General features: G+C 60.5%; 50 protein-coding genes (2 of these 50 cut by a window edge). 25 read left to right on the top strand and 25 right to left on the bottom strand.

Features of this window, described 5'->3' with window-relative positions; translation table 11 throughout:
• The 6 genes from tkt to fba all read left to right on the top strand — a co-directional run.
• Positions 1-1,408, top strand: the 3' portion of a protein-coding gene (tkt, locus tag TU73_RS22210) for a transketolase (protein WP_057014013.1). 590 nt of this gene lie to the left of the window's left edge; only the last 1,408 of its 1,998 coding nucleotides appear in the window; its start codon lies beyond the left edge, outside the window; its stop codon occupies positions 1,406-1,408.
• 138 nt (positions 1,409-1,546) lie between these two features.
• Complete coding sequence (epd, locus tag TU73_RS22205) at positions 1,547-2,602, top strand: erythrose-4-phosphate dehydrogenase (RefSeq protein WP_057014012.1); 1,056 nt, start codon at positions 1,547-1,549, stop codon at positions 2,600-2,602.
• A 17-nt stretch (positions 2,603-2,619) separates the two neighbouring features.
• Positions 2,620-3,783, top strand: a complete 1,164-nt coding sequence (locus TU73_RS22200) for a phosphoglycerate kinase (RefSeq protein ID WP_057014011.1) — start codon at positions 2,620-2,622, stop codon at positions 3,781-3,783.
• Between the two features lie 31 nt (positions 3,784-3,814).
• Positions 3,815-4,042: a hypothetical protein gene (locus TU73_RS22195; protein WP_057014010.1), complete on the top strand. Its 228-nt coding sequence runs from the start codon at positions 3,815-3,817 to the stop codon at positions 4,040-4,042.
• Positions 4,043-4,105: 63 nt separating this feature from the next.
• Positions 4,106-4,438, top strand: a complete 333-nt coding sequence (locus TU73_RS22190; RefSeq protein ID WP_057014009.1) for an MliC family protein — start codon at positions 4,106-4,108, stop codon at positions 4,436-4,438.
• Between the two features lie 124 nt (positions 4,439-4,562).
• Positions 4,563-5,627: a class II fructose-bisphosphate aldolase gene (gene fba / locus TU73_RS22185; RefSeq protein ID WP_003177554.1), complete on the top strand. Its 1,065-nt coding sequence runs from the start codon at positions 4,563-4,565 to the stop codon at positions 5,625-5,627.
• A 313-nt stretch (positions 5,628-5,940) separates the two neighbouring features.
• Here the strand turns inward: fba and TU73_RS22180 are convergent, their stop codons facing one another.
• Positions 5,941-6,606 (bottom strand): polysaccharide lyase family 7 protein, encoded by a 666-nt coding sequence (locus TU73_RS22180; protein WP_057014008.1) that lies wholly within the window; start codon positions 6,604-6,606, stop codon positions 5,941-5,943.
• Between the two features lie 310 nt (positions 6,607-6,916).
• Between TU73_RS22180 and TU73_RS22175 the strand changes: the two genes are divergently transcribed.
• The 3 genes from TU73_RS22175 to TU73_RS22165 are packed head-to-tail and all read left to right on the top strand — an operon-like array spanning position 6,917 to position 9,879.
• Positions 6,917-9,022 carry a putative bifunctional diguanylate cyclase/phosphodiesterase gene (locus TU73_RS22175; protein ID WP_057014007.1) on the top strand — a complete coding sequence of 702 codons (2,106 nt, stop codon included), beginning with the start codon at positions 6,917-6,919 and terminating at the stop codon, positions 9,020-9,022.
• A 42-nt stretch (positions 9,023-9,064) separates the two neighbouring features.
• Positions 9,065-9,565 carry a M48 metallopeptidase family protein gene (locus tag TU73_RS22170; RefSeq protein WP_057014006.1) on the top strand — a complete coding sequence of 167 codons (501 nt, stop codon included), beginning with the start codon at positions 9,065-9,067 and terminating at the stop codon, positions 9,563-9,565.
• Positions 9,566-9,582: 17 nt separating this feature from the next.
• A complete protein-coding gene (locus tag TU73_RS22165) occupies positions 9,583-9,879 on the top strand; it encodes a winged helix-turn-helix domain-containing protein (RefSeq protein ID WP_057014005.1) in 297 nt (98 codons plus the stop codon).
• Positions 9,880-9,930: 51 nt separating this feature from the next.
• Here TU73_RS22165 and TU73_RS22160 read toward each other — a convergent pair whose 3' ends face one another.
• A complete protein-coding gene (locus TU73_RS22160; protein WP_057014004.1) occupies positions 9,931-10,383 on the bottom strand; it encodes a GNAT family N-acetyltransferase in 453 nt (150 codons plus the stop codon).
• Between the two features lie 198 nt (positions 10,384-10,581).
• On the opposite strand from TU73_RS22160, the gene TU73_RS22155 reads away from it, so the two are divergent.
• Positions 10,582-11,319: a substrate-binding periplasmic protein gene (locus TU73_RS22155; protein WP_057014003.1), complete on the top strand. Its 738-nt coding sequence runs from the start codon at positions 10,582-10,584 to the stop codon at positions 11,317-11,319.
• Between the two features lie 87 nt (positions 11,320-11,406).
• On the opposite strand, the gene yccS is transcribed toward TU73_RS22155, so the two are convergent.
• The 10 genes from yccS to betI all read right to left on the bottom strand — a co-directional run bounded on the left by yccS (position 11,407) and on the right by betI (position 26,046).
• Complete coding sequence (gene yccS, locus TU73_RS22150) at positions 11,407-13,590, bottom strand: YccS family putative transporter (protein WP_057014002.1); 2,184 nt, start codon at positions 13,588-13,590, stop codon at positions 11,407-11,409.
• Between the two features lie 222 nt (positions 13,591-13,812).
• A complete protein-coding gene (locus TU73_RS22145; RefSeq protein WP_057014019.1) occupies positions 13,813-14,991 on the bottom strand; it encodes a BaiN/RdsA family NAD(P)/FAD-dependent oxidoreductase in 1,179 nt (392 codons plus the stop codon).
• Between the two features lie 150 nt (positions 14,992-15,141).
• Entirely contained in the window at positions 15,142-16,479 is a 1,338-nt protein-coding gene (gene dbpA, locus TU73_RS22140) for an ATP-dependent RNA helicase DbpA (protein ID WP_231501119.1), read from the bottom strand.
• Between the two features lie 130 nt (positions 16,480-16,609).
• The gene (mdtD, locus tag TU73_RS22135) at positions 16,610-18,037 is read right to left on the bottom strand and encodes a multidrug transporter subunit MdtD (RefSeq protein ID WP_057014001.1); all 1,428 of its coding nucleotides are present in this window, start codon (positions 18,035-18,037) and stop codon (positions 16,610-16,612) included.
• Between the two features lie 35 nt (positions 18,038-18,072).
• A complete protein-coding gene (locus TU73_RS22130) occupies positions 18,073-18,963 on the bottom strand; it encodes an alpha/beta fold hydrolase (protein WP_057014000.1) in 891 nt (296 codons plus the stop codon).
• Positions 18,964-19,034: 71 nt separating this feature from the next.
• On the bottom strand, positions 19,035-20,351 hold the full coding sequence (locus tag TU73_RS22125) for a TldD/PmbA family protein (RefSeq protein WP_057013999.1): 1,317 nt from the start codon (positions 20,349-20,351) through the stop codon (positions 19,035-19,037).
• The gene (locus TU73_RS22120) at positions 20,351-21,793 is read right to left on the bottom strand and encodes a TldD/PmbA family protein (protein WP_057013998.1); all 1,443 of its coding nucleotides are present in this window, start codon (positions 21,791-21,793) and stop codon (positions 20,351-20,353) included. Before TU73_RS22120 ends, TU73_RS22125 begins: the two co-directional genes overlap by 1 nt.
• A 215-nt stretch (positions 21,794-22,008) precedes the next feature.
• Positions 22,009-23,712 (bottom strand): choline dehydrogenase, encoded by a 1,704-nt coding sequence (gene betA, locus TU73_RS22115; RefSeq protein WP_057013997.1) that lies wholly within the window; start codon positions 23,710-23,712, stop codon positions 22,009-22,011.
• A 157-nt stretch (positions 23,713-23,869) separates the two neighbouring features.
• The gene (gene betB, locus TU73_RS22110) at positions 23,870-25,342 is read right to left on the bottom strand and encodes a betaine-aldehyde dehydrogenase (protein ID WP_057013996.1); all 1,473 of its coding nucleotides are present in this window, start codon (positions 25,340-25,342) and stop codon (positions 23,870-23,872) included.
• A 110-nt stretch (positions 25,343-25,452) separates the two neighbouring features.
• Positions 25,453-26,046, bottom strand: coding sequence for a transcriptional regulator BetI (betI, locus tag TU73_RS22105; protein ID WP_043046178.1), 594 nt, complete (start codon positions 26,044-26,046; stop codon positions 25,453-25,455).
• Positions 26,047-26,436: 390 nt separating this feature from the next.
• Between betI and TU73_RS22100 the strand changes: the two genes are divergently transcribed.
• Positions 26,437-28,371, top strand: coding sequence for a BCCT family transporter (locus TU73_RS22100; protein WP_231984836.1), 1,935 nt, complete (start codon positions 26,437-26,439; stop codon positions 28,369-28,371).
• A 166-nt stretch (positions 28,372-28,537) separates the two neighbouring features.
• On the opposite strand, the gene choV is transcribed toward TU73_RS22100, so the two are convergent.
• From choV to TU73_RS22085, 3 genes are all read right to left on the bottom strand, one after another.
• Entirely contained in the window at positions 28,538-29,716 is a 1,179-nt protein-coding gene (gene choV, locus TU73_RS22095; RefSeq protein WP_043046175.1) for a choline ABC transporter ATP-binding protein, read from the bottom strand.
• Complete coding sequence (gene choW, locus TU73_RS22090; protein WP_046069868.1) at positions 29,713-30,558, bottom strand: choline ABC transporter permease subunit; 846 nt, start codon at positions 30,556-30,558, stop codon at positions 29,713-29,715. Before choW ends, choV begins: the two co-directional genes overlap by 4 nt.
• Before the next feature lie 66 nt (positions 30,559-30,624).
• Positions 30,625-31,572, bottom strand: coding sequence for a choline ABC transporter substrate-binding protein (locus tag TU73_RS22085; RefSeq protein WP_046069867.1), 948 nt, complete (start codon positions 31,570-31,572; stop codon positions 30,625-30,627).
• Positions 31,573-31,987: 415 nt separating this feature from the next.
• Here TU73_RS22085 and TU73_RS22080 point away from each other — a divergent pair, with 415 nt between their 5' ends.
• A complete protein-coding gene (locus TU73_RS22080) occupies positions 31,988-33,364 on the top strand; it encodes an L-serine ammonia-lyase (RefSeq protein ID WP_056846928.1) in 1,377 nt (458 codons plus the stop codon).
• A gap of 494 nt (positions 33,365-33,858) precedes the next feature.
• On the top strand, positions 33,859-34,962 hold the full coding sequence (gbdR, locus tag TU73_RS22075; RefSeq protein WP_057013994.1) for a choline metabolism transcriptional regulator GbdR: 1,104 nt from the start codon (positions 33,859-33,861) through the stop codon (positions 34,960-34,962).
• 88 nt (positions 34,963-35,050) lie between these two features.
• Here the strand turns inward: gbdR and TU73_RS22070 are convergent, their stop codons facing one another.
• The 5 genes from TU73_RS22070 to TU73_RS22050 form a co-directional block, all read right to left on the bottom strand.
• Positions 35,051-35,314 (bottom strand): hypothetical protein, encoded by a 264-nt coding sequence (locus TU73_RS22070; RefSeq protein ID WP_057013993.1) that lies wholly within the window; start codon positions 35,312-35,314, stop codon positions 35,051-35,053.
• A gap of 253 nt (positions 35,315-35,567) precedes the next feature.
• Complete coding sequence (locus TU73_RS22065) at positions 35,568-36,044, bottom strand: thioesterase family protein (RefSeq protein ID WP_057013992.1); 477 nt, start codon at positions 36,042-36,044, stop codon at positions 35,568-35,570.
• A 105-nt stretch (positions 36,045-36,149) separates the two neighbouring features.
• The gene (locus TU73_RS22060) at positions 36,150-37,115 is read right to left on the bottom strand and encodes an L-carnitine dehydrogenase (protein ID WP_057013991.1); all 966 of its coding nucleotides are present in this window, start codon (positions 37,113-37,115) and stop codon (positions 36,150-36,152) included.
• Positions 37,116-37,258: 143 nt separating this feature from the next.
• Positions 37,259-38,146: a 3-dehydrocarnitine:acetyl-CoA trimethylamine transferase CdhC gene (gene cdhC / locus TU73_RS22055; RefSeq protein ID WP_057013990.1), complete on the bottom strand. Its 888-nt coding sequence runs from the start codon at positions 38,144-38,146 to the stop codon at positions 37,259-37,261.
• Positions 38,147-38,218: 72 nt separating this feature from the next.
• The gene (locus TU73_RS22050; RefSeq protein ID WP_057013989.1) at positions 38,219-39,163 is read right to left on the bottom strand and encodes a choline ABC transporter substrate-binding protein; all 945 of its coding nucleotides are present in this window, start codon (positions 39,161-39,163) and stop codon (positions 38,219-38,221) included.
• A gap of 194 nt (positions 39,164-39,357) precedes the next feature.
• Here TU73_RS22050 and TU73_RS22045 point away from each other — a divergent pair, with 194 nt between their 5' ends.
• The 3 genes from TU73_RS22045 to TU73_RS22035 all read left to right on the top strand — a co-directional run bounded on the left by TU73_RS22045 (position 39,358) and on the right by TU73_RS22035 (position 42,168).
• Positions 39,358-40,302 (top strand): GlxA family transcriptional regulator, encoded by a 945-nt coding sequence (locus TU73_RS22045; RefSeq protein WP_057013988.1) that lies wholly within the window; start codon positions 39,358-39,360, stop codon positions 40,300-40,302.
• Positions 40,303-40,370: 68 nt separating this feature from the next.
• The gene (locus tag TU73_RS22040) at positions 40,371-41,549 is read left to right on the top strand and encodes an ATP-binding protein (protein ID WP_057013987.1); all 1,179 of its coding nucleotides are present in this window, start codon (positions 40,371-40,373) and stop codon (positions 41,547-41,549) included.
• A 190-nt stretch (positions 41,550-41,739) separates the two neighbouring features.
• Positions 41,740-42,168 (top strand): hypothetical protein, encoded by a 429-nt coding sequence (locus TU73_RS22035; RefSeq protein WP_057013986.1) that lies wholly within the window; start codon positions 41,740-41,742, stop codon positions 42,166-42,168.
• A 7-nt stretch (positions 42,169-42,175) separates the two neighbouring features.
• Here the strand turns inward: TU73_RS22035 and TU73_RS22030 are convergent, their stop codons facing one another.
• Entirely contained in the window at positions 42,176-42,592 is a 417-nt protein-coding gene (locus TU73_RS22030; protein WP_057013985.1) for a DUF3010 family protein, read from the bottom strand.
• A 190-nt stretch (positions 42,593-42,782) separates the two neighbouring features.
• Here TU73_RS22030 and TU73_RS22025 point away from each other — a divergent pair, with 190 nt between their 5' ends.
• Entirely contained in the window at positions 42,783-43,757 is a 975-nt protein-coding gene (locus tag TU73_RS22025) for a tyrosinase family protein (RefSeq protein ID WP_057013984.1), read from the top strand.
• Positions 43,758-43,798: 41 nt separating this feature from the next.
• Here TU73_RS22025 and TU73_RS22020 read toward each other — a convergent pair whose 3' ends face one another.
• Entirely contained in the window at positions 43,799-44,200 is a 402-nt protein-coding gene (locus TU73_RS22020; protein ID WP_057013983.1) for a lysozyme inhibitor LprI family protein, read from the bottom strand.
• Between the two features lie 218 nt (positions 44,201-44,418).
• Between TU73_RS22020 and TU73_RS22015 the strand changes: the two genes are divergently transcribed.
• The 6 genes from TU73_RS22015 (at position 44,419) to etfB (ending at position 52,199) form a co-directional block, all read left to right on the top strand.
• The gene (locus tag TU73_RS22015; protein ID WP_017531059.1) at positions 44,419-45,396 is read left to right on the top strand and encodes a dipeptidase; all 978 of its coding nucleotides are present in this window, start codon (positions 44,419-44,421) and stop codon (positions 45,394-45,396) included.
• Positions 45,397-45,473: 77 nt separating this feature from the next.
• On the top strand, positions 45,474-46,004 hold the full coding sequence (locus TU73_RS22010; RefSeq protein WP_003194877.1) for a DUF5943 domain-containing protein: 531 nt from the start codon (positions 45,474-45,476) through the stop codon (positions 46,002-46,004).
• 16 nt (positions 46,005-46,020) lie between these two features.
• Entirely contained in the window at positions 46,021-48,081 is a 2,061-nt protein-coding gene (dgcA, locus tag TU73_RS22005) for a dimethylglycine demethylation protein DgcA (protein WP_057013982.1), read from the top strand.
• 173 nt (positions 48,082-48,254) lie between these two features.
• Positions 48,255-50,198 (top strand): dimethylglycine demethylation protein DgcB, encoded by a 1,944-nt coding sequence (gene dgcB, locus TU73_RS22000; protein ID WP_057013981.1) that lies wholly within the window; start codon positions 48,255-48,257, stop codon positions 50,196-50,198.
• Positions 50,198-51,418 (top strand): electron transfer flavoprotein subunit alpha, encoded by a 1,221-nt coding sequence (gene etfA, locus TU73_RS21995; RefSeq protein ID WP_057013980.1) that lies wholly within the window; start codon positions 50,198-50,200, stop codon positions 51,416-51,418. Before dgcB ends, etfA begins: the two co-directional genes overlap by 1 nt.
• A 10-nt stretch (positions 51,419-51,428) precedes the next feature.
• Positions 51,429-52,199 carry an electron transfer flavoprotein subunit beta gene (etfB, locus tag TU73_RS21990; protein WP_057013979.1) on the top strand — a complete coding sequence of 257 codons (771 nt, stop codon included), beginning with the start codon at positions 51,429-51,431 and terminating at the stop codon, positions 52,197-52,199.
• Between the two features lie 750 nt (positions 52,200-52,949).
• Here the strand turns inward: etfB and gbcA are convergent.
• On the bottom strand, positions 52,950-54,245 hold the full coding sequence (gbcA, locus tag TU73_RS21985) for a glycine-betaine demethylase subunit GbcA (RefSeq protein ID WP_057013978.1): 1,296 nt from the start codon (positions 54,243-54,245) through the stop codon (positions 52,950-52,952).
• Between the two features lie 281 nt (positions 54,246-54,526).
• Between gbcA and gbcB the strand changes: the two genes are divergently transcribed.
• The gene (gene gbcB, locus TU73_RS21980) at positions 54,527-55,627 is read left to right on the top strand and encodes a glycine-betaine demethylase subunit GbcB (RefSeq protein ID WP_043046144.1); all 1,101 of its coding nucleotides are present in this window, start codon (positions 54,527-54,529) and stop codon (positions 55,625-55,627) included.
• A gap of 82 nt (positions 55,628-55,709) precedes the next feature.
• Here gbcB and TU73_RS21975 read toward each other — a convergent pair whose 3' ends face one another.
• Together TU73_RS21975 and TU73_RS21970 are read right to left on the bottom strand one after the other, a co-directional pair.
• Positions 55,710-55,910, bottom strand: a complete 201-nt coding sequence (locus tag TU73_RS21975; RefSeq protein WP_057013977.1) for a hypothetical protein — start codon at positions 55,908-55,910, stop codon at positions 55,710-55,712.
• A 184-nt stretch (positions 55,911-56,094) separates the two neighbouring features.
• A complete protein-coding gene (locus tag TU73_RS21970; protein ID WP_046069845.1) occupies positions 56,095-57,135 on the bottom strand; it encodes a threonine aldolase family protein in 1,041 nt (346 codons plus the stop codon).
• A gap of 90 nt (positions 57,136-57,225) precedes the next feature.
• On the opposite strand from TU73_RS21970, the gene TU73_RS21965 reads away from it, so the two are divergent.
• Positions 57,226-57,671 carry the 5' portion of a TraX family protein gene (locus TU73_RS21965; RefSeq protein ID WP_057013976.1) on the top strand. Its footprint extends 283 nt past the window's final position, so the window shows 446 of its 729 coding nt (coding positions 1-446); it begins with the start codon at positions 57,226-57,228; its stop codon lies off the right edge, out of view.

The following is a 57,671-nucleotide window of genomic DNA, read 5'->3' as shown; positions in this document are numbered from 1 at the left end:
CACCGACGATACCCCCAAGCGTTTCGAAGCCTACAACTGGCAAGTGATCCGCAACGTCGACGGCCACGATCCTGAAGAAATCAAAATCGCCATCGACACCGCGCGCAAGAGCGCACAGCCGACCCTGATCTGCTGCAAGACCACCATCGGCTTCGGCTCGCCGAACAAGCAAGGTAAAGAAGACTGCCACGGCGCCCCACTGGGTGACGCGGAAATCGCCCTGACCCGCGAAGCGCTGAAGTGGAGCCACGGCCCGTTTGAAATCCCGGCCGATATCTACGCCGAATGGGATGCCAAGGAAAAAGGCCTGGCCACCGAAGCCGAATGGGATCAGCGTTTCGCTGCCTATTCCGCCGAATTCCCGGAACTGGCCAACGAGCTGGTACGCCGTCTGGCCGGTGACCTGCCTGCCGACTTCTCGGCAAAAGCCTCGGCCTACATCGCCGAAGTCGCGGCCAAGGGCGAGACCATCGCCAGCCGTAAAGCCAGCCAGAACACCCTGAACGCCTTTGGCCCGCTGCTGCCTGAGATTCTCGGCGGCTCGGCCGACCTGGCCGGTTCCAACCTGACCCTGTGGAAAGGTTGCAAAGGTGTCTCGGCTGAAGACGCCAGCGGCAACTACATGTACTACGGCGTGCGCGAGTTCGGCATGAGCGCCATCATGAACGGCGTGTCCCTGCACGGCGGCCTGGTGCCTTACGGCGCGACCTTCCTGATGTTCATGGAATACGCACGTAACGCCGTACGTATGGCGGCGCTGATGAAAAAGCGCGTGATCCACGTCTACACCCACGACTCCATCGGCCTGGGCGAAGACGGCCCGACGCACCAGCCGGTCGAGCAACTGACCAGCCTGCGTACCACGCCGAACCTGGATTGCTGGCGCCCAGCCGACGCGGTTGAATCGGCCGTGGCCTGGAAACACGCCATCGAGCGCAAGGACGGCCCTTCGGCGCTGATCTTCTCGCGCCAGAACCTGCAACACCAGGTGCGTACCGACGCGCAGATCGCCGACATCAGCCGTGGTGGCTATGTGCTCAAGGACTGCATCGGCGAGCCGGAGCTGATCCTGATCTCCACCGGTTCCGAAGTGGGCCTGACCGTTCAGGCGTACGACAAGCTGACCGCCCAGGGCCGCAACGTGCGCGTTGTATCCATGCCATGCACCAGCGTGTTCGAAGCCCAGGACGCCGGCTATAAGCAGTCTGTGTTGCCTTTGCAAGTCAGCGCGCGTATCGCCATCGAAGCGGCCCACGCCGACTACTGGTACAAGTACGTGGGCCTGGAAGGCCGCGTGATCGGCATGACCACCTACGGTGAGTCGGCGCCGGCACCAGCGTTGTTCGAAGAGTTTGGTTTTACCCTGGAAAATATCCTGGGTCAGGCTGAAGAGCTGCTGGAAGACTAAGTCAGTCTGCGTTGTCTGCACTGGCGCTATCGCGGGCAAGCCCGCTCCCACATTTGGATCGCGGTCTAATGTGGGAGTGGGCTTGCCCGCGATGGTGTCAGAACATTCAACACCGAACTAACCTTGATCGAGAACCCCATGCCCCAACCGCGTCCTTACAAAGTTGCACTCAACGGCTACGGCCGCATTGGTCGTTGCGTCTTACGTGCGCTGTTCGAGCGAGGGGCGGCGGCCGGGTTTGAAATTGTCGCGATCAACGACCTGGCCGACATGGCCAGCATCGAATACCTGACACGCTTTGACTCCACCCACGGCCGCTTTCCTGGCGAAGTGCGGGTCGACGGCGATTGTCTGCATATTAATGGCGACTGCGTGAAAGTGTTGCGCAGTGCCACCCCCGAGGGCATCGACTGGGCGGCGTTGGGCGTCGACCTAGTGTTGGAATGCTCCGGTGCCTATCACACCCGTGCCGATGGCCAGCGTTTTCTTGACGCCGGCGCGCCGCGTGTGCTGTTTTCCCAGCCGATGGCCAGCGAGGCGGATGTGGACGCCACCATCGTCTACGGCATCAACCAGGATTGCCTGACTGGCGATGAGCTGCTGGTGTCCAACGCCTCGTGCACCACCAACTGCAGCGTGCCGCTGTTGCGCCTGCTGGATCAGGCGATCGGCCTGGATTACGTGTCGATCACCACGATTCACTCGGCGATGAACGATCAGCCGGTCATCGACGCCTATCACCACGAAGACCTGCGCCGTACACGCTCGGCGTTCCAGTCAGTGATTCCGGTGTCCACAGGCTTAGCTCGCGGCATCGAACGACTGCTGCCGGAACTTGCCGGGCGAATCCAGGCCAAAGCCGTACGGGTGCCGACGGTGAATGTGTCTTGCCTGGATATCACCATGCAAACCGTCAGCGACACCGATGCGACGGAGGTCAACCGGATCCTGCGCGAGGCCGCCACCAGCGGCCCGCTCAAAGGCCTGCTGGCCTACACCGAGTTGCCCCACGCCAGTTGCGATTTCAACCATGACCCGCATTCGGCGATTGTCGATGCCAGCCAGACCCGCGTTTCCGGCCCGAGGCTGGTGAACATCCTGGCCTGGTTCGACAACGAGTGGGGCTTTGCCAACCGAATGCTGGATGTTGCGGAACATTATCTGCACATCGCCTCTAAACAACCTCAACAGTAATTCAGGAACTGCGACCCATGACCGTGTTGAAGATGACCGACCTCGATCTGCAAGGTAAACGCGTACTGATCCGCGAAGACCTCAACGTCCCAGTCAAGGACGGTGTCGTCACCAGCGATGCGCGAATCCTGGCCTCGCTGCCGACCATCAAGCTGGCCCTGGAAAAAGGCGCGGCCGTGATGGTCTGCTCCCACTTGGGGCGCCCGACCGAAGGTGAGTTTTCTGCCGAAAACAGCCTCAAGCCGGTTGCCGAGTACCTGAGCAAGGCCCTGGGCCGTGACGTGCCGTTGGTGGCTGACTACCTGGGTGGTGTTGATGTTAAGCCTGGCGACATCGTGCTGTTCGAGAACGTGCGCTTCAACAAGGGCGAGAAGAAGAACAGCGACGAACTGGCCCAGCAATATGCGGCGCTGTGCGACGTATTCGTGATGGATGCCTTCGGCACTGCGCACCGCGCCGAAGGTTCGACCCACGGTGTGGCCAAGTTCGCCAAGGTTGCCGCTGCCGGCCCACTGCTGGCTGCTGAGCTCGATGCCTTGGGCAAGGCACTGGGCGCTCCGGCCCAGCCGATGGCCGCCATTGTCGCCGGCTCCAAGGTCTCCACCAAGTTGGATGTACTCAATAGCCTCAGCCAGATCTGCAACCAGTTGATCGTCGGCGGCGGCATCGCCAATACCTTCCTGGCCGCAGCCGGCCATCCAGTGGGCAAGTCCCTGTACGAGCCGGACCTGTTGGATACCGCCCGCGCCATCGCCGCCAAAGTCAGCGTGCCGTTGCCGGTGGACGTGGTCGTTGCCAAAGAGTTCGCTGAAAGCGCCGAAGCCACCGTCAAGCTCATCGCTGACGTGGCCGATGACGACATGATTCTGGACATCGGCCCGCAAACTGCGGCCAACTTCGCCGAACTGCTCAAGGCATCCCAGACTATCCTGTGGAATGGCCCGGTGGGTGTGTTCGAGTTCGACCAGTTCGGCAACGGCACTAAAGTGTTGGCTAAGGCAATCGCTGAAAGCTCGGCGTTCTCCATTGCTGGCGGTGGCGATACCTTGGCGGCCATCGATAAATATGGCGTTGCTGATCAGATCTCCTACATTTCTACCGGTGGCGGCGCTTTCCTCGAATTCGTCGAGGGCAAAGTGCTGCCAGCCGTGGAAGTGCTGGAAACCCGAGCCAAGGGCTAAGGCTCGCGTGATCAGGAAAAGGAGTGTTCCCATGATCAAGTCGTTGGCTCTGGTAATCGCAGCGGGCCTGCTGGCCGGCTGCGGCAGCACGCCAAGTGCGGTACCCGAGGCGGATAACGCCAAGGCACCGCTGAAAAAAAGCTGTTACCAGGCTGACTGGCAAGCCGAGACCATGCCGGTGATCAACAAGCGCATCGGCAACGAACGGCTGGAGAAATACGACTCCGCGCCCAACGGTCAGGAACAGGGTTGCCCATGACGGGTCTGATCCACTAACCGACAGCAAAGGCGGCCTTGCGGGGTCGCCGTTCGAGGATTGGCAATGAAAGGCGTTTTCGCCCTGGCAGCCCTGGCCCTGTTGGCCGGCTGCAGCAGCATGAACATGTTTAACAAGGCAGAGCCTGCCGATAAGTGGACCACCTGGACCTGCGACAGCAAGGCCGAGGTTAACTGGCGCTTTGCCAACCAGGCTCGTTCCGAAGTGGATGTACGCCTCGGCGGTTCGGACCAGGTTTACCGTCTCAAGCAAGAGGTAGCCGCCTCCGGCGTGCTGTACAGCGACGGCCAATTGGCGTTTCACACCAAAGGTGAGGAAGGCCTGGTGTACTGGGTTGCCACCGATGATTTGATTGGGCGCGGCTGCAAAGCCAACTGATACCCAGCAGCAATAACGATTCAGCAGCTCAAGCTTAACCCCTTGATCTGCAATAACTTGAATAGCAGCCGCCGCTACGGCAGGCTTGCACGATTAACGACCCTCGACCGGGAGAGACAACACAATGGCACTTATCAGCATGCGTCAAATGCTGGACCACGCAGCCGAGTTCGGCTACGGCGTCCCAGCCTTTAACGTCAACAACCTTGAGCAGATGCGCGCCATCATGGAAGCCGCTGACAAGACCGACTCTCCAGTGATCGTCCAGGCTTCGGCCGGTGCGCGCAAATATGCCGGCGCCCCGTTCCTGCGTCACCTGATCCTCGCCGCCATCGAAGAATTCCCGCACATCCCGGTGTGCATGCACCAGGACCACGGCACCAGCCCTGACGTGTGCCAGCGCTCCATCCAGCTGGGCTTCAGCTCGGTGATGATGGACGGTTCCCTCGGCGAAGACGGCAAGACCCCGACCGACTACGAGTACAACGTACGCGTGACCCAACAAACCGTGGCCATGGCACACGCCTGCGGCGTATCGGTTGAAGGCGAGCTGGGCTGCCTGGGTTCGTTGGAAACCGGCATGGCCGGCGAAGAAGACGGCATCGGCGCCGAAGGCGTGCTGGATCACAGCCAGATGCTGACCGACCCGGAAGAAGCCGCCGACTTCGTCAAGAAGACCCAGGTCGACGCCCTGGCTATCGCCATTGGCACCAGCCACGGCGCCTACAAGTTCACCAAGCCGCCGACTGGCGACGTACTGGCGATCGACCGCATCAAGGAAATCCACAAGCGCATCCCCAACACCCACCTGGTGATGCACGGTTCTTCCTCGGTACCGCAAGAATGGCTGGCGATCATCAACCAGTACGGCGGCGACATCAAAGAAACCTACGGCGTACCGGTTGAAGAAATCGTCGAAGGCATCAAGTACGGCGTGCGCAAGGTCAACATCGACACTGACCTGCGTCTGGCCTCTACTGGTGCAATGCGTCGTCTGATGGCTACCAACCCGAGCGAGTTCGATCCGCGTAAGTTCTTCGGTGCGACTGTGACGGCGATGCGTGATGTGTGTATTGCTCGCTACGAGGCGTTTGGTACTGCCGGTAATGCTTCGAAGATCAAGCCAATCTCGTTGGAAGCGATGTACCAGCGGTATTTGAAAGGGGAGTTGAACGCGAAGGTGAACTGAGCCTTAAGCGTTTAAAAGAAGCCCGCAGCGATGCGGGCTTTTTTATGGACACCATTTAATCAACTTGCAGATGAAGCGCCGAAACCACGGTGTTCTTTGGCTTGTCGCAACGGTGCTGTAGGACTCGCACCGGACCTTGAACCGACGCACAGTCAAGGTGGGAGCCGGGCTTGCCCGCGATGGCAGTGTGTCAGGCGCCAAGGATATTGGCTTATACGCCGCCATCGCGGGCGAGCCCGGCTCCCACAGGGGGTTGCGGTGCGTTTAAGGCGTTGGATTTATCCGGGAAAAATCCTGTGCATCGCGGGACGCTTCACTCGTGATCAATATCCAACTTGGCAAACGTCACCCGCGCACCTTCATTGGTGTCGCCCGAATTGTCCTGCACATACACCCCCGCCTTGAAGTACAACGGCTTGTCGCCCCAGGCCGCACCGATGCGTTCATTCCACTCACTGTCAGCGGCATACACGCTGAGCAACCCGGCTTTGTTGAGGTTGATCACATAGGTGAAGCTCTTCTCCAGCGGTACGTTGGAGGCGACGATGATCACCCGGCTTTCGGCTTCATCCGGGCGCATGCGCACCTTGGCGACGATGTTACCGGTCTGGGTTTTCTCCTTGAATTGGTACTCCAGCTTGATCAAGGGTTTCTGGCTGTCATAGGCGTGGATCTGGCCGATCACGATTTTGCCGGAGGAGGGCACCTGGTTGACCGCCAGGGTGGCGCGCAGAAAGTTGTCGGCCTCGGGGTAGGTCCAGTTGCGCAGGCGGCCGTCGGCGTAGGTTTCGCGCAGTTCGCTGCGCGGGTAGATGGCGTTTTCGGTACGGGTGCCGGTGACGGGGGTCCAGAACTGCACGTCGCTGCCTTCGGCCTGGAAGTATTGATCGTTGAAGCCGCTCAGCAGCCTCGGGGTGTCGATGGTCGTGGGCGGGGAGCCGACCGGAATGCTCAGGTTCCAGGTGGAAAGGTCGATCATGGTGTTGGCCTTTTACAGAGGGTGAAAGCGTTGGCCCAGAGGCCTTACCGGTTCTTTATAGGCGCTGCTCGTACGATTGTTAAACAATTGCTGGCAATTTATTGGCGTCAGAGGAATGCCAAAAAGCCATGTTGCCCATGAATCGCGGGCTACAGGGCCTTACCGTTAGTCGGCTTCCTTGGCTTTGGTGCAATGAGGGCATCGGCGTCACTTCTGCTTTTTTGGAACCGGGGCTAGAGTGAGCCCTCAGTGTTTATCCGGCCTTTGTAGCAGAAGTGACCGGTGCAGCTCCCTAAGGAAGAGACGTAGCATGGATGGCGCTCCACAACCCGGCGATGCAAGTTCGGTTCTTCTGGTGGTCGATGACTACCCGGAAAACCTCGTCAGCATGCGTGCGTTGTTGCAACGTGAAGACTGGCAGGTGATCACCGCCACGTCCGGCCTGGAAGCCTTGGAGTTGCTGCTGGCCCACGATGTCGACCTGGTGCTGCTGGACGTGCGCATGCCCGGTATGGACGGCTTCGAGGTGGCGCGCCTGATGCGTGGCAACCAACGCACACGCATGACGCCAATTATCTTCCTGACGGCCACTGCCCAGTCCCCCGCGGCGGTGCTTGAAGGCTATGCCATCGGAGCGATCGATTACCTGTTCAAGCCGTTTGACCCGCATATCCTCAAGCCCAAGGTGCAGGCGTTGCTCGAGCATCAGCGCAACCGCCGTGCCTTGCAGTGCCTGAGCCATGACCTGGAGCTGGCCCGGGCCTTTAATGCCTCGATACTGGATAACGCTGCCGAGGGCATCCTGGTGGTGGGCGAAGGCAGTGTGATCGAGTACGCCAACCCGGCTATCTCGCGTCTGCTGAACGCCACGATGGCTGAGCTGCAGGGCGAGAGTTTCCTGAGTTTCCTGCAAAAGCCCCATGTGCCCGCCTGGTTGGGCTTCCCGATGTACGAGGCGTATCGCAGAGGCGAGACGTGGCGCCAGCATGACGCCATTTTGCGCACCGGGCGCGGCCAGCAGGTGCCGGTGGCATTGTCCTGTGCGCCGTTGCCTGCCGAGCAGAAGGCCATGGTCGTGACGGTGCTGGACATGTCCGAAGTGCGCCATCTTCATCAGCAACTGGAATTCCAGGCCGTGACCGATCCGTTGACCGGGCTGTTGAATCGACGTGGTTTTCATCAGGCGGTAGAGAACACCCTGTTGCGCAACGAACGCAACGAGCAGGCGCTGGTCTTGCTGTACTTGGACCTGGATGGCTTCAAGCGGGTCAACGATACGCTGGGCCACGACGCTGGCGACCGAGTGCTGTGCTGGGTGTCGGAACAGATGCAGGCCTGTCTGCGCTCCTACGACATTCTCGGGCGCATGGGCGGGGACGAGTTCACCGCGTTGCTGGAGCTGGAATTTCCCGAACAGGCGGCGAAGATCGCGGAAAAGCTCATCGAGCGGGTGTCTGTGTGCCAGCAGGTCGACGGTTTGGAGGTGATGCTCGGGGTCAGTATCGGGATTGCGACGTTCCCGGATTGTGGCTCGGACCTGAACGGCCTGTTGCGAGCGGCGGACATTGCGATGTACGAAGCCAAGCGGGCTGGCCGTCAGCAGTATCGTTATTACGACCAGGAAATGAACGGCCGTGCCCGTTCGCGGCTGATGCTTGAAGACAGCGTGCGCACCGCCATTCAAAACAAGGATTTCACCCTGGTGTACCAGCCCCAGGTTTGTGTTGTGGATGGACGTTTGCGCGGCGTCGAAGCGTTGTTGCGCTGGCAGCATCCGAGCGTCGGCGATGTACCGCCGGGTTTGTTCTTGCCGCTGCTGGAAGAGGCGCGGTTGATCAGCCAGTTGAGCGCCTGGATCTACCAGCAAGTCGCTGCCCAGCGCCAGGCCTGGCAGGGCATCTTCGACCCTGAGCTGGTGCTGAGCGTGAGCCTGAGCAGCAGTCAGTTCAATATGCCCAACCTGGCCAGCCAACTGCAGCAGATCCTGGAGCGATATGGGCTGCAGGGGCGGCAACTGGAGGTGGAAATCGGCGAGAACTGCCTGATGAGTAACCTGGAGGAGTCGACCAAACAGCTGCAGCTATTGCGCCGGATTGGGGTGCGTATTGCCCTGGATGACTTTGGTTCAGGTCACTGTTCACTGGCCCATTTGCGGGACTTGCAGTTCGACACCCTCAAGCTTGACCCGCAACTGGTGGCGCGCCTGCCCGGTTCGACGCGGGATGCGGCGATGGCACACAGCATCATCCAGTTGTGTGGGCATTTTGATGTGCTGGTGATTGCCGAGGGGGTGCAGACCCTTGAGCAGATCCAGTGGCTCAAAGCCAATGGCTGCACGCACATCCAGGGACCGTGGGCGGCGGCGCCGTTGATGGCCGAGGACGTTGCTGGTTGGTCGTACCCGCATTTGCCTTGAATTGGCTACACTGGCGCCCGTCCGAATTGCGTTGCAGACCCCATGACCGCGTTGAAGTACCTCCAGGCCTATCCCGCTGCGCTCCAGGAGCAGGTGCGCCAACTGATTGCCAAAGACCAGTTGGGCGCCTACCTGGAACAGCGTTACCCCGAACGCCACGCCGTGCAGAGCGACAAGGCCCTGTACGCCTATGCCCTGGCCTTGAAGCAGGAGCACCTGCGCAACGCACCCTCTATTGATAAAGTGCTGTTCGATAACCGGCTGGACCTGACTCATCGCGCCCTGGGTTTGCACACCACGATATCGCGGGTGCAGGGCGGTAATCTCAAATCCAAGAAGGAGATTCGCATCGCTTCGCTGTTCAAGGAGGCGGCGCCGCAGTTTCTGCGCATGATCGTGGTGCACGAACTGGCCCACTTCAAGGAATCGGACCACAACAAGGCGTTCTACAAACTCTGCGAATACATGCTGCCGGGCTACCATCAGGTGGAGTTCGACCTGCGGGTCTACCTCACCTGGCGCGATTTGCAGGGCAAACCCTGAGCACAAGGCGACTGACCATGGATGTGAGCAAGACCAAGAGTAGCTTTTATCGTCGCCTGTATGTGGCGTATCTGATCGACAGCCAGTTGGCCAGCAGCGTGCCCGCGCTCACCGAGGCCACCGGCATGCCCCGGCGCACGGCCCAGGACACGATTGCGGCGTTGGCAGACCTGGATATCGTCTGCGAGTTTGAACAGCAAGAGGGAGCGCGCAACCACGCGGGGAATTATCGGATTCGTGATTGGGGCGCGATTGATCGACGGTGGATCGAGGCCAATCTTGCGTCGATCAAGCAGGTGTTGGGTTATCCCTGAGGCAGGGGCGGCTGGTCTGGTGCCATCGGGGACAAGCCCCCGATGAGGCCCTCAAGCGCGGCGCATACCGATATGTGGAATATCGTCTTCCAGGTATTCCTCCCCTGCCACCACAAACCCATACCGCCCATAATAGCCCTGCAAATGCGCCTGCGCCGACAGGTAAACCGGCATTTGCGGCCAGATATCCTCTATGCGCTTGAGCGCTTCATCCATCATCTGATGCCCCAGCCCGCTGCCCCGTGCCACCTTTGCTACGATAACGCGGCCGATCACCACATCGCCGCCCTGGGACTCCGGGTCGAGTAACCGCAGGTAGGCCACCAGCTCATCATTTTGCCAGGCCATGAGGTGGTGGGTGTCACCCGCCAGGTCCTGGCTATCTATGTCCTGGTAGACGCATTTTTGTTCGACGACGAAGACCTCGTTGCGCAGGCGCAGGATGGCGTACAGCTGTTCCTTGCCTAAGTCGTCGTGATGTTTGCAGACCCAATCAACCGTCATGATGTGCGCTCTTATAAAGACCTGCCAGGGATAGTAAGCGCGACGGGCGCTGCTGTCTAAAATCGGCCATTTTGTGAATGGCGTCAATTTGCCATCATTCTGTGCATGCGCGGCGGGCTTCTTTGTGTAATCTGCAATGCAAGCTCATTGATGAGCTACTGTTATCAGGCCATCGCCTGCCCGCCAAGGACTTTAAGCATGCCGCGATTGACTCGTGCCGTTGCTTTGATCGCAGTGTTGTTGCTGGCTCAACCGGCGCTGGCACAACGTTTGCGCCTGGTGGCGGATGGTTGGCCACCGTTTACTGATGCCACCTTGGTCAATGGCGGCTTGGCTACTGATATCGTCCGTACGGCCCTGGCCCGTGCCGGGTACGCCAGTGATTTTGAACAGGTGCCCTGGGCGCGCGCATTGAAGGGCGTGGGGGATGGGCGCTACGACGTGCTGATCAACGCCTGGTACAACGAGGACCGCACGCACCTGGGGCAGTTTTCCGGCGAGTACTTGCTTAACCGTGTGCGCTTTCTCAAGCGTAGCGACGATGCCATCGAATATCACAGCCTGGACGCACTGCACGACGAGGCCATCGCCGTGGTGCGCGGTTACGCCTACTCAGCGACGTTCGATCAAGACACCCAGTTGCAGAAAGTGCCGGTGCATAACTTCGCCATGGCCGTGCGCATGCTGGCGGCGCAGCGTGTGCGACTGACGCTGGAGGATGAATACGTAGCGCGCTATTACCTGGCACGAGAGTCGCCGCGAGTGCGCGATGCCGTGGCGTTTGTGGGCAAGCCATTGAGCGAGAACAGCCTGCACATCCTGGTCAGCCTGAAGAACCCCGAGCATGCGCAGATCGTCGCTGGTTTCGATCGGGAGATTGCCAGGATGAAGGCGGATGGCAGTTATGCGCGGTTGATGAAGGCGCATGGGATGTAGCGTTCTTGCGGGCCTCATCGCGGGCAAGCCCGGCTCCCACATTGGAATGCATTTCAAGGTGGGAGCTGGCTTGCCTGCGATAGCGGCCTAAGCCGCGCTGGTATCCTTGATCAGATGCGCCGCCAAGGTGCGCAACGGCCCCAACTGTCGGCAAATCAACGCCAATTGCGTCTGCACCAACCGTTGCCCTTCGTCGATCTCATCGGGCATTTGCTCCAGCTCTGCCGCCAACGCTTCCTCGGCATCACTCTGAATCGCAATCGGCTGTTTATTCGCCAGCCCACTGGCGATCTCGTCGATGCTCAATGCCAGGGCGTGCCCGGCGCCGTCGATCAAATGCTCGCGCACATCGGCCGGCAGTTGGGTTTCGCGGTGCGCACCCAGCCCTGACAAATAGCTGAGCAGGGTGTGGGACAGCACCAGGAAGCGAAAGCCCACATCGGCTTCCTTACGGAAGTGCCCCGGCTCCATCAGCATATTCGCCAGGGTGGTGGACAGTGCGGCATCGGCGTTGTGGGCGTTGCGGCGGGCCAGGCGGTAGGCCAGGTCGTCGCGCTTGCCGGCGGCGTATTGCTGCATGATCTGGCGCAGGTAGATGCTGTTGCAGGTCAGGGTGTTGGCCAACACTTTGTTCAGGCGCCGGCCTTGCCAGTCCGGCAGGAACAGGAATACCGCCAGGCCCGCGATCAGGCTGCCGAGCAAGGTATCGAACAGGCGCGGCAGGAACAGCCCGTAGCCATCGCCCACCTGGTTGAAGCAGAACAGCACCATCAAGGTGATCGCCGCCGTAGCCAGGGTGTAGCGCGTGGTGCGGTTGATAAAGAACACCAGGCCCGCGGCGATGGCGAACATTGATTGCACCACGGGGTTGGGAAACAGGTCGAACAGCGCCCAGGCCACGGTGAGTCCGATGGCGGTACCGATGATGCGCTGGCCGAGCTTGCGCCGCGTAGCACCGTAGCTGGGCTGGCAGACAAACAGGGTGGTGAGGATGATCCAGTAACCCTGGGACGCGTGGATCGCATGCAGGGTGCCGTAGCCGATGGTCAGCGCCAGTGACAGGCGCAAGGCGTGGCGAAACAGCAGTGAAGTCGGCGTCAACTGGGTGCGCAGGCGCGTCCACATTTCCTTGAGGTTGCGCGGGGCGCGGTCCAGCAGATTGCTGTCGGTGGCGTCGGCCAGGGCGTCGGGGTTGCTTGCGTCTCCCAGCAGGCGGTCGAGGGTGGACAGGTTGGCCGCCAAGGCGCGCAACGAGCGCAACAGGCCACGCCAGGCCGGGTTGCTCTGGATGCGCAGGTGTTCCAGGGAGGCGTTGAGGTCGCCCAGGGCTTCGGCGAAGCTGTCGTCATAGATGAACGGCTGGCGCAGTTGGATCGACTCGGCCAGGGTCTGGCACGCCTTGCCTTGCTGGCGCAGCAGGCGCTGGCAGCGGAACAGCACATCGCTGTGGAAGAAGGCTTCGGTGAGGGCGTTGTAGGGGTAGTGGGAGGAACTGGCGCGCTCGTGGATGTCCTGGGCCAGGAAATAGAGTTTCAGGTAGCGGCTGACCTTCGAGCCGGGCCGACCGTTGCCGACGCGGTGCAGGATGATTTCCTTGGCCGCATTCAACGCCGCGACCACACGGCCGTTTTGCTGGGCCAGTTCGAGGCGGCGTGCTTCCACATCCAGCTGGCGTATCGGTTCGAATAAGGATGACTTGAGCTTGAGGTAACGTCCCAGTTCACGGAACAACCGCGCCAGGCTCTGCTGCACCGGCTGGTTGGAAAACAGTACCTGCCACAGCACCGACAGCACCCCGTACCAGGCGGCACCGGCCACCAGCAGCAACGGTTCATGCCAGAAGTCGGTGACGGCGCCGCCGCGCTGGTCCACGCCGATCATGGTGTAGACCGACAGGATCAACGTGGCCGAGGCAATCGCGCCATAGCGCTCACCCAAGGCCCCCAGCATGGTCAGGCAGAAGCTGGCCAGGGCCAGGGCGATGGCAAAGATCCAGGGGTAGGGGAACAGCAGCTCCACCGACAGCGCAGCGATGCTGAAACACACCAGCGTCACCGCCAGGGCATTGAGGCGGCCTTGCCAACTGTCATCGGTCTCGGCCAGGGCGCTGGCGATAATCCCCAGGAACAGCGGGATCAGCAGCGTCATTTCATCCTGGTACCAACACAGCGCCATGCTGCCGGTGAGAGCGATGAACACCCGTACGCTGTAGCTGAATTTATCCAGCGCCCACAGGCGCCGCATGGACTGCTTGAACGAGGTCGATGACATGAAGTCTGGAGTCTTCCGGGACGTTGTCGCTAAATTGAGCTATCAAGGACGCCACGGCAAGCGTAGCGATCACATCGGACAGCAAAATTTTCAGTAACACTGCAAAACCATTGTGGGAGCTGGCTTGTCGGGCCGCCGCATCGCTGCGATAGCGGCGGTGAATCCAACACCGCTATCGCAGGCAAGCCAGCGCCCACAGGGGATTGCATTTCAAAGTGCAAGTCAGGCGTATTGCGCGGCTGCGTAGCCCGAGGCCCAGGCCCACTGGAAGTTGAACCCTCCCAGGTGACCGGTCACATCCAGCACTTCACCGATAAAGTACAAGCCCGGGCTTTTCAGCGACTCCATGGTCTTGGACGACACCTCCCGCGTATCCACTCCACCTAAGGTTACCTCAGCAGTGCGATAGCCCTCGGTGCCGGCCGGTACGAGTTGCCAGCTCCCAAGCTTTTGCGCGATATCGGCAATTTCAGCATGGGTGTACTGCTTCATCGGTTTGGATTCGAACCAGCTTTGGGCAAGCAGGTTGGCCATCTTCTTGGTGAAAATCTCCCCCAGCAGGGTCTTTAACTCGCTGTTGGGATGCTCGGCCTGTTGCTGTTGCAGCCAGTCATGGGCGTCATGATCGGGCAACAGATTGATTTCCACCGTGTCGCCCGATTCCCAGTAGGAAGATATCTGCAAAATCGCCGGCCCGCTCAGGCCGCGATGAGTAAACAGGATGTTCTCGCGAAAGCTCTGGCCGTTGCAGCTCACCAGGCAATCCACCGAAGTGCCGGATAACTCGCTGCACAATGGCTTGAGCTGGTCGGTGATGGTGAACGGCACCAGCCCGGCGCGCGTCGGCAGCAGTTCATGGCCGAATTGCCTGGCGACTTGATAGCCATAACCGGTGGCGCCCAGTGTGGGGATCGACAAGCCGCCAGTGGCAATCACCAGGGATTCGCAGCGCAGTTCGCCCAGGGTGGTCTGCAGCTGGTAGCCGCTGTCGAGCTTGGCGATGTCCTCGACGCAGGTGTCCAGGTGCAGGCTCACGCCGGTCTGGATGCACTCATCGAGCAGCATGCCGAGGATATCGCTGGACTTGTTATCGCAGAACAGCTGGCCGAGTTTCTTCTCGTGGTAGGGCACGCCGTGCTTGGCGACCAGCCCGATGAAATCCCACTGCGTGTAACGGGCCAGGGCCGACTTGCAGAAGTGTGCGTTGTGCGAGAGGAAGTTGGCCGGCTCGGTGTACATGTTGGTGAAGTTGCAGCGGCCACCACCGGACATCAGGATTTTTTTGCCGGCCTTGTTGGCGTGGTCGATCAACATCACCTTGCGCCCACGCCCGGCGGCGGTCAGCGCACACATCAAGCCTGCGGCGCCGGCGCCAATGATCACAACTTCGGTCGAGCGCACAGCCATGTCCTCACAAAAAATATTGATCTGAAATGCAATCAACACTGTGGGAGCTGGCTTGCCTGCGATAGCGGTAGTGAATTCACACCGCTATCGCAGGCAAGCCAGCTCCCACATTGATTCGGTTCCTGCAATGGGAACTCGGTGTTATTACAAAATCCGCACGCGCAGCGAACGGCCTTTGATCTTGCCGTCATTCAAACGCTGCAACGCCTGCTTGGCGATGCCACGCTCCACGGCCACGAATGCCTGGAAGTCGAAGATCGCGATCTTGCCGACCTGGGCGCCCGGAATGCCGGCTTCACCGGTCAATGCACCGAGGATGTCGCCTGGGCGAACCTTGTCCTTGCGCCCGGCAGCGATGCACAGGGTGCTCATCTGCGGCAGCAGCGGGCCACCGCTTTGCGGCTTGAGGTTGTCCAGTTGGTCCCAGTTCAGCGGCGATTTCTGCAACTGTTCGATGGCCTGGGCGCGGTGCGCTTCGGACGGCGCCACCAGGCTGATGGCAATGCCGGTCTCACCGGCACGACCGGTACGGCCTACACGGTGAATATGGATTTCCGAGTCGCGGGCCAATTCGACGTTGATCACCATGTCCAGCGAGTCGATGTCCAGACCACGGGCGGCGACGTCAGTGGCGACCAGCACGGAGGTACTGCGGTTGGCGAACATGGCCAGTACCTGGTCACGGTCGCGCTGTTCCAGGTCGCCGTGCAGGCCGACAGCGGAAATACCTTTGGATGTCAGGTGATCCACGGTCTCCTGCACTTGCTGCTTGGTAAAGCAGAACGCCACGCAGGAGGCCGGACGGAAGTGCGCCAGCACCTTGGTCACGGCGTCCATGCGTTCTTCCGGAGAGATCTCGTAGAAGCGCTGCTCGATCTGGTCATCGGAGTGGAACGCTTCGGCTTTCACTTGCTGAGGCGCACGCATGAACTTGGAGGCCAGTTGCTTGATGCTCACCGGGTAGGTGGCCGAGAACAGCAGGGTCTGGCGGCGCGGTGGGGTCTTGCTGATGATGTCTTCGATGGCGTCGTAGAAGCCCATGTCGAGCATGCGGTCGGCTTCGTCGAGGATCAGGGTGTTCAAGCCGTCCAGTACCAACGAACCTTTGCGCAGGTGCTGCTGGATACGGCCCGGGGTGCCGACGATCACATGGGCGCCATGCTCCAGGGAAGCGATCTGCGGGCCGAGGGACACGCCGCCGCACAGGGTCAGCACCTTGATATTGTCTTCGGCACGGGCCAGGCGACGGATTTCCTTGGCGACCTGGTCGGCCAGCTCACGGGTCGGGCACATCACCAGCGCCTGGCAACCGAAGTAACGGGGGTTGATCGGGTTCAACAGGCCGATGCCGAAGGCGGCGGTCTTGCCGCTGCCGGTCTTGGCCTGGGCAATCAGGTCCAGCCCCTTGAGGATCACCGGCAAGCTTTGCGCCTGGATCTGCGTCATCTCGACATACCCCAGCGAGTCGAGGTTAGCCAGCATGGCGGCGGACAGGGGCAAAGTATTAAAAGCGGTGGCGATGGTAGTCACGGGACTGGCTCTGCAAAACAAAATGTCGCGCAGTGTACCAGCCCCGTGGGATTTTCCCTGCAAGTTCTCGACGAGAAGCCCGTCAGTGCTCGATATCGTGCTCGCGACTGACCACCCGTTTGCCGTCTTTTGGCGACAGTTGCAGGAAGATCGCCGCCGCCAGCATCGCCATGATGCCCACAGTGAGAAAGGTCAGCTGGAAGGCACCGAGCACGCTTTCCACCCCATCGTTGCCCGCCTCGGCGGTAAAGCCGCCGAGCAACGCACCGGCGCAGGCTACTCCGAGGCTCAGGGACAATTGCGCCACCACCGACAGCAAGCTGTTGCCACTGCTGGCCTGGGCGTCGTCGAGGTCGATCAGGGTCACGGTGTTCATCGCCGTAAATTGCAGGGAGTTGATCGCCCCCAGCACCGCCAGCATGCCCAGCAGCAGCGGGTAGGGTGTGTGTGCGCTGACCAGGCCCATGCTTGCCAGCATTGCGCCCAGGGCCAGGGTGTTGCCGGTCAGCACAATGCGGTAGCCGAGGCGCTCGATCAGCGGCCTGGCCACAGACTTGGCGAACATTGCCGCAGCAGCCAGCGGCAGCATGCTCATTCCGGCTTCCGACGGCGAGTAGCCCAGCGCCACCTGCAAGAGCAGCGGCACCAGGAACGGCAATGCGCCGCTGCCCAGCCGCGCAAACAGGTTGCCGAGAATGCCCACGGCAAAGGTGCGGGTCTTGAACAGTATCGGGGAGAACAGCGGGTTATCGATATGCCCGGCGCGCAACCAGTACGCCGCCAGGCACGCCAGCCCGCCGAACAGCAGCAACATCACCCGCAGGTGCGGCAGGTGCAGTTCGCCCAGGCCCTCCATGGCAATGGTGATCAACACCATGGCTGCGCCGAACAGCAGGAAACCCAGGCCGTCGAAGCGTGTGCGCTCGCTGCCCCGCAGGTCGGGGATGAACTTCCACACGGCGTAGCAGCCGATCATGCCCACCGGCAGGTTGATCAGGAAGATCCAGTGCCAGGTCAGGTACTGCACCATCCAGCCGCCCATGGTCGGGCCCAGCAACGGGCCGAGCAGGCCGGGGATGGTAATGAAACCCATGATCCGCACCAGCTCGGAACGCGGGTAAGCCCGCAGTACCACCAAGCGCCCCACCGGCAGCATCAGAGCACCGCCCAAGCCCTGGATCACCCGTGCCCCCACCAGCATGGTCAAACTGCTGGACAGAGCGCACAGCAACGAACCGATGCTGAACAGCATGATCGCGCCAAAGAAAATTTTCTTGGTGCCGAAGCGGTCGGCGATCCAGCCCGATGCGGGGATCAGCAGGGCGACGGTGAGCATGTAGGCGATCACTACCCCTTGCATGCGCAGCGGGTTCTCCGCGAGGTCCCGGGCCATGGCCGGCAGAGCCGTGTTGAGGATCGTCCCATCCAGCGATTGCATGAAGAAGGCAATGGCGACCACCCAGGGTAGCCAGCGGGCGGTCTTGGCATCGAGAGGGGCGCGATTCGGCATGGAAACCCTTTTATTAGCAGGCTATGTGTTGGCGATTATGCGCCATCCAGCGCTCCTTTTCCCACTGGCGGTTCGTCTAGGTTCGGCAAGGTTGCGTGCTCTCCGACCAGGAAATCCAACAACGCGCGGTGAACCGCCAAGGCCGCCTCCCGAGACTCCAGGTCCAGCAGGTGGCCGGTATGTTCGGCCACCGCAAAGCTGCTGCGGCCTACGTACTGTTTGAACAACTGGGCCTCGGCCGCCGGGGTGTATTCGTCCAGCGCACCGTTGAGAAAGTTCACCGGCGTCTCGATCTGTCGCAGCGCGGGCAAGTAGTTGCCATCGCCCAAGGCCAGGACCTGGTGAATGTGAAAGCGCGCCTGGCGGTACTCCGTAGTGGCCATGGTCGACAGGTGCCGGTGGTTGTTGCGCTTGAGGCGCGGCGACAGGTATTTGCCCACCGTCTCGTTGAGCAGGTGGCCGACCGCGGATTTGTCATCGGCCTCGATCAACACGCGCACGCGCTCCACGTAGTCCAGCATCGCCTGGTTGAGGTTGGGCGCCAGGGCCATCACCACCGAGCTTTCGATGGAGGGCGGGTTATGCGCCAGGGTCAGCAGCGTGGAGATACCGCCCCAGGAGGCCGAGACCAGATGGTTGACCTCAAAGCGATCCACCAAGGCACGCAGGATTTGCACCTCGTCGTCCTTGGTGACCAGGTCAAGTTCGGCGTTGTGCTCGCGCGAGTAGCCGGAGAACGGCAAGTCGAACAGCAGCACATTGAAATGCTCGGCCAGGCATTTGCTGGTGCGGGCAAAGGAGCGCGTGGTGGACAGCGCGCCGTTGACCATCAGTACGGTTTTTCTGTGCGGATGGTTGCCCAGTTGCTCTACGTGGACGTTGTAGTGCTTGTACAGCTTCTCTATGACAAAACTTCCATGGTTCATCTCAAGGCTCCAGCTTGCCCGGTCCAGGCAAGGTCATGCACACGTGCAGGCACGTGGGTGGGTGGCAAAGGTTATAAGGTCAGAGTCAAGCGCTTGATCAGGGCTCCCGGCAACAGATTGGAGGCGGTATTGCGCTGGCTGTAGGTGCTGGGCGACAGCAGCAATTCACGATCAGCGGTCAGCGCTTCCAATTGCGAACCGAGCAACTGGAAGACGCTGTCATCAAAACGCATGGTGCTGACCGGCGCCTTGATCTTGCCGTCTTCCACCCAGAACGTGGCAAAGCGCGTCATGCCGGTCAGGCGTGCCGCCGGCAGGTCGGAATAGTTCAGGTACCACAGGTTGCTGATATACAGGCCGGTGCCCAGCTGCTTGAGAATATCGGCCTGGGCCAGGCTGCCTGGCGCCATCTGCAGGGCACTGGGCGATTCATCGCTGCTGGCGCCGTTGGCGCTCAAGCCGTATTCGGCGGCGCTGCGCGAATTCACCAGTTGGCCTCGCGCCTTGCCGGCGCTGATCAGGGTAACGTCCTCGCGCGGGTAGCCCTCGGTGGAAAACGCCTGGCTCAGGGAGCCGCTGATCTGCTCATCGAGCGTCACCATCGGGTTCAACGACTGCTCACCGGCATACAGGCGCTGCAATGAACTGCTCTTGCTGGCGATGGCCTGGGCGGAAAACCCTCCCCAGGTGATGATGCTGATGATTTCTTCCAACGCTGCCGGGGCGAGGTAGGCGCGGTATTGGCCGGGCGCCAGATTGTGCAGCGGGCGACCGAGAAACGTCAGTTGCTCACGGGCCTGTTGGAAACGCGCGGTGAAATCGGCGCTGTTCCAGGTGTGCCCGGCGTAGCTGGCTTTTACCGCTTCGCCATTGGCGTGGAACAGGCTGAAATCGAAGTTGAAGCTATTGGCCCGATGCCAGCCGAATGCACCCTCGGAGCTGGCAAACCCGCGGCTGATGGGCCCGGCTGCGTAGAAGCCGACCAGGTCCACGCCTTCGGCAGCCAGGCTGATGTCTTGCAACACCTGCGCCAGGTCCGGCAGCGGTCGCAATTGTTCGTTGTGGCTTTGCCAGGCGTTGTGGTTGAGCAGCAGGTACGGATCCTGGGGCAGCAGCGGCAGGGTTTGGCGTAGCTGTTCCAAGCCATCGGCGAGGCGCTGGCGGTCCAGTTCCGGCTCGCCGGACAAGGTGATGCCAAGGTCCGCATGGCGACCAGCGTCGATCAGCTTGAGGTTCAGGCTGGCCTGTTGCACCTGTCCGGCCTGGCGTACCTTGGCATGGTTCAAGCGCACGAATTCGGACGACTCATCCGCGTAGCCGAGATGAAATTGTTCCTTGTCGGTGATGGCTTGCCTGAGCCAGTCCGCCAATGCCTTGAAGTTATCCATCAGGCATCTCCCCCAAATACGTCGACGTTACTGAACACACAGGCCGGCGATGCATGGCCGACGCGGATCACCTGGTTGGGCTCGCCTTTGCCGCAGTTCGGCGTGCCCAATACCTTGAAAGTGCTGGCATCGCCGACGGCGCTGAGCTTGCGCCAGAATTGCGCGGAAATCGCCCGGTAGTTGGGGTTCTTCACCACGCCCTTGAGTTCGCCGTTTTCGATCAACTGGCCCCACTCACAGCCGAACTGGAACTTGTTGCGCGCATCGTCGATGGACCACGAACGGTTGGTCGACATGAGGATGCCGTGTTCGATGCCGCCCACAAGCTGCGCGAGGCTTTTATCGCCGGCCTCGATATTCAGGTTGGCCATGCGGTCGATGGGCGGGCGGTTCCAGCCGCAGGCGCGGCTGTTGGCGACGCCTGGCAAGTCGGCGCGAAATTGCGACAACGCACCGCCCAAGGGCTTGAGCAGCAGGCCATCGCGGATCAGGAATTGCTTGCTGGCGCGGGTGCCGTCGTCGTCGTGGCTGTAGCTGGCGAGTTGTTCGGGGATGTCCGGGTCGAAGGTCACGTTGAGCAACGGTGAGCCGTATTGCAGATGGCCGAAGTCGCTGGCCTTCACAAAGCTGGTGCCGGCGTAATTGCGCTCGTCACCGAGGATACGGTCCAGCTCCAGCGGGTGGCCGATGGATTCGTGGATCTGCAGGATCATCTGGTCGGGCATCAACAGCAGGTCACGTGGGCCGTGGGGCGTGTTCGGTGCGAGCAGCAATTGCAGGGCTTCGTCGGCCACCTGGCTGGCAGCGCCGACCAGGCCAAAGCGCTGGATCACGCCGGCACTGCCTTGCTGGCCGAAGTTGGTACCGCCCAGGGTTCGGGTCTGGCTGTCGCTGCCGTCGAAGGCGGTGACGCTCAGGCCGGGGAAGACGAAACGCTGGGCCTGGCGTAATTGCGCGCCGGCGCTGTTGAGGTAAATCTGTTCAACCCGGGTGGTACCCAGGCTGACTTCCCAGGTCACCAGGCGCTCATCCTTGGGCACGGCGGCAGACTCATCGCCCAGCAGTTGGTAGCAATCGCTCAGGGACGGGAAGGGCTGGTCGAGGTCGGGAGACAGGTAGTCGCCGACGTCACTGGAAACTGGCTGCTGGCGCAGGTCGAGCAGGGCGTGGGGCAAAATCCGCCGGGCTTGCTGTTCAGCGCGTTCAAGGGCGGCTTGCAGACCGGCCAGGGAAATATCGTTGGTCGCGGCGTAGGCTTCCACGCCATTGAGGCGCACGGTAAGCATGGCGCCCTCGTCGTGACCCAGGTGTGGCGGCTCGGCGACGTTTTTGCGTACTGACAGGTACTGGCCGGATTCGCGCACGTAACGCAACGAGAAGAACTCAGCACGGGTGCGCAGGGCACTGAAGTGCTTTTTGAGTGTGGTGTGGTGTTCGAACATGGGGCCTTCCTTGTGGGCGGCTCAGCGCGGGCAGGCAAACAGAGTAGGCCTGGGCGGGGAGCTGATCAAGGAAAGTGTCGGCGGGTGGTTTTGCGGTGTCTGGTCGGGCCTCATCGCGGGCAAGCCCGGCTCCCACAGTTGACCGAGTTGTTCAGGCGAACTCGGTCAACTGTGGGAGCTGGCTTGCCTGCGATACAGGCGCCGCGGTGCTTGAGTTACTGCGCCAATGGCCCCACTTCACGCAACGGCTTGCCACGCACTGGCGCATCGCCTGCCACGTAGTAGTCGGCGCTGCTGCGCGGCAGCGGCTTGCGGCCACGGATCTTGTCGGCGATTTTCTCGGCGATCATGATCGTCGGCGCGTTCAGGTTGCCGGTAGTGATGATCGGCATGATCGACGCATCGACCACCCGCAGGCCCTGCATGCCATGCACGCGGCCTTCGCCATCCACCACGGCCATCTCGTCGGTGCCCATCTTGCATGAGCAGGACGGGTGGAACGCGGTTTCGGCGTGCTCGCGGATGAACTTGTCCAGCTGCTCATCGGTTTGCACTTCGATGCCCGGGCTGATTTCGCGGCCACGGTAGGGATCCAGCGCCGGCTGCTGCATGATTTCACGGGTCAGGCGGATGCCGTCGCGGAACTCCTGCCAGTCCTGCTCGGTGGCCATGTAGTTGAAGAGGATGCTCGGGTAGTCCCGTGGGTTCTTCGACTTCAATTGCACGCGGCCACGGCTAGGCGAACGCATGGAGCCCATGTGTGCCTGGAAACCGTGCTCTTTCACACCGTTGCTGCCGTTGTAGTTAATCGCCACCGGCAGGAAGTGGTACTGGATGTTCGGCCATTCGAATTCCGGACGCGAACGGATAAAGCCGCCGGCCTCGAACTGGTTGCTGGCGCCGATGCCGGTGCCGTTGAACAGCCATTCGGCGCCAATCGCCGGCTGGTTGTACCAAAGCAACGATGGGTATAGCGACACCGGCTGGGTGCACGCGTATTGCAGGTACAGCTCAAGGTGGTCCTGCAGGTTTTCGCCGACGCCTGGCAGGTCGTGGACCACCGGGATGTCGAGGCTTTCCAGCAGTTTGGCCGGGCCGACGCCGGAGCGTTGCAGCAGTTGCGGCGAAGCGATTGCGCCGCTGCACACCAGCACTTCTTTACGCGCACGGGCTTCAACGCGCTCTTCGGCGGCGCCGATCAGGTAGCGCACGCCAACGGCACGCTTGCCTTCGAACAACACCTTGTCGGTAAGGGCGTGGGTGACAATGGTCAGGGTCGAACGCTTTTTAGCCGTGTCCAGGTAACCGCGCGCGGTGCTGGCGCGACGGCCGTTCGGCGTGACGGTACGGTCCATCGGGCCGAAGCCTTCTTGCTGGTAACCGTTCAAGTCTTCGGTACGCGGGTAACCGGCTTGCACACCGGCTTCGACCATGGCGTGGAACAGCGGGTTGTTACCCGCTTTCGGCGTGGTCACGCTGACCGGGCCTTCGCCACCGTGGTAGTCGTTGGGGCCGATGTCGCGGGTTTCGGCCTTGCGGAAATACGGTAGGCAGTCCAGGTAGGTCCAGTCTTCCAGGCCCGGCAGTTTCGCCCAGTTGTCGTAGTCCATGGCGTTGCCACGGATGTAGCACATGCCGTTGATCAGCGACGAGCCACCCAGGCCCTTGCCGCGGCCGCATTCCATCCGACGACCGTCCATGTGTGGCTCTGGATCGGTTTCGTAGGCCCAGTTGTAGCGGCGGCCTTGCAACGGGAAGGCCAGGGCGGCTGGCATCTGGGTACGGAAGTCGAGGCGGTAGTCGGGGCCACCGGCCTCCAGCAGCAAAACGGTGACGCCTTCGTCTTCGGTCAGACGGGTCGCCAGGGTGTTACCGGCGGAGCCGGCACCCACAATGATGTAATCGTATTCTTGGGACATTGGATGCACCCTCTTGAAGTGTGGTCAGGTCTGGCGAGTGCTTCGCACTCGATCGCAGGCAAGCCAGCTCCCACATTTGATCGGGTTCACACAGAACAAATGTGGGAGCCTGGCTTGCCCGCGATGGCGGCCTTACAGGCAATACAAGGCTCGGGTGTTAGAACACCGAGGCGTAGTCGCCCAGCTCAACCTGTACCGATTTGATGCGGGTGAAGTTGTTCAGCGAGCTGATGCCGTTCTCACGGCCCACACCGGATTGCTTGTAGCCACCGACCGGCATCTTGGCGTCGGACTCGCCCCAGGCGTTGATCCAGCAGATACCCGCTTCCAACTGATGAATCACGCGGTGGGCGCGGTTCAGGTCCTTGGTGACCAGGCCAGCGGCCAGGCCGAAGTCGGTGTCGTTGGCGCGGCGGATCACTTCTTCTTCGGTTTCGTAGGTGAGGATGCTCATCACCGGGCCGAAGATTTCTTCACGGACGATGGTCATCTCGTCGGTGCAGTCGGTGAACACGGTCGGGGCCACGAAGGCGCCCTTGGCGAAGTCGCCGTCGGTCAGGCGATCGCCGCCGCACAGCAGGCGGGCGCCTTCTTCCTTACCTTTGGCGATGTAGCCCAGCACGCTTTCCATGTGGGCGAAGCTGACCAGCGGGCCGAAGTTGGTGTTGTCGTCCTGCGGGTCACCCACACGGATGCGCGCAACGCGTTCAAGGATCTTGGCTTCAAACGCAGCCTGCAGGTGCTTAGGCACGAACACGCGGGTACCGTTGGTGCAGACCTGGCCGGAGCTGTAGAAGTTGGCCATCATCGCGATGTCGGCGGCGCGATCCAGGTCGGCGTCTTCGAACACGATCAGCGGCGACTTGCCGCCCAGTTCCATGGTCACTTCCTTGAGCGAGGAGCTCGAAGCGCTGGCCATGACCTTCTTGCCCGTGTCGGTGCCGCCGGTGAACGAGACTTTCTCGATGCGCGGGTGCTCGGTCAGCCAGGTGCCGACTTCACGACCGCTGCCGGTCAAGACGTTGAACACGCCTGCTGGAACGCCAGCTTCGGTGTAGATCTCGGCCAGTTTCAGGGTGGTCAGCGAGGTGACTTCGCTTGGCTTGAAGATCATCGCGTTACCGGCAGCCAGGGCCGGGGCGGATTTCCACAGGGCGATCTGGATCGGGTAGTTCCATGCGCCGATACCGGCAACCACGCCCAATGGCTCGCGGCGGGTGTAGACAAACGAGGTGTCGCGCAGTGGGATCTGCTCGCCTTCGATGGCAGGTACCAGGCCGGCGTAGTATTCCAGCACGTCAGCGCCGGTGACGATGTCGACGTACTTGGTTTCGGAGAAGGCTTTACCGGTGTCCAGGGTTTCCAGGGCGGCCAGTTCATCGTTGCGCTCGCGCAGGATGTCGACAGCACGACGCAGGATGCGCGAACGCTCCATGGCGGTCATGGCGGCCCAGATTTTCTGGCCTTTTTCAGCGCTGACTACGGCACGTTCAACGTCGTCTTTGGTGGCGCGTTGCACTTGGGCGAGAACTTCACCGTTAGCCGGGTTGATGGCTTCGAAGGTGGCATCGCTGCCAGCGTCGCTGTAGCCGCCGTCAATGTAGAGTTTTTGCAGGTCGAAACGGGCCATAAAGTCCTCGCAAGTGCATAAGTGGTTGGCGTTACCCGCCGAACAGTGGGCCATGGGGTTGTGGCAACACTGAGCGGCGGACGTTCAGGGGTTGAGCGTTTATAAGTGCTCTAACTCACCTGCTTGGCCAATTGGAAATCCATGTATTCGTAAGCGATCCGTTGCGCCTGCTCCGTGTCGAAAGCGTCTCCCGACAGGGCGCCGCGCAACCACAAACCGTCGATCAACGCCGCCAGGCCGCGGGCTGCGCTGCGAGCCTCGGACAACGGCATCGCACGGCGGAACTGGCAGCACAGGTTGGAATACAAGCGGTGATCGTTGATCCGCTGCAACCTGTGCAATGACGGGTGGTGCATGCTGGTGGCCCAGAAGGCCAGCCAGGTTTTCATTGCCGGGCCGTTGACCTGGCTGGCGTCGAAGTTGCCTTCGATGATCACCTGAAGGTGTGCCCGTGGGCTGTCATCCTTCAAGGCGCGCCGGCGTTCCTGGACGTTCTCGATCAGCGCATTCATCAGGTAACGCATGGTCGCTGCGATCAGGCCGTTCTTGTCCTGAAAGTAATGACTGATGATGCCGTTCGAGACGCCGGCCAGACGCGCAATCAGCGCAATGCTGGCATCTCCCATCCCGACCTGATCGATGGCCGTCAATGTGGCTTCGATCAACTGCTGGCGGCGTATGGGTTGCATACCGACCTTGGGCATGTAGCACCTCTCCTTAGGCCTGCCGACGGGCGAAGAACGTCCGTCGGCTTGAGGGCCAGTCTATTTTGTTTTGATTGAACGTTCAATCAACAAAGAATAAGATCTGCGACAAATGGTCGCTGCCTACAGATATTTCCTACCTGCGAGCTGCAACCTCTGACACCTGCAAAAACCCTTGAAACAGGCCACTTCAGAGCCTGATCACCGCTTCGGCGGGCTCAAGAATTTTCGGGGTGTCTTTATAACACCCGTCCGTCGACTGCCGAAAAATCGATGTCCCGGGATAACCGTTGCCTTGTGTTTCTCTCTCGCACTGCCTGGAGCATCTGCGCCATGAGTTCTGCCTCTCTTATAAAGACCCCGCCGGAAAAGGTCCGGGTCAACGGTTGGGTGTTCTACACCTCCACCGCGCTGATTCTGTTGTTGACCGCCATCCTGATCATCGCCCCGCAGGAGGCCGGGCGCATGCTCGGCGTCGCCCAGGCCTGGCTTTCCAAAAGCTTTGGCTGGTACTACATGGTGGTCATCGCCGCCTACCTGGTGTTTGTGGTCGGCCTGGCGTTTTCGTCCTATGGAAAATTGAAACTGGGTAGTAAAGACGACACCCCGGACTTCAGTTACGGCGCCTGGGCGGGCATGTTGTTCTCGTCGGGCATCGGTATTTCGCTGTTGTATTTCGGTGCGTCCGAACCTTTGGACCACTACTTCAACCCGCCCGAAGGCGCTGCCGCTAGCAATGGCGCGGCACGCCAAGCGCTGCAACTGACCTTCCTGCACTGGGGCCTGCACGGCTGGGCGATCTATGCGCTGGTCGGCCTGGCCGTGGCGTACTTTGCCTACCGTCATAACCAGCCGCTGGCCTTGCGTTCGGCGCTGTACCCATTGGTGGGCGAGCGTTGGGTCAAGGGCGCGGCGGGCCACGCGGTAGACGGTTTCGGCATGTTCGTGACCCTGCTGGGCCTGGTGACCAACCTGGGGATCGGCTCGATGCAGGTGTCTTCGGGGCTGGAAAACCTGTTCGGCATGGAGCACAGCAACACCAACCTGCTGATCGTGATCATCGTGATGAGCACCGTGGCCACCATCGCCGCTGTGTCGGGGGTGGAAAACGGCATTCGCCGCCTGTCCAACCTGAATATCGTGCTGTTCAGCGGCTTGCTGATCTTCGTGCTGCTGTTCGGCCCGACCCTGCACCTGCTCAACGGCCTGGTGCAGAACACCGGTGATTACCTCAACGGCATCGTGCTGAAAACCTTCGACCTGTATGTATATGAAGGCGACGGTGCCAAGACCGAACGCTGGATGGGCCTGTGGACCCTGTTCTACTGGGCCTGGTGGATTTCCTGGGCGCCATTCGTGGGCATGTTCATCGCACGTATTTCCCGTGGTCGTACCGTGCGTGAGCTGGTGGCCGGCGTCTTGCTGATCCCGCTGGGCTTTACCCTGGCATGGCTGTCGATCTTCGGTAACTCGGCGTTGGACCTGGTGTTGAATCACGGTGCCGTGGAGTTGGGCAAGACGGCGCTGGAACAACCGTCCATGGCCATCTACCAACTGCTTGAGCATTACCCGGCGTCGAAAGTCGTCATCGGCGTGTCGATCTTCGTAGGCTTTGTGCTGTTCCTGACCCCGGCGGATTCCGGCGCGGTGATGATGGCCAACCTGTCCTGCAAAGGCGGCAATGTGGATGAAGATGCGCCGCACTGGCTGCGGATCTTCTGGTCGGTGGTGATCACCCTGGTGACCATCGGCCTGCTGTTTGCCGGTAACTTCGAAGCCATGCAAACCATGGTAGTGCTGGCGGGGCTGCCGTTTTCGGTGGTGCTGATCCTGTTTATGTTCGGTTTGCACAAGGCCATGCGCCAGGATGTGGCCATCGAACAGGAGCAGGCGCAATTGGCTGAGCGCGGGCGTCGTGGTTTCAGCGAGCGTCTGACCGCCCTGGACCTGCAACCGAGCCAGGCCACCGTGCAGCGCTTTATGGACAAGCACGTAACGCCGGCGCTGGAAGAAGCCGCGGTTGCGCTGCGTGATCAAGGCTTGGAGGTGCAGACCTTGCTGGGCAAATCCAAGCGCTGCATCGGCGTGCGCATCGAGATGCAAGAGGGTAACCCGTTTGTCTACGAAGTGAGCCTGGATGCTTACTCGTCGGCGCCCAACGACTTGCCCGAAGAAGAACGCACCCGCTACTACCGTGCCGAGGTGTACCTTCACAACGGGCCGCAGGAATATGACCTGATGGGCTTCACCCAGGACCAGATTACCCGGGATGTGCTCGATCAGTTCGAAAGCCATCGGCAGCTCCTTGGCCGGGTCTATAGCTGATAGTTGAGCGGGCGGCGCCCTCGCTGGCGCCGCTGTTTCAAGAGTTGAAGACGGTCAAATGTGGGAGCTGGCTTGCCTGCGATAGCAATGGTGAATCCAACATAGCTATCGCAGGCAAGCCAGCTCCCACATTGGCCCGGTTTTTTCAGTTGTTTTGCAGTGTTTGTCAGCCCAGGTTTTTGCCCAGCAGAGCGTGGTAGAGCTCACTGTCCCCCAGTATCCCCACCACCTTGTTGTTGTCGTGCAGCACCAGCTTGTTCCCCGTTTGATACCGGATCTGCAACGCATCGCGCATGCCGATGTTCGAGTCCACCAGGGTTGGTACCCGGCCCAAATCTTCCACCGCTTGCCCCGGTGCCCAGTTCTGCAAATTCATCACCACGCCGTTCTGGCGTGCGCCCTGGATGGTGTTGCCTTCAGCCAGGTCCAGCCATGAGTCGCCGCCCGGGTCCAGGCACACCGAACCATTGACCCGCGTGCAGTTATCCAGCGTGCGCATCAGGCTGCGCCCGCACAGTACGTTCAGCGGGTTGGTGTGGGCAACGAAGGTGCGCACATAGTCGTCCGCCGGGTTCAGCACGATTTCTTCCGGCACGCTGTACTGGATGATCTTGCCGTCTTTCATGATCGCGATTCGGCTGCCGAGCTTGAGTGCTTCATCGAGGTCGTGGCTGACGAACACAATGGTCTTGCTCAGCTTGCGTTGCAGTTCCAGCAGTTCATCTTGCAGGCCCTGGCGAATCAGTGGGTCGAGGGCCGAGAAAGGTTCGTCCATCAGCAGGATATCGGCGTCCATCGCCAACGCGCGGGCCAGGCCGACACGCTGCTGCATGCCGCCGGACAGCTCATCGGGCTTTTTGTTGCGCCATTGGCTCAAGCCCACCAGTTCGAGCTTTTCATCCACCAGGGTGCGCCGTTCTTTTTCCGGGCGACCCTGCATTTCCAGGCCGAAGCTGATGTTCTCGCGCACCGTCAGCCAGGGCATCAGGGCGAACTTCTGGAAGACCATGGCGATGCGCTTGGTGCGCATCATTTTCAGCTCGGCCGGGGTGCAGGAGGCGATGTCGATCTGGCGCCCTTCATGCTCCACGAACAGTTGGCCACGGCTCACGGTGTTGAGGCCGTTGATGCAGCGCAGCAGGCTCGACTTGCCGGAGCCCGACAGGCCCATCAGCACACAGATCTCGCCCTTCTCGATATCCAGGCTGGCGTTTTCAACACCGACGATCTGCCCGGTCTTTTTCAGGATTTCGTTACGGCTCATGCCCTGGTCCAGCAGCTTGAGCGCCTCGCGTGGGTCTTTGGAGAAGATCACGTCGACTTTGTCGAATCGGATAATGCTCATGCATCACCCCCTACTTTAGCGTCGGGTTGTTTGCAGATACGGTCGAGCATGATGGCGAGCAGCACGATGGCCAGGCCTGCTTCAAAGCCCAGGGCGATATCGGCCGTGTTGAGTGCATTGACCACCGGCTTGCCGAGGCCGTCGGCACCCACCAGTGCGGCAATTACCACCATCGACAACGACAGCATGATGCATTGGGTAATGCCGGCGGCGATGCTCGGCATGGCGTGGGGCAGTTCAATTCGCGAGAGCAACTGGCGGCGCGAGCAGCCAAAGGCCTTGCCAGCGTCCATCAGCTCTTGCGGCACATCGCGGATACCCAGGTAGGTCAGGCGGATCGGCGCGGCAATCGCGAACACCACCGTAGAAATCAGCCCAGGCACCACACCCAGCCCGAAGAGGGTCAGGGTAGGGATGAGGTAGACGAAGGTCGGTACGGTCTGCATCAGATCGAGTACCGGCCGCATCATGGTGTAGAACATCGGCTTGTGCGCGGCAACAATGCCCAGCGGCACGCCGATGACCACGCAGACCAGGGTCGCGAACAGCACCTGGGCGAGGGTTTCCATGGTTTCCTGCCAGTACCCAAGGTTCAGGATCAGCAGGAAGGAAGCGATGACAAAGACCGTCAGGCCCCATTTACGTTGGATAAAGTGAGCCAGCAGCGCAATCAGACCGATCAATGCCAGCGGATTGAACCAGGTCAGCGCAAACGTCACGCCGTGGATCATCGTTTCCAGTGTCGATGCGATTGCGTCGAAGTAGTTGGCACCGTTCTGGGTCAACCATTCGACGAAGGCAGCGATGTACTGGCCTAGTGGGATTTTCTGTTCAGTCAGCATGGTAGTGAATGTCCACATGCGAAGGGGGAAAACATCCCGGACCGGCTTAACGGCCCGGGATAGCGGTTACTTGTCCAGGTAGGCTTTGACGGCCTCCAGCCCTGGTTTTCCATCGACGGTGTTGACGCCTGCAAGCCAGGTGTCGAGCACTTGGGGGTTCTTCTTCAGCCACGCCTTGGCGGCGGCGTCGGGCTTCATTTTGTCGTCCAGCACATTGCCCATCAGCGTGCTTTCCATGTTCAGGGTGAACACCAGGTTTTTCAGCAACTGGCCGACGTTGCTGCATTCCTGGGTGTAGCCCTTGCGCGTATTGGTGTAGATGGTGGCCTGGCCGTAGTTGGGGCCGAACGAATCGTCCCCTCCGGTCAGGTACTTCATCTTGAAGCGGGTGTTCATCGGGTGCGGTTCCCAGCCGAGGAACACGATGGCCTGGTTGCGCTTGGAAGCGCGTTCGACCTGGGAGAGCATGCCGGCTTCGCTGGACTCGACCACTTTGAACCCTGCGGTCTTGAGACCGAAGGCGTCTTTGTCGATCAGGGTCTGGATAGTGCGGTTGCCGTCGTTACCCGGCTCGATGCCATAAATCTTGCCGCCTAGCTCATCCTTGAATTTGGCAATATCGGCGAAGTCTTTCAGGCCTTTGTCGTACAGCGCCTCGGGCACCGCCAGGGTGTACTTGGCGTTCTCCAGGTTGGCGCGTACGGTTTCCACGGTGCCGGCATCACGGTACTGCTTGATGTCGTTTTCCATGGTCGGCATCCAGTTGCCGAGGAAGATGTCCATGTTCTTGCCGTCGGCCAGGGACTTGTAGGTCACTGGTACCGAAATCATCGTGGTGCGCGGCTTGTAGCCCAGGCCCTTGAGGATTTCGCTGGTGGTCGCGGTAGTGACGGTGATGTCGGTCCAGCCGACATCGGAGAAGTTGACGGTCTTGCACTGTTCCGGTTCTGCAGCGTTTGCCAGGGCTGGCAGACTCAACATGGCGGCCAACAACAACGAGGGTGAAGCTTTCATAAGGCTAGACTCCTGTGTTTTTTCTGGCGGCATTTGCCGCGCTTTATAAGTGTTGCGGTTGGAGCGTGCGACAACAGCTCTGGCACGGTGCCTTGCAAACGAGTCGGAACTGATCATGTACCAGTGAAAATCTGACGCCTACAGGGGGCGTCGTATCCAGTACAGGGAGGGTCGCATCCAGTACCGATGACGTCGCTTACAGGTTTTTCCGAAGGTGAAACCGCTGTTTTTACCCCTCTGCACCGTAAAAAACGGCCCAAACAGGCGATCGCACGCGAGCGACGCTGGTGAGCATGGATGCGTCGGTGTGAGACGCCGTGACGGCGGGTAAAAGCCTGATGATGCCGCCATCTAGGCGATCTGAGCGTAGCACCTCGTTCAAGCCTGGCCGTGCTTATCGAGGAGTTCTACCGCAATGGCTATCAGTGTTTTCGACCTGTTCAAGATCGGCATCGGGCCTTCGAGTTCTCACACCGTCGGCCCCATGCGCGCCGCGGCGTTGTTCGTCCAGGCGTTGCGTGAACGTGACGTGTTGGAACAAGTGCGGCGCGTCGAAGTTCAGCTCTACGGCTCGCTGTCGGCCACCGGCATCGGCCATGGCAGCGACACCGCAACCATCATGGGCCTGATGGGCGAGTGGCCCGACGCAATCGACCCATCACAGATCGGCGTGCGCATCCACACCTTGCGTGAAACCGACACTCTGCTGCTCGACGGCCGCCTGCCGGTGCCTTTCGTATGGGCGCGGGACATGCGTCTGCTCGACGAAAACCTGCCGTTCCATCCCAATGCCATGACCCTGGTGGTATGGGGCGATGACGGCGAACTGCACCGTGATACCTACTATTCGGTTGGCGGTGGTTTTGTGGTGGATGAGGCCCAGGCCCAGAGCGGGGTGGCGGACATGGACCGCACCGAACTGCCCTACGATTTCTCCAGCGCAGTGGAGCTGTTGCAGCTGTGCAAGACCCATAACCTGCGCGTCGCCGAGCTGATGCTGGCGAATGAAAAAACCTGGCGTTCCGAAGAGGAAATCCGCAGTGGCCTGATGAAGCTCTGGCGCGCCATGCAGGATTGCGTGGAGCAGGGTCTCAAGCACGAAGGCATCCTGCCCGGCGGCTTGAACGTGCGCCGCCGCGCGGCCAAGTTGCACCGCAGCTTGCAGGAACTGGGCAAACCCAATGTGATCGGCTCGACTTTGAGTGCCATGGAATGGGTGAACCTGTTCGCCCTGGCGGTCAACGAAGAGAACGCTGCCGGCGGGCGCATGGTCACGGCGCCGACCAACGGCGCGGCCGGGATCATTCCGGCGGTGCTGCACTACTTCATGAAATTCAGTGAGGAAGTCACCGAAGCCAACGTGGTCGATTATATGCTCGGCGCCGCAGCGGTCGGCATTCTGTGCAAGAAGAACGCCTCGATCTCCGGGGCCGAAGTTGGCTGCCAGGGCGAGGTCGGTTCCGCCTGTGCCATGGCCGCGGCCGGCTTAGCCGAGATTCTCGGCGCCACGCCGGAGCAGGTGTGCAACGCTGCTGAAATCGGCCTGGAACACAACCTCGGCCTGACATGCGACCCGGTAGGCGGGCTGGTGCAGGTGCCGTGCATCGAGCGCAATGCGATTGCGGCGGTCAAGGCGATCAACGCGGCGCAAATGGCCCTGCGTGGCGACGGCCAGCACTTTATCTCGCTGGACCGGGTGATCCGTACCATGCGCGATACCGGCGCGGATATGCATGACAAGTACAAAGAGACCTCGCGGGGCGGGTTGGCAGTGAGTGCTGTTGAGTGCTGAGACCGAGTCGCCTGCATCGGGGGCAAGCCCCCTCCCACATTTTGATCTGTGAACAGGGTCCAAAGGTGGGAGGGGGCTTGCCCCCGATAGCGGTGGTCCGGTCAACACTGCTCAAAAAGTGAACATTCCAACCAAAAACGCCACCTTTTAGCGCGTCGCAAATAGATAAGTAGCTTCCGAACTATTCCTACACGGTCACCCGCGCAATGTGCTTTGGGTGACAGACTTCTCCTACGCTCGCAAAGCGCCTTCCCACAAGTGCTACCGATCTGCTCACACCCCTTGAACATCACTCGTTATGCGACCTGTCGGGCACCCCAGGCGCGGGCTTATATAGACGCGTCAACAGGTCGTTTTCAGGAGTTATTGAATAGCCATCCAATTTAGGCATGGCATTTGCTCTATCAACTCAAAGCGTCGCCTTCCTGAGGGCGACCGCCATAACAAGAGCCTCGCCTGAGGCCAACACCCGCTTTGTGTGAGGAGATACCGCGATGACGTCGTTCAACTCCGGGGCCCAACCCCAGAACCGTGCGCCTCAATCCATCGGCTTTTTGCTGCTGGACAATTTCACGCTGATTTCCCTGGCTTCGGCAGTGGAACCGCTGCGCATGGCCAACCAGTTGTCCGGGCGCGAGCTGTATCGCTGGACGACCCTGAGCGTCGACGGCAACCAGGTATGGGCCAGCGATGGCCTGCAGATCACCCCCGATGCCTCCATGCATAAAGCGCCGGCCCTGGACATTGTCATCGTGTGCGGCGGCGTGGGTATTCAACGCACCGTCACCCGTGAGCATGTGTCGTGGCTGCAAAGCCAGGCGCGCCAGTCCCGGCGCCTCGGCGCGGTGTGCACCGGCAGCTGGGCCCTGGCTTGCGCGGGTTTGCTCGACGGTTTTGATTGCAGTGTGCACTGGGAATGCCTGGCGTCGATGCAGGAAGCCTTCCCGCGGGTGTCCATGAGCACACGCCTGTTCACCCTCGACCGCAACCGCTTCACCAGCTCCGGTGGCACCGCGCCGCTGGACATGATGCTGCACCTGATCAGCCGCGACCACGGGCGTGAATTGTCGGCGGCGATCTCCGAGATGTTCGTGTACGAGCGCATCCGCAACGAACAGGATCACCAGCGCGTGCCACTCAAGCACATGCTCGGCACCAACCAGCCGAAGCTGCAGGAAATCGTCGCGCTGATGGAAGCCAATCTGGAAGAGCCGATCGACCTGGATGAACTGGCGGTATATGTCGCCGTGTCGCGCCGGCAGTTGGAGCGGCTGTTCCAGAAATACTTGCACTGCTCGCCTTCGCGCTACTACCTCAAGCTGCGCCTGATCCGCGCACGGCAACTGCTCAAGCAGACGCCGATGTCGATCATCGAAGTCGCCTCGGTGTGCGGGTTTGTGTCTACGCCGCACTTTTCCAAGTGCTATCGCGAATATTTCGGCATTCCACCACGGGATGAGCGCGTCGGCTCCAACACCACCCAGCAAGTGGCGATGATGCCGATTCCGCCGGCACTGGTGTTGTCACCGTTGTCGGGGCCGATGTCGGCGTTGAGCCAGGCGCGCAATGAGTCGACGTTTGCCAGTGTAAGGCTCTAAACCGAGCCGTCTGCATCGCAGGCAAGCCAGCTCCCACCTTGGAATGCGTTGTTCTGTGGGAGCTGGCTTGCCTGCGATAGCGGTATTTTCAGACGCCGGAGCTCTGTTTGAACTGCATCAGCGCCGGCAACAACTGCTTGTCGATCGCCTGGCGCACCGCCGGCAAAATCGTCGCACTGCCGCTGTACATCTTTTCAACCATGCCCTTGAGCGCCTTGGCCCGCGCCTCGCTCAAACCGCGTACAGCACACTCGCAAGCCTGCTCGGCGGTGGTACCGCTGGACACTTCAAAACCCAGCGAGCGTAGTTGGCTCAGCAGGTCATCCTGGTCAATCAAATCCGCGTGCATCATGACGTTCATCCTGGTGTAGGGAGCGGGAACTGACTTGGATTCTGGTAGGCCCCCGGCCGGTCGGCAAGGGCAGAATCAACGAATGGCTCGGATGGCTATGAACAGGTCGTTTTCGGGTCACTCACCTTTAGAAGGATTCGGCACACTCAATCCCAGGCACGCAGCTTGACGGTTTGGTCACCCTCGGGATGCACGGCTCACACAAGGCACTCTGCCCCGTTCCAGTCACGGCTGGACCGGGGCTTTTTTTGGCTCAGTTCCTGACCGGCAAACCGATGACGCGGCCGAGGAGGGCAGGTTTTGGCAGCTCGGCCTGTTCGGCGCTGATGGCGGCGAGTTTGCCCAGCGTGGCCGCAGTGAACGGCGTCGCGTGCGGGCCGGCGAGGTCAACGTGCAGCAACATCTGTTCGTTACCCGCCAGCTCGCGGTCCTCGCCCACTCGATACAGGCTGTGGTAGAGGTGCAGGCGCTTGGCGTCGTGGGCGATCAGTTGGGTGCGCACCTCCACCTCGGCGTCGAGCTTCACTTCGTGCAGGTAGTTCAGGTGCAGCTCCAGGGTGAACAACGAATGACCGCTGGCTTCACGGTTGTCGCTGTCCAGGCCCAGAGTGTCCATCAGCGCGTCGGTGGCGTAGCTGAAGATCAGCAGGTAGAACGCGTCGCGCAGGTGGCCGTTGTAATCGACCCAGTCGGGCAGGATGTTCGTGGTGTAGGTGGTGAGTGCGGGCATGGCATGAGTCCAATTCAGCGTGCGGTCAAATGTGGGAGCTGGCTTGCCTGCGATAGCAATGGTGAGGCCAACACCGCCATCGCAGGCAAGCCAGCTCCCACAGGGTTATTCGGCGAAGCTCATGCCGTGCTTGGCCTTGGTTGTTTTTACGGCTTCCAGCACCGCCAGCAGGCAATCATCACGATAGCGCTCCAGCGCCGAAATGCTGTGGTTACCTAACTGTTTGCTGGTGCCATCGACCACATCATCAATCAGTTTTTCAGTCAGTTCAGGTGCCGGTAGATAAGTCCACGGCAACTGCAACGCCGGCCCGAACTGTGCCATGAAGTGGCGCATGCCGGCATCACCGCCCGCCAGGGTGTAGGTGAGGAAGGTGCCCATGAACGACCAGCGCAAGCCGGCACCAAAGCGAATCGCGTCATCAATTTCACCAGTGGTCGCCACGCCGTCATTGACCAGGTGCAGCGCCTCACGCCATAGCGCTTCGAGCAAGCGGTCAGCGATAAACCCAGGTACTTCCTTGCGCACATGCAGCGGGCGCATGCCGAGGGCTTCATACACCTTGATTGCAGCCTGGATCGCTTCGAGGGTGGTGTTTTTGCCGCCGACCACTTCCACCAACGGCAGCAGGTAGACCGGGTTGAACGGGTGGCCGACGACGCAGCGTTCCGGGTGGGTCGAGCCTTCATAGAATTCGCTCGGCAACAGCCCGGACGTGCTCGAACCGATCAGCGCATTGGGCTTGGCTGCCGCGCTGATCTGGCTATGCAATTGCAGCTTGAGCTCCAGGCGTTCCGGGGCGCTTTCCTGGATGAAGTCGGCGTCTTTGACGCATTCCTCGATGGTGCTGACAAAGCGCAGGCGATCCTGGGATGCACCGGGTGCCAGGCCTTGTTGTTCAAGGGCGCCCCAGGCATTGGCGACACGTTTGCGCAAGGCCGCTTCGGCACCGGGCGCTGGGTCCCAGGCGACCACATCCAGGCCGTGGGCGAGGGCGCGGGATACCCAGCCGCTGCCGATGACACCGCTGCCCAACGCAGCAAAGGTTTTGATTTCGGTGATAAAGCGCATGGCATATTCCTAAAGTGTTCGATGATCCTTTGTGGGAGCCGGGCTTGCCCGCGATGGCGGCATTCCAGGCTACAAAGATGTGGCGGATGTACTGGCCTCATCGCGGGCAAGCCCGGCTCCCACAGGGTTGTGTGGTGTCTGTGTTAGCCGCGTTGGGTCAGGCCCATCTTGATGCGGGCCTCGGCTGGGGTCAGGACTCTCGCGCCTAACCGGCTGAGGATTTCACTGGCGCGTTCCACCAACTGGGCGTTGGTGGCGAGCACGCCTTTGTCCAGCCACAGGTTGTCTTCCAAGCCGACCCGTACATTGCCGCCCAGCAGCACCGCTTGCGCGGCCATCGGCATCTGCATGCGCCCAATCCCGAAGCCGGCCCACACCGCGTCGGCGGGCAGGTTGTCGACCATGGCTTTCATGGTGGTGGTGTCGGCCGGCGCGCCCCAGGGGATGCCCAGGCACAGTTGGAACAGCGGGTTATCGAGCAGGCCTTCCTTGATCATCTGCTTGGCAAACCACAGGTGGCCGGTGTCGAAGATTTCCAGCTCGGCCTTTACGCCCAGCGCCTGGATGCGCTTGGCACCGGCCCGCAGTTGCGCCGGAGTGGACACGTAAATGGTGTCGCCATCGCCGAAATTGAGGGTGCCGCAGTCCAGGGTGCAGATCTCCGGCAGCAGCTCTTCGACGTGGGCCAGACGGGTCAGCGGGCCGACCAGGTCGGTGTTGGGACCGAACGCCATTGGGTTTTCGCCGCCGCCAATCTCCAAGTCGCCGCCCATGCCGGCGGTGAGGTTGACGATGATGTCGATGTCGGCCTCACGGATGCGCTCCATCACTTCGCGGTACAGCGCCACGTCGCGGCTGAACTTGCCGGTTTGCGGATCGCGCACATGGCAATGCACCACGGTGGCGCCGGCCTTGGCGGCCTCCACGGCAGCGGCGGCGATTTGTTTGGGAGTGACCGGCACGTTGGGGCTTCTGGCGGTCGTGTCGCCAGCACCGGTGAGTGCGCAGGTGATGATGACGTCGTGGTTCATGGGCGGTTCCTTACAGGCGTGGTGGTGCCGTTCGCAGCCGTTGCGGGTTGCGAAGCGGTGATGAAAAAAAGGTTATTGGCTGGTCAATTGCAGATTGGTCGCAGCCGGTTTGCCGTCAAAGGTGGTCACGCCTTCCAGCCAGCGCGCCTGGTCCTGCGGGTGATCCTTGAGCCACTGCCTGGCGGATTCGATGGCGTCCTTGTGTTCCAGCAGCGGCTGCATCATCCGGCTCTCGTCGGCGGCGCTGAAGGTCAGGTTGGTCAGCAGTTTGTGCACATTGGGGCACTGCTCGGCATAGGACGGCGCGGTCACGGTCCAGACGGTGGCCTTGCCTTCGTTCGGGCCCAGGGCATCTTCGCTGCCGCTGAGGTAGGTCATCGCCACGTTGATGTTCATCGGGTGCGGCGCCCAACCGAAGAACACCACGGCTTCCTTGCGCCGCACGGCGCGGTCCACGGCGGCGAGCATGCCGGCCTCGCTGGACTCCACCAGCTGGAACTTGCCCAGGCCGAACTGGTTCTTGGCGATCATCGCCTTGATCTGGGTGTTGGCGCCGGAACCTGGCTCAATGCCGTAGATCTTGCCGCCCAGCTCTTTTTCGAACCTGGCGATGTCGGCGAAGGTTTTCAGGCCCTTGTCCGCCAGGTAGGTGGGCACCGCCAGGGTGGCGCGGGCGTCTTCCAGGCTGGGCTTGTCGAGGACCTTGACCTGCTTGGCCTCGACGAACGGCGTGATGGTCTGCGTCATCAGCGGGTTCCAGTAGCCGAGGAACAGGTCCAGGCGCCGGTCGCGGATCCCGGCGAAGATGATTTGCTGGGAGGCGCTGGTTTGCTTGGTCTTGTAGCCGAGGCCGTCGAGCAGCACTTGAGTCATGGCGCTGGTGGCGATGACGTCGGTCCAGTTCACCACGCCCATGCGCACGTTCTGGCAAGAAGCGGCGTCCGCTGCCATGACGTGGGTACTCAAAATAGCGCTGGCGCTGAGTGCAAGCGCACAGCGGCTGATCAGTCGGTTCATGGTGGATCCCTCGGCAGGTCGTTATTGTGGGGTCCGGCGTCTTTGTGCGCCGTGGCATCAAGTTACGCAGCTTGAATGCCAACAAAACGCACGGCGGCGACCGACTCTTGCACTGCAGCGACCTGCACTCTTGAATGGCTGGTTGAACTGGCGTATCACAGTGACCACGCTGCCCGTCCTACGAGAGCGCCACCATGTCCCAGGATTTCTACTTCCTGCTGATGCCGGGTTTCTCTGCAATCGGCTTTATCTCCGCGCTGGAACCGCTGCGAGTCGCCAACCGCTTTCGCGGCGAGCTGTACCGCTGGCACATCTTGAGCGCCGATGGCGGCGCGGTGCTGGCAAGCAATGGCATGTCGGTCAACGCTGACGCCGCGTTGGAGCCGCTGAAAAAAGGCGCGACGTTGTTGGTGGTGGCCGGTTTCGAACCTCTTCAGTTCGCTACTCCCGTGCTGGAACACTGGCTGCGCCGTCTCGATCATGACGGCGTGACCCTCGGCGCCATCGACACCGGTGCCTGCGTGCTGGCCGAAGCAGGCCTGCTCGATGGTCACCGCCTGACCTTGCACTGGGAAGCCATCGATGCCTTCAAGGAGTCCTATCCACACCTGAGCGTGACCCAGGAACTTTTCGAAATCGACCGCCGCCGCATTACCTGCGCCGGCGGCACCGCGTCCATCGACTTGATGCTCGACCTGATCGCCCAGGCCCACGGCCCGGAGCTGGCGATCCAGGTTTCCGAGCAATTCGTACTCGGCCGCATCCGCCCCCGCAAGGACCACCAGCGCATGCAGATCGCCACGCGCTACGGCATCAATAACAAGAAACTGGTGCACGTGATCGGCGAAATGGAGCAGCACACCGAACCGCCTTTGAGCACCCTGGCCCTGGCCGAGGCGATCAAGGTTACCCGGCGCCAGCTGGAACGGCTGTTTCGTCTGCACCTGAACGATACGCCGAGCAACTTCTACCTCGGCCTGCGCCTGGAGAAAGCCCGGAAACTGCTGCGCCAGAGCGGCATGAGTGTGCTGGAGGTGAGCATTGCGTGTGGGTTTGAGTCGCCGTCGTATTTCACCCGTAGCTATCGAGCCAGGTTTGCCAAGTGCCCGCGGGAGGATCGGCGACGGGAGGTGGTTTGACGGACAATTATAGTCAATTATACTCTTAGCTATAATTTATAGTCCTTTCCATAATTGAGTATAAAACCATGTCCAAGCACAGCGGCTTTGTGTTTCGCCGCCCCACCCTGGCAAGCAGTATTGCCGATGGCCTAGTGGGGGCCGGTATTCAGGATTTCACCTCCGGCCTGTTTCTCGCGGCGCCCCGACGCACGGGCAAAAGCACTTTTCTGCGCGAAGACCTGATTCCGGAATGTCAGCTCCGGGGCTGGCTGGCGGTGTATGTCGACCTTTGGGCCGACAAGGAAAAAGACCCCGCCGAGCTGATCGCCAGTGCTATCGCCGGTGCCTTGGTGCCCTTTGAAAAGGGCGTCCGCAAGCTGGCGAAAAATATCGGTATCGAAAAACTCAGTTTTCTACGCACGTTGTCCTGGGATTTCACCACGCCGCAACTACCGGCCGGGGCGACGCTTACGCAAGCGCTGGAATTACTCCACAGCGCCGCCGAAAAAACCGTGGTGCTGGTGATCGACGAAGCGCAACACGCGCTGACCACTGAGGCTGGCCTTAACTCCATGTTCGCGCTCAAGGCCGCGCGCGATCAGCTTAACCAGGGCCGTGAAGGCGAGGGCAGTGGCTTGCACCTGGTGTTCACTGGCTCTAATCGCGACAAGCTCGCGCATTTGGTGCTGGGTAAAAGCCAACCGTTTTTCGGCTCCAGCATCACGCCGTTCCCCTTGCTGGGCAAGGAATTCACCCAGGCTTACACGACTCACCTCAATGCCCATCTGGCCAAGACCAACCAGTTCAAAGCGGCGGATATCGACGAAGCGTTTGAGTTGGTAGGCCGTCGTCCCGAGATGCTGCGCACCATCATTGGTGAAGTGGCGCTGGAACTGGGGGAGGCGAGCAACCTGGGCCAACTGTTGCACAGTCGCGCCGAACTGCTACGCGCCGGGGTGTGGTCCGAATTCGAAAGCGCCTGGAACGCCCTGACCGTCCCGCAACGTGCCGTTTTGGAAGTGATGGTGGAGCGTTCACACGCCAATGAGCCATTCGCGCCATTCACCGACAGCACCCTTACGGCGGTCAGCAAGAAACTGGAGGATATGGGCAGTGACGTGGTGCCGGGCACCCAGACCATCCAGGCGTGTATCGATGCCTTGCGCGACAAGGAGCTGGTGTGGAAGTCGAGCCGGGGGGGCTATGCCTTGGAGGACAAGTCGTTCGGTGATTGGCTACGGCATAAAAGTCGTACATCACACTAAGACAGCATCAGACATATTTGTAAGGAGCCTCCCAAAAGCTGTCGGAAGTTTCTTGTTTTTTGCTGTTAACTACGACCTATAGAAAGAGCCTGCTAACGTCCAAGGGTCTCCATGTTGCTTCTGGCCAAGTGCTTTGAAAATCAAAGCGCATACGTCAGGAGCGCCACTACGTAACCCCTGAGAGGTTGGCATGCTGAAAAAATTCGTTGCTGCGATGGCCCTCGTTTCCACTCCGCTGTGGGCTGCCCAGGCGCCAGCGCCTTTTATTGGCGCCGATTACAGCGGGCGTTATGAATGTAACGGCCAGGACAAACACATCGGTAACTTCAAGGGCGTTGTCGAGATGAAACTCGATGCCAAGCAAAGCACTGGCAAGTACGCCGCCTATACCTTCACCCTGACCCTGGAGGACAAGTCCCGCTATGAAGGCATGGCCGCCGGCACCTCGGATACGCTGGGCATCTACTTTGCCCACACCGACCCGGCCTTGAAAGACTTTGGCGTGGGCGTGGCACAAGTGACACCGACCCCGGAAGGCAAGGTGTCCTTCGTCAAGTATTACTACGGCCCTGAATACGAAGGCGGCGGGCACGGCCTGGAGCACTGCGTCAAAAGCTGATGTGCGGTTATTTCTTCATCAGGCATGAGCACGCGGTCTTATAGGCCTCGTGCTGATATTTGTTGAGCGTCGCCGGCAGATCAAAGGTGTGCTTCTTGTTTTGCGCGTTGATGGTCTGCGGCGACAGCAGCGTCACCTCAACCCCCTCCAGTAATTGGAACACCCCTTCAATCTTGAACGTCGTCGGGCCGCCGGCGAACTCGCCTTTTTTGCTGCGTTTCTTGATGGCAATACGCGTAATGCCGTTGCCTTGGACGAACGCCTTCACTTGGGCGGCGAAGGCTTTGACGTTGGCCGCTTCATCGTCATCGTCGAGAGCGAGTTTCTTGGTTGTCAGGGCGACATGGGTCAGTGCCTGGTTGTCCAGGGCGGCGAGGGCGATGATGGCTTCGCTGCCTTTGATTTCGATGCCGCAGAGAGTCATGGCGTAGCCTTGGGCGGATGAGGAGGGCGTGAATGGTAACAGGCCCGGTATTGTTAGTAGGAGTTGACCACCCGTCGGAGACAGCGCTGAAACTGTCAGTTCTGACAGTAGAACTCACTGGGCCCCTCACCTACATTCCACATAAGAACCCTATTGCGGTTCCATGCCTTTCCTCTAAGGGAGTTGCGCAATGAATATACGCAAGGAAATCCGAACACTGAGCCCGTCGGAGAAGCTGGCTTTTACTAATGCCCTGCTGAAGCTCAGGGAGGGCGAGGCGGGGGCCACCCAGTACGACAGGTATGTTCATTGGCACCACGCCGTGATGAAGCCTACGGTTCATCCCTATGAACCCCAAGATCCCGACTATCGTAACGGCGCTCACTTGGGGCCGGCTTTTTTACCGTGGCACCGTGAGATGCTGTTGCAATTGGAGTCCGAACTGCAGGCTATCGACTCAAATATCACGCTGCCTTACTGGGATTGGACGCTGGACGCAGCAGATCCTGAAAAATCCCCAGTTTGGAGCGCCGACCTGATGGGGGGCAATGGTGCTGCTAACGACGGGTTCAATGTACAAATCGGACCCTTCGCATACCGATATGGCGGTTGGCCGGTGCCCGCGTATCCGCAAGACGGCTTGTCTGGGCCAGGTTTGAAACGCCAGTTTTCAACACTGGTCAACTCGCTACCGACGGCTACCGACTTGAAGATGGCAATGAATGAAGGCCTGTATGACGAACCGAACTACAACGCTAGCCCCTTTAACCGGGGATTCAGAAACCGACTGGAAGGTTGGATTACTCAGAAGGGCGACCCGCAAGTCACCACCCCCGGCTCGCAGTTGCACAACCGAGTCCATTTGTGGATTGGTGGAAACATGTTGGCAATGACGTCCCCCGAGGATCCGGTGTTTTTCCTGCATCACTGCTTTATCGACAAGATCTGGGCCGATTGGCAGGCGCAGATGATGTTGGATAAACCCGCCCAGGCGCCTCATTACTGCCCAATGGAAGGGGGGCCAGCCGGGCACAATTACGATGATGTGATCAAGCCCTGGACTCGTCGGATCCGTGACGTGATGGATATCAGCACCCTGGGATATACCTACGAGCCCGCTACGCCATTGACCAAGAGGCCGTTCAAGTCACCTTTCATGGCTTGAGCATTGGCAATGCCATTTGCGCATTGAGTGCGGGAATGGCATCAATCCTGCCCAATCGACTCCAAAAACTCCGACCGTTCATCACTCATCCGCGCAAGGCAATCATTCTGCGCAATCGCGTATTCCTTGCTGCCATTCACCGCCGGGAAGGTGTCCACCGCGCAATCGGCGTCACGCAGTTTTTCCCACTTCTGCTGGGCGTCCTTCAGACGAGCGGTAATGTCGGCCAGCTTGGTCTTGTCGCTGCCATAGATCGAGCCCATGCGCTCTAACAGCCCCTGGTAGTTATCCTTGAGCAGTTGTTCGGCGGTGGTTTTGTTGTAGGCGGCGCAGGCCAGGGTCTGTTTGTCGTTTTCGATGCCGTCGCACGGTGTGCTGTCGGTGTCTTCGGCTGCGTGGGCGGTGGTTGCGATGAGTGCCAAAGCCAGGAAAATCGATTTCATTGCGCCGTCTCATATCAGGTGATGCGCAATTCTGGCTCAAGCGTCAGACAAAGAACAGCCGCCCAGCAGGCATGTCTACATAGCCTTTGTCGCGGATTGACGCTTTCGGCAATTCCCCTGTCGTTTTTGCACCCGGCTCCGTCGATCCCTGGGCATATGCTGGCCCCAAAGCGCCGGCACACGATTCGGCGCATGAATCGCCAATAAGGGGACGCCTGATGAGCCCAGCCGAATTGCACGCCGACAGCATCGTTATCGACGGGCTGATCATTGCCAAGTGGAATCGCGACCTGTTCGAGGATATGCGCAAGGGTGGCCTGACCGCCGCCAACTGCACCGTGTCGGTGTGGGAGGGGTTCCAGGCCACGATCAATAACATTGTTGCCAGCCAGACCCTGATCCGTGAGAACAGCGACCTGGTGATCCCGGTAAAAACCACCGCTGACATCCGCCGCGCCAAGGAACAAGGCAAGACCGGCATCATCTTCGGCTTCCAGAATGCCCATGCGTTTGAAGACCAGCTCGGCTACGTGGAGATCTTCAAGCAGCTCGGCGTAGGGGTGGTGCAGATGTGCTACAACACCCAGAACCTGGTGGGCACCGGTTGCTACGAGCGCGATGGCGGCCTGTCAGGTTTCGGTCGCGAAATCGTCGGCGAGATGAACCGCGTGGGCATCATGTGCGACCTGTCACACGTCGGATCGAAAACCTCCGAAGAGGTGATTCTCGAATCGAAAAAGCCGGTGTGTTACTCCCACTGCCTGCCGTCGGGCCTCAAGGAGCATCCGCGCAACAAATCCGATGAAGAGCTCAAGTTCATCGCCGACCACGGCGGTTTTGTCGGCGTGACCATGTTCGCGCCGTTCCTGGCCAAGGGTATCGACTCGACCATCGACGACTACGCCGAAGCCATCGAATACACCATGAATATCGTCGGCGAAGACGCTATCGGCATCGGCACCGACTTCACCCAGGGCCATGGCCAGGATTTCTTTGAAATGCTGACCCATGACAAGGGCTATGCGCGCCGCCTGACCAGCTTTGGCAAGATCATCAATCCGCTGGGCATCCGCACCGTGGGCGAGTTCCCCAACCTCACCGAAACCCTGCTCAAGCGCGGCCACCCCGAGCGTGTCGTGCGCAAGATCATGGGCGAGAACTGGGTCAACGTGCTCAAGGACGTCTGGGGCGAATAAGCCACCGCTGACACTTCTTTTCCCCCGGCCATCCGACGCCGGGGGCATCAAAACAAATTTTCTGGAGTTTAGTTTCCATGGCCAAGATCGCCCCGCAATTGCCTATCGAAGTCGACAGCGAAACCGGTGTCTGGACCTCTGACGCCCTGCCAATGCTGTACGTGCCGCGGCATTTCTTCGTCAATAACCACATGGGTATCGAAGAAGTACTGGGTGCCGACGCCTATGCCGAAATCCTTTATAAGGCCGGCTACAAATCTGCCTGGCACTGGTGTGAAAAGGAAGCCGAATGCCACGGCCTGGAAGGTGTCGCGGTGTTCGAGCACTACATGAAGCGCCTGTCGCAGCGCGGCTGGGGCCTGTTCAAGATCCAGGACATCGATCTGGATAAAGGCACCGCCAGCGTCAAGCTGGAGCACTCGGCGTTTGTCTACGTGTACGGCAAGGTCGGGCGCAAAGTCGACTACATGTTCACCGGCTGGTTTGCCGGTGCCATGGACCAGATTCTGCAAGCGCGCGGCAGCAACATCCGCACCGTGGCCGAACAAGTCTATGGAGGGTCCGAAGAGGGCCATGACGACGGGCTGTTCACCGTCAAGCCGTTGTAAGTCGAGGAACCCTGCCATGGCTTTCGAAGCAATGTTCGCGCCGATCCAGATCGGCAAACTGACCATCCGCAATCGCGTGCTCAGTACCGCCCACGCCGAGGTGTATGCCACCGACGGCGGCATGACCACCGACCGCTATGTGAAGTACTACGAAGAGAAAGCCAAGGGCGGTATCGGCCTGGCGATCTGCGGCGGTTCCTCGGTGGTGGCCATCGACAGCCCCCAGGAGTGGTGGAGCTCGGTGAACCTGTCCACCGACCGCATCATTCCGCACTTTCAGAACCTGGCCGACGCCATGCACAAGCATGGCGCCAAGATCATGATCCAGATTACCCACATGGGCCGTCGCTCGCGTTGGGACGGCTTCAACTGGCCGACCCTGATGTCGCCATCCGGCGTACGTGAGCCGGTGCACCGTGCCACCTGCAAGACCATCGAACCGGAAGAAATCTGGCGCGTGATCGGCAACTACGCCCAGGCTGCGCGGCGTGCCAAGGCCGGTGGCCTGGACGGTGTGGAATTGTCTGCGGTGCACCAGCACATGATCGACCAATTCTGGAGCCCGCGGGTCAACAAGCGTACGGACGAATGGGGCGGTTCTTTCGAAGGCCGTATGAAGTTCGGCCTCGAAGTGCTCAAAGCTGTGCGTGCCGAAGTGGGTGATGACTTCTGCGTGGGCATGCGCCTGTGCGGTGACGAGTTCCACCCGGACGGCCTGTCCCACGAGGACATGAAGCAGATCGCCAAGTATTACGACGACACTGGCATGCTCGATTTCATCGGCGTAGTGGGCTCGGGTTGCGACACCCACAACACCTTGGCCAACGTGATCCCCAACATGAGTTATCCACCGGAGCCATTCCTGCACTTGGCGGCCGGTATCAAGGAAGTGGTCAAGGTTCCGGTGCTGCACGCGCAGAACATCAAGGACCCGAACCAGGCCACACGTATTCTGGAAGGCGGCTATGTGGACATGGTCGGCATGACCCGTGCGCACATCGCCGACCCGCACCTGATCGCCAAGATCAAGATGGGCCAGATCGACCAGATCAAGCAGTGCGTCGGCGCCAACTATTGCATTGACCGCCAGTATCAGGGCCTGGATGTACTGTGCATCCAGAACGCCGCGACCTCCCGTGAGTACATGGGCGTGCCGCACATCATCGAAAAATCCACCGGACCCAAACGCAAAGTCGTGGTGGTCGGTGCCGGCCCGGCCGGTATGGAAGCTGCGCGCGTCGCCGCCGAACGTGGCCACGACGTGACCCTGCTCGAGAAGAAAGAATTTATTGGCGGGCAGATCACCACTGCCTCGAAAGCCCCGCAACGCGACCAGATCGCCGGCATTACGCGCTGGTACCAACTGGAGCTGGCACGTTTGAAAGTCGACCTGCGCCTGGGCGTGGCGGCGGATGCCGAGACCATCCTGGACCTGCGTCCGGATGTGGTAGTGCTGGCTGTCGGCGGGCATCCGTTCATCGAACAGAACGAGCACTGGGGCGCCGCCGAAGGTTTGGTGGTGAGCAGTTGGGATGTACTCGACGGCAAAGTCGCGCCAGGCAAGAACGTGCTGGTGTACGACACCATCTGTGAATTCACCGGCATGTCGGTGGCCGACTTCCTGGCCGACAAAGGCTGCCAGGTGGAAATCGTCACCGATGACATCAAGCCCGGCGTGGCGATTGGCGGTACGTCGTTCCCGACTTACTACCGCAGCATGTACCCCAAGGAAGTGATCATGACCGGCGACATGATGCTGGAAAAGGTCTATCGCGAGGGCGACAAGCTGGTGGCTGTGCTGGAGAACGAATACACCGGCGCCAAAGAGGAGCGGGTGGTCGACCAGGTGGTGGTGGAGAACGGCGTACGTCCGGACGAGGCCATTTACTACGGGCTCAAGGAAGGTTCGCGCAACAAGGGTCAGATCGACGTTGAAGCGTTGTTTGCGATCAAGCCGCAGCCGTGCTTGAGCGAGGCGGGCGAGGGGTACTTGCTGTTCCGCATTGGTGACTGTGTGGCCCAGCGCAATACCCATGCCGCCATCTATGACGCCCTGCGCTTGTGCAAGGATTTCTAAGCCGACACCGAACCAAAACGTGGACTCGGTTCAAATGTGGGAGGGGGCTTGCCCCCGATGGCGGAGTGTCAGTTGATAAGGCTGTAGCTGAACCACCGCTATCGGGGGCAAGCCCCCTCCCACATTCAAGGCCAGTTTCACAGTAGACCTGAGTGGTCTGTGGGAGCTTCACCATGTTGAACACCTTGCTGCCTATTCTTTTGTTTGCCGCCCTGGGCCTTGCCGTCCTTGGCGCACTGCGCCGCGTGAACATGTGGCGCCGTGGCCGCTCGTCCAAAGTCGACCTGTTGGGCGGCCTTTTGGCCATGCCCAAGCGCTACATGGTCGACCTGCACCACGTGGTCGCCCGTGACAAATACATCGCCAACACCCACGTAGCGACGGCGCTGGGCTTCGTGCTGTCGGCGCTGCTGGCGATTGTGGTGCACGGTTTCGGCCTGCAGAGCCGCATTCTTGGTTATGCGCTGCTGCTGGCGTCGACATTGATGTTTGTCGGCGCGATCTTCATGTACCTGCGCCGTCGCAATCCGCCTGCCCGCCTGTCCAAAGGCCCGTGGATGCGTCTGCCGAAAAGCCTGATGGCTTTTTCGGTGAGCTTCTTCCTGGTGACCTTGCCGGTGGCCGGGATCCTGCCGGCGGACTTCGGCGGTTGGCTGCTCGCTGCGCTATTGAGCGTGGGCGTGTTGTGGGGCGTGTCCGAAATGTTCTTCGGCATGACCTGGGGCGGGCCAATGAAGCACGCCTTCGCCGGTGCCCTGCACCTGGCCTGGCACCGTCGCGCCGAGCGCTTTGGCGGTGGCCGCTCCACCGGTTTGAAACCGTTGGACCTGAGCGATAAAACCGCGCCGCTGGGTGTGGAAAAACCCAAGGATTTCACCTGGAACCAACTGCTTGGTTTCGACGCCTGCGTACAGTGCGGCAAATGCGAGGCGGCGTGCCCGGCGTTTGCTGCCGGCCAGCCGCTGAACCCGAAAAAACTCATCCAGGACATGGTGGTCGGCCTGGCCGGCGGCACCGATGCCAAGTTCGCCGGCAGCCCGTATCCGGGCAAACCCGTAGGCGAGCATGGCGGCAATCCTCATCAACCGATCGTCAACGGCCTGGTGGACGCCGAGACGTTGTGGTCGTGCACCACCTGCCGTGCCTGCGTGGAGGAGTGCCCGATGATGATCGAGCACGTGGATGCCATCGTCGACATGCGCCGTCACCTGACCCTGGAAAAAGGCGCCACGCCGAACAAGGGCGCCGAAGTCCTGGAAAACCTGATCGCCACCGATAACCCAGGCGGCTTCGCACCTGGCGGCCGCCTGAACTGGGCCGCGGACTTGAACCTGCCGCTGCTCAGCGACAACGGTAGCTGCGAGGTGCTGTTCTGGGTCGGTGACGGTGCCTTCGACATGCGCAACCAACGTACCCTGCGCGCATTCGTCAAAGTGCTGAAAGCCGCCAAGGTCGACTTCGCGGTACTCGGCCTGGAAGAACGCGACAGCGGTGATGTGGCGCGGCGCCTCGGCGATGAAGCGACATTCCAGCTGCTGGCCACGCGCAATATCCAGACCCTGGCCAAGTACAGCTTCAAGCGCATCGTCACCTGCGATCCGCACAGCTTCCATGTGCTGAAAAACGAATACGGCGCCTTCAACGGCAACTACCGCGTGCAGCATCACAGCACCTTCATGGCCGAGCTGATCGGCGATGGCGCGCTGAACCTGGGCCAGCACAAGGGCAATAGCGTGACCTACCACGACCCTTGTTACCTGGGCCGCTACAACGGCGAATACGAGGCGCCGCGCCAAGTGCTGCGGGCGCTCGGCATCGAGGTCAAGGAAATGCAACGTTCGGGCTTCCGTTCGCGCTGCTGTGGTGGCGGTGGCGGCGCGCCGATCACCGATATTCCCGGCAAGCAACGTATCCCGGATATGCGCATGGATGACATCCGCGAAACTGGTGCCGAGCTGGTGGCTGTAGGTTGCCCGCAATGCACGGCGATGCTTGAGGGCGTGGTCGAACCACGCCCATTGATCAAAGACATCGCGGAGCTGGTGGCCGACGCTTTGCTTGAGGACCCGGCACCGGTCAAGACCCCGATCAAACGTGAACCTGCGGAGGTGCACTGATGAGCGACATTATCCGCCGCGACCCACGGGCCGAATGGATCGCCCGTAACCGCCTGCACCCGCTGCATACGGCCATGCAGCCGGTACAACACAGTTGGATGGGCCCTAACGGGATCATCCGCAAGAATGTGCATGGCGTCGGTTTTATCGGCCCCAACGGCATCAAGCGTATCGACCGCAGCGGCGCCCAGCAGGGCGGCGCAGCCAAGCGCACGGCAGCCGTAGAAGTGCAATTGCCGCTGCATCAGGTGCCTGCGCCGGCGTTCTACATCAACGTAGTGCCGGACATGGTCGGTGGCCGCCTGAGCAGCCACGACCGTGACTTGCTCGGCCTGGCGCGGCAACTGGCCGGCAGCGACGGCGCAGTGCTGGCGGTGGTGTTCGGCGAACACAAGGAAGCCGGGTTTTCCACCGCCGGTGTCGACCGCCTGCTGGTGCTGGAGGGCCATGAATTCGACGGTTATTCACCCGAGCAACGTGTGCAAGGTCTGCGTGCTGTGGATAACCAGTTCAACCCGCGTCACTGGTTGCTGCCGGATAGCCGCAGTGGCGGTGGCGAGTTGGGCCGGCGCTTCGCCGCCAGCCTCAAGGAGCGCCCAGCCACGCGGGTGTGGCAAATCAAGGAGCAGACCTGCATCGGCCGTGCCGGCGCAGGTCAGGAAGACTTGGCCCGACCACTGCCACGCCTGATTCTGGCTGCTGCCGAATGTGCCGATCCGGTCAGTGATACACGCCATGAAGTGTTGCCCGTGGAGTTATCCACAAGCCTGGCGCGCAGCCTGCCACGCATCGAAGATCTCGGCGCGGTAGCGGTGGACCCGGCGGCGATTCCGATGGCCGAGGCCGAGTTCATTTTCTCCGGTGGCAACGGCGTGAAGGACTGGGCGCTGTTCCACCAGACCGCCGCGGCACTGGGCGCCACCGAAGGCGCCTCGCGGGTAGCGGTGGACGATGGCTTCATGGCGCGTGATCGGCAGGTGGGTGCCAGCGGCACCTGGGTCACGGCAAGGGTGTATGTGGCCGTGGGCATCTCCGGGGCGATCCAGCACCTGCAAGGCATCGGTGCCTGCGACAAGGTGGTGGCAATCAACCTCGACCCGGGGTGCGACATGATCAAGCGTGCCGACCTGTCGGTAATCGGCGAGAGCGCCGCGATTCTGCAAGCCTTGATCGAGGCGGTCGAGGCCTACCGCAACGGCGCCAAGCGTGATGCAGCTTAAGGATATGACCATGACGAGCAATGTAATCAGCCTGGTGTCCATCGGCGCCCACCCTACCTCCGGGCGACCACGGCGTGCCGAGCAGGACGCGCGCGCCGTCGAGCTGGGCCTGCAGTTGGCCGGAGATAAGTTGCAAGTGCTGCACGCTGGCAACATCGCCGAGCCGACCTTGCGCAGCTATCTGGGCATGGGCCTGGCGCAACTGCAGGTACTGGAGCAACCGCCAGGCTCCGATGCCTTGCCGGTACTCAGTGAGTATCTGCGCGACGCCGGTGCCCAAGTGGTACTTACCGGCAGCCAGGCCGAAACCGGCGAAGGCTCAGGGATGCTGCCGTATCTGTTGGCCGAACAATTGGGCTGGCCGCTGATTGTGGGGTTGGCCCAAGTGGAATCCATCGAGGCTGGCGTAGCCCATGTACTGCAAGCGTTGCCCCGTGGCCAGCGGCGGCGCCTGAAGGTGCGCCTGCCGTTTCTCGCGACGGTGGATAACGCCGCGCCTAAGCCCCGCCAAAGCGCCTATGGCCCGGCTCAACGCGGGGAGCTGGCGGCCCACGAAGTCGAGATCGAGCAGGATGAGTTATTCACAGGAGCGCAACTGCACCCGGCCAAGCCGCGACCCAAGCGGCTCAAGGTGATCAAGGCCAAGAGTGGCGCCGACCGTATGAAGGCGGCGACGGCCAAGGCCAGTGGAGGCGGCGGGCAGGTGCTCAAGGGCGTGAGCCCAGAAGCGGGCGCAGAGGCGATTCTCAAGTTGCTGATTGAAGAGGGTGTCGTACGCTGATCCTCTGTGGGAGCAAGCCCCTCCACAGGAGTGCTGCGGTTTACCCACAATCGCTGTTGATGCGCCTGTGGATAACCTGTTCGCGGTTGTCCACAGCCCCTATGTATCAAGCCTCGCGGCCCTCTGTACGAAAAGTAGCCAGCCTAACCTGCGGTTTTTCCAGCGGTTTTTCCGAATGGCAGCCCTGACTTGCCCCCAAAGTCTGTTGGCTCATCTGTGGATAAGATGTTCGCTATCTTCTCTAAGCCTTGTAAACAAAGGCTTTCATAAAGTTGATCGAAAATTGAGCAGTTTCGGTTTTTTTCTGCCCTGAAACCCTGGAAAGCCCTATTTATTAAGCTTTTGAGCGCTTTTCCACAGGCTGGATAAAGTTGCCCCCATAGTCTGTTGGTGCATCTGTGGATAAGGTGTTCGCTCAATGCTGTAGGCCATATAAATCAAGGTCTGCACGGATCTGATCAATAAATGATCAGGTAAGGATGGATATCTTGCTTTCAAATAAGTCACGGATTTTCTTGATTTAATTTAAGCCGCAGGGCGGCTTGTCCACAATTGCTGTGGGTGGCTTTGTGGATAAGTTGTTGGGGAAAGGCTGGAGGGCAGGGTGCTAGCGCTCTGCGAGAAGGGTGATCGAATTTTAACCACTCTGAGGTCAGTGTGGGAGCGGGCTTGCTCGCGAATACGGTGTGTCAGCACACTACATGTGCAAGCTGATACACCGCTTTCGCGAGCAAGCCCGCTCCCACGTTTTTATTCGTGTGCTGCCACACCTTTGAGGTACGGCGCTGGAGCGGCACCCAGGTTGCTCAGCATCCGCTCGCTGTACCAATCCACAAAATTCACCACGCCAAACTCATAGGTCTTGGAGTAAGGGCCTGGCTGGTAGGCGGTGGAGTTGATGCCGCGCTGGTTCTCTTCGGCCAGGCGGCGGTCCTGGTCGTTGGTGGCATCCCACACCTGGCGCATGCGTTCCACGTCGTAGTCCACGCCTTCCACGGCGTCCTTGTGCACGATCCACTTGGTAGTGACCATGGTTTCCTGGGCGCTGAGCGGCCAAACGGTGAACACAATGATGTGGTCGCCCATACAGTGGTTCCAGGAGTGGGGCAGGTGCAGGATGCGCATCGAACCCAGGTCCGGGTTCTTGATACGGCCCATGAGCTTGGCGCAGCCCTGTTTGCCGTCGAGGGTCATGGACACGGTGCCCTTGAGCAACGGCATGCGCACGATACGGTTGCGCAGGCCGAAACTGGCGTGGGCGTAAGGGATCTTCTCGGCATCCCAAGCGGCGGCGGAGGCGGCCACGTGGTCCTTGAAGGCCTGGTCGGCGCGCGGGTCGGTGACGTCATCCCATTCGAGCAGGGTTTTGAGCAGTTCGGGGTGCGACGCGTTGCAGTGATAGCACTCGCGGTTGTTTTCCAGCACCAGTTTCCAGTTGGCCTTTTCGAACAAGGTGGTCTGGATCGCCACCTTGGTGTTCTCCATGTCGTAGGGCTCCATGTAATGGCTGAGCGTAGACAGGAAGTCATCGATGGCCGGCGGGTTCTCGGCCAGGCTGATAAAGATGTAGCCGCCGGCAGTCTTCACGTTCACCGGCTTGAGGCCGTACTGCTTCATGTCGAAGTCAGCGCCCATCTCGGTGCCGGCGAACAGCAGGCGCCCGTCCAGCTCGTAGGTCCACTGGTGGTAGTGGCATACCAATTTGGCGACCTTGCCTTTGTCGCTGGTGCACAAGCGCGAGCCACGGTGGCGGCAGACGTTGTGGAACGCATGCACCACACCGTCGGCGCCACGGATCACGATGATCGGGTTCTTGCCCACTTGCAGGGTCAGGTAGTTGCCCTTGGTGGGGATTTCGCAGGTCATACCGGCGATCAACCACTCTTTCTGGAAGATCTCCTGCATGTCGATATCAAACAGCCGCTCGTCAGAGTAGAACGGCTGCGGCAGTGAAAAGGTGCGCTCGCGCTCGTGCAGCATTTGCGCGGTGGCCTTGCGTGCGGGTTCCAGCGGATCGCCCAAGCTTAAGGTTGCGGTGACGTCCATCGTATGTGTCCTCGTGGCCATTCTGTGTGGCCGGGATAAGTGGCTACGGTTGTTGCGTTGCAAGGCGTAAAGAAAGCGTCTTTGTTGGGAGCGAGTGTGGGCCCGGCGTTGCGTCGAACCTTATCCATGGGCGACATGGCGCAATCTGATCCCGACGCGCAACCCCCGGTAGTTGGGGGCTGGTCGCCGTAAGTATGTGAATGTCGCAGATAGGTAAATGGGTGGCCCCGGCGTTACGCAGAATCGCCACCATAAGGCCGACGTCGGCAGTGGAGAACAACATGTCTAGCAATTTCCTGAATCCGGTAACCACCCAGACCTGGGCCAATGGTCGACACATCGTCCGTTGCGTCAAAGTCATCCAGGAAACCTGGGACGTGCGCACCTTCTGCTTCATGGCTGACCAGCCGATCCTGTTCTTTTTCAAGCCCGGGCAATTCGTCACCCTGGAGCTGGAAATCGAAGGCCAGCCGATCATGCGTTCGTACACGATTTCCAGTTCGCCCTCGGTGCCCTACAGCTTTTCGGTGACCATCAAGCGCGTACCGGGCGGCAAGGTCTCCAACTGGCTGCACGACACGCTGCATGAAGGGCAGGAGCTGGCGGTGCACGGCCCGGTGGGGCTGTTCAATGCCATCGACTTTCCCAGCCCGAAAGTGCTGTATCTCAGCGGCGGCGTCGGTATCACCCCAGTCATGTCCATGGCCCGTTGGTTCTACGACACCAATGCGAATGTCGACATGACCTTTGTTCACAGCGCCCGTTCGCCCAAGGACATCATTTACCACCGCGAGCTGGAGCACATGGCGTCGCGGATCGACAACTTCAGCCTGCACCTGATCTGCGAAAAGCATGGTCTGGGAGAGCCTTGGGCCGGGTACCGTGGTTACCTGAACCACAAGATGCTGGAACTGATGGTGCCGGATTTCCTCGAGCGCGAAGTGTTTTGCTGCGGCCCGACGCCCTACATGAGCGCGGTGAAGCGCCTGCTCGAAGCCGCTGGTTTCGATATGGCGCGCTATCACGAAGAGTCCTTTGGCGCGACGCCGCCGGAAGCGCGGGCCGATGCAGTGGAGCAGGCCGAACAAGCGGCGGATGCGCCGGAGATCGACCTGGCGGACCTGCATCAGGTGGAGTTCATTGCCTCCGGCAAGAGCATTCGCGTGGCGCCAGGGGAAACGGTACACGCGGCGGCCGCCAAGCTCGGCCTGCTGATCCCCAAGGCCTGTGGCATGGGCATCTGCGGGACATGCAAGGTGATGAAGCTGGGCGGCGAGGTGGAGATGGAGCACAACGGCGGGATCACCGAGGAAGACGAAGCCGAGGGCTATATCCTGTCGTGCTGCAGTGTGCCGAAGGGGGATGTGCGCATCGAGTTTTAAGGCAGTTGATTGTTCCCGCTTGCTCGTTCCCATGCTCCGCGTCACTAGTGACGCGGAGCATGGGAACGATCAGGGTTAATGATTATTGAGCGTAGATATGAACCACGAAGTGCTGACCTGATGCTGTCAATTCATACACTTTGTCGTAGATCCTCAGCGTCTTCGAGGGTTCGCGAATGGTATCCCCGACTTTGGCGTACTTCCTGAACTCATCCCAATCAATCACCGTGGTGCTGATAGTGCCATCGCTCTGAAGAGTGTTGCTGTTGCTTTGATATTCCATGGTTTGGCTCTCTGCTGGATTTCCGTTTCCGGCCGATTGTTCGGCAGGCAGTTGTTCCCGCAGGGCGGCCTCTGCAGCGGCTTTTTCCTTGCGGGTAACAAGAGGCTAGTCAATGAAATCCAGGTGCGCCGCTGTCAGAAATATCAAAAAACAGTCTCGGCGCTGCGCCACTATCCATCACGTTTTACGCGCCCATTACTGTCCGAATATCCGCAGCCAATTCTCTTACACGCTCTTCTTCGGTATCCCACGCGCACATGAACCGCGCGCCACCTTTGCCGATGAAGGTGTAGAAGCGCCAGCCCTTGGCCGTCAACGCCGCAATGGCCGGTTCCGACAGCTGCAGGAACACGCCATTGGCTTGTACCGGGAACATCAGTTCCACACCGGGAATGTCTGATACCAGGCTGCTCAGCAGTTGCGCACAGTGATTGGCATGGCGCGCATGCTTGAGCCAGGCATCGTTTTCCAGCAGGCCCACCCATGGCGCCGACAGAAAGCGCATTTTCGACGCCAGCTGGCCAGCCTGCTTGCAGCGGTAATCGAAGTCTTCAGCCAGCTTGTGGTTGAAGAACAGGATGGCTTCACCTACTGCCATGCCGTTCTTGGTACCGCCAAAGCACAGCACGTCCACACCGGCTTTCCAGGTCAGGTCAGCCGGTGAGCAACCGAGGAACGCACAGGCATTGGAGAAGCGCGCGCCGTCCATGTGCAGGTTCAGGCCCAATTCCTTGCAGGTGGCGCTGATGGCGCGGATTTCTTCGGGGGTGTAGACGCTGCCGACTTCGGTGGCCTGGGTCAGGGTCACCACGCGCGGCTTGGGGTAGTGGATGTCCTGGCGCTTGAGGGCGATCTCGCGGATCGATTCCGGGGTCAGCTTGCCGTTTTCGGTGCGGGCGGTGAGCAGCTTGGAACCGTTGGAGAAAAACTCCGGCGCGCCGCATTCGTCGGTTTCGACGTGGGCGGTTTCCGAGCAAATCACGCTATGGTAGCTCTGGCACAAAGAGGACAGCGCCAGGGAGTTGGCTGCCGTACCGTTGAAGGCGAAGAATACCTCGCAGTCGGTCTCGAACAGATTGCGGAAACCGTCAGCGGCACGGTGGGTCCATTCATCATCGCCGTAGGCGCGTTGATGGCCGTGGTTGGCTTGTTCCATGGCGGCCCAGGCTTCCGGGCAGATGCCGGAATAGTTGTCACTGGCGAATTGTTGGCTCTTGTCGGTCATGGCCCATTCCTGTGGTCGATGTTGGTGCGCACTTTAACCAAGATTGTGAGGAGGGCGCACGCACTGTAAATGCAAAGTCGTTGGGGAATTATGCACGGTACTCACACCTTGCCTGTCGGACCTGTCCGAGATGGCGCTTTGGATCTGCTCAAGTGGCTGGCGCTGCTGAGTATGGTGCTCGATCACCTGCGCTATGTGGGGCTGAGCCTGGATGGGCTATACGTGCCGGGGCGTCTGGCGTTTCCGTGGTTTTGCCTGGCGATTGCGGCTAATTTGCATCGTGTTCGTTACGCCCCAGTGACGGGCCATTGGCGCTACCTGGGTTGGTTGCTGCTGTTCAGCGTGATCAGCGAGGCGCCGTATCGGCTATTTATCGAGGATGCCGATACGTTGAATGTACTGCCGACCTTGGCGTTAGGTTTGCTGGTTGCCCGAGGATGGCAACAGAAGGCGCTTTTTGATCGAGTATTAGCGCTGATAGCACTCAGTATCGCGGCGGTGTTTGCGACACATTTGATGTTTGGTTTTTTCGGTGT

It is taken from the genome of Pseudomonas libanensis (assembly GCF_001439685.1).
GTDB classification, from domain to species: domain Bacteria; phylum Pseudomonadota; class Gammaproteobacteria; order Pseudomonadales; family Pseudomonadaceae; genus Aquipseudomonas; species Aquipseudomonas libanensis.
The sequence above is the reverse complement of the archived record's forward strand: the minus strand, read 5'-3'. Positions and strand labels throughout refer to the sequence as shown.

Coding starts and splice junctions, on each gene's coding strand:
- TU73_RS22195 (WP_057014010.1), top strand. CDS start 3,815: ATGATCAAGTCGTTGGCTCTGGTAATCGCAGCGGGCCTGCTGGCCGGC.
- TU73_RS22040 (WP_057013987.1), top strand. CDS start 40,371: ATGTCCAAGCACAGCGGCTTTGTGTTTCGCCGCCCCACCCTGGCAAGC.
- TU73_RS22170 (WP_057014006.1), top strand. CDS start 9,065: ATGACCGCGTTGAAGTACCTCCAGGCCTATCCCGCTGCGCTCCAGGAG.
- mdtD (WP_057014001.1), bottom strand. CDS start 18,037: ATGCCGAATCGCGCCCCTCTCGATGCCAAGACCGCCCGCTGGCTACCC.
- betA (WP_057013997.1), bottom strand. CDS start 23,712: ATGTCCCAAGAATACGATTACATCATTGTGGGTGCCGGCTCCGCCGGT.
- dgcB (WP_057013981.1), top strand. CDS start 48,255: ATGTTGAACACCTTGCTGCCTATTCTTTTGTTTGCCGCCCTGGGCCTT.
- choW (WP_046069868.1), bottom strand. CDS start 30,558: ATGCTGACTGAACAGAAAATCCCACTAGGCCAGTACATCGCTGCCTTC.
- TU73_RS22045 (WP_057013988.1), top strand. CDS start 39,358: ATGTCCCAGGATTTCTACTTCCTGCTGATGCCGGGTTTCTCTGCAATC.
- TU73_RS22025 (WP_057013984.1), top strand. CDS start 42,783: ATGAATATACGCAAGGAAATCCGAACACTGAGCCCGTCGGAGAAGCTG.
- TU73_RS22015 (WP_017531059.1), top strand. CDS start 44,419: ATGAGCCCAGCCGAATTGCACGCCGACAGCATCGTTATCGACGGGCTG.
- TU73_RS22125 (WP_057013999.1), bottom strand. CDS start 20,351: ATGGATAACTTCAAGGCATTGGCGGACTGGCTCAGGCAAGCCATCACC.
- TU73_RS22160 (WP_057014004.1), bottom strand. CDS start 10,383: ATGACGGTTGATTGGGTCTGCAAACATCACGACGACTTAGGCAAGGAA.
- TU73_RS22065 (WP_057013992.1), bottom strand. CDS start 36,044: ATGCCCGCACTCACCACCTACACCACGAACATCCTGCCCGACTGGGTC.
- TU73_RS22165 (WP_057014005.1), top strand. CDS start 9,583: ATGGATGTGAGCAAGACCAAGAGTAGCTTTTATCGTCGCCTGTATGTG.
- TU73_RS22080 (WP_056846928.1), top strand. CDS start 31,988: ATGGCTATCAGTGTTTTCGACCTGTTCAAGATCGGCATCGGGCCTTCG.
- TU73_RS22180 (WP_057014008.1), bottom strand. CDS start 6,606: ATGATCGACCTTTCCACCTGGAACCTGAGCATTCCGGTCGGCTCCCCG.
- TU73_RS22085 (WP_046069867.1), bottom strand. CDS start 31,572: ATGAAAGCTTCACCCTCGTTGTTGTTGGCCGCCATGTTGAGTCTGCCA.
- dbpA (WP_231501119.1), bottom strand. CDS start 16,479: ATGCTGGCTAACCTCGACTCGCTGGGGTATGTCGAGATGACGCAGATC.
- gbcB (WP_043046144.1), top strand. CDS start 54,527: ATGTCTAGCAATTTCCTGAATCCGGTAACCACCCAGACCTGGGCCAAT.
- TU73_RS22175 (WP_057014007.1), top strand. CDS start 6,917: ATGGATGGCGCTCCACAACCCGGCGATGCAAGTTCGGTTCTTCTGGTG.
- TU73_RS22020 (WP_057013983.1), bottom strand. CDS start 44,200: ATGAAATCGATTTTCCTGGCTTTGGCACTCATCGCAACCACCGCCCAC.
- TU73_RS22060 (WP_057013991.1), bottom strand. CDS start 37,115: ATGCGCTTTATCACCGAAATCAAAACCTTTGCTGCGTTGGGCAGCGGT.
- choV (WP_043046175.1), bottom strand. CDS start 29,716: ATGAGCATTATCCGATTCGACAAAGTCGACGTGATCTTCTCCAAAGAC.
- TU73_RS21970 (WP_046069845.1), bottom strand. CDS start 57,135: ATGACCGACAAGAGCCAACAATTCGCCAGTGACAACTATTCCGGCATC.
- TU73_RS22120 (WP_057013998.1), bottom strand. CDS start 21,793: ATGTTCGAACACCACACCACACTCAAAAAGCACTTCAGTGCCCTGCGC.
- TU73_RS22070 (WP_057013993.1), bottom strand. CDS start 35,314: ATGATGCACGCGGATTTGATTGACCAGGATGACCTGCTGAGCCAACTA.
- cdhC (WP_057013990.1), bottom strand. CDS start 38,146: ATGAACCACGACGTCATCATCACCTGCGCACTCACCGGTGCTGGCGAC.
- gbcA (WP_057013978.1), bottom strand. CDS start 54,245: ATGGACGTCACCGCAACCTTAAGCTTGGGCGATCCGCTGGAACCCGCA.
- dgcA (WP_057013982.1), top strand. CDS start 46,021: ATGGCTTTCGAAGCAATGTTCGCGCCGATCCAGATCGGCAAACTGACC.
- TU73_RS22200 (WP_057014011.1), top strand. CDS start 2,620: ATGACCGTGTTGAAGATGACCGACCTCGATCTGCAAGGTAAACGCGTA.
- betB (WP_057013996.1), bottom strand. CDS start 25,342: ATGGCCCGTTTCGACCTGCAAAAACTCTACATTGACGGCGGCTACAGC.
- etfA (WP_057013980.1), top strand. CDS start 50,198: ATGAGCGACATTATCCGCCGCGACCCACGGGCCGAATGGATCGCCCGT.
- TU73_RS22035 (WP_057013986.1), top strand. CDS start 41,740: ATGCTGAAAAAATTCGTTGCTGCGATGGCCCTCGTTTCCACTCCGCTG.
- TU73_RS21975 (WP_057013977.1), bottom strand. CDS start 55,910: ATGGAATATCAAAGCAACAGCAACACTCTTCAGAGCGATGGCACTATC.
- etfB (WP_057013979.1), top strand. CDS start 51,429: ATGACGAGCAATGTAATCAGCCTGGTGTCCATCGGCGCCCACCCTACC.
- betI (WP_043046178.1), bottom strand. CDS start 26,046: ATGCCCAAGGTCGGTATGCAACCCATACGCCGCCAGCAGTTGATCGAA.
- epd (WP_057014012.1), top strand. CDS start 1,547: ATGCCCCAACCGCGTCCTTACAAAGTTGCACTCAACGGCTACGGCCGC.
- gbdR (WP_057013994.1), top strand. CDS start 33,859: ATGACGTCGTTCAACTCCGGGGCCCAACCCCAGAACCGTGCGCCTCAA.
- TU73_RS22050 (WP_057013989.1), bottom strand. CDS start 39,163: ATGAACCGACTGATCAGCCGCTGTGCGCTTGCACTCAGCGCCAGCGCT.
- TU73_RS22190 (WP_057014009.1), top strand. CDS start 4,106: ATGAAAGGCGTTTTCGCCCTGGCAGCCCTGGCCCTGTTGGCCGGCTGC.
- yccS (WP_057014002.1), bottom strand. CDS start 13,590: ATGTCATCGACCTCGTTCAAGCAGTCCATGCGGCGCCTGTGGGCGCTG.
- TU73_RS22155 (WP_057014003.1), top strand. CDS start 10,582: ATGCCGCGATTGACTCGTGCCGTTGCTTTGATCGCAGTGTTGTTGCTG.
- TU73_RS22010 (WP_003194877.1), top strand. CDS start 45,474: ATGGCCAAGATCGCCCCGCAATTGCCTATCGAAGTCGACAGCGAAACC.
- fba (WP_003177554.1), top strand. CDS start 4,563: ATGGCACTTATCAGCATGCGTCAAATGCTGGACCACGCAGCCGAGTTC.
- TU73_RS22030 (WP_057013985.1), bottom strand. CDS start 42,592: ATGACTCTCTGCGGCATCGAAATCAAAGGCAGCGAAGCCATCATCGCC.
- TU73_RS22130 (WP_057014000.1), bottom strand. CDS start 18,963: ATGAACCATGGAAGTTTTGTCATAGAGAAGCTGTACAAGCACTACAAC.